Genomic DNA, 57,671 nt, shown 5'->3' on the forward strand with positions numbered 1-57,671 from the left:
GCATTAATCCAACTGACTTTAGCGTATACATAAAAGAAAGAAGAAGTTCTTATCTTGGCGAGTCTGGAAAATCTCCAAATGTATATATTGACAATTTTTTAGTATTCGATTTCAATCAACTCTTCAACCTTACATTAGATGAAATAGATGAAATTTATATTGATCAGACTGGAAGTTCTGACACTTCTACCATAGGACATGGTACAATTAAAATTTTCATGAAAACAGGACAAAAAAACAATTATTTCAAACCAAAATTCACAACATTTATTGTAACAAAAGGCTTCGCAAAAGATTTTAATTATAAAACAGCTCCATTTGAAAATCAAGATGAATTTAATTATTTCGGCACATTGGGCTGGATACCAAACATTGAGTTAAATGATCGTTCCGATTATCAAATTAAAATTCCAAAGAATCAGCAAAAAGAAATACAGGTTTTAATTGAAGGTTTTACTAATGACGGACAACTGATTTCAGAAGTTAGAAAAATTTCGGTTGGAGGAGTTTTTTAATGTGGCAATTTGAAAATGTGTCAATTAGATAATTTATTGATGGTTTTTAATTGTAAAAATGCCAGCAATACGGCTTATACACAACGACAAGACAATTATCTAATTCTCACATTTTCTAATTCTCACATTTTCTAATTCTCACATTTTCTAATTCTCACATTTTCTAATTTTCTAATTCTCTAATTATCAAATTGGCACATTATCTAATTAACTAACCACTTTATAAGTCGGATCTTCAATAACATTAACATTTATAACCGCATCAGCATTTTTCAGCAATTGCCTGCAATCGGCACTTAAATGCTGTAATTCTACTGTTTTATTGAGCTGATTGTATTTCTTAGTCAGATTATTTAAAACTTCTATTGCCGACATATCTGAAACACGGCTTTCTTTAAAATCTATTACAATATGATTGGGATCGTTTTGAATATCAAACTTTTCTAAAAAAGCTGCTGTAGATCCAAAGAATAACGGCCCATAAATTTCGTAGTGTTTTATTCCGTTTTCATCAATATAATGTCTTGCACGAATTCGCTTAGCACTTTCCCAAGCAAAAACCAAAGCCGAAATAATTACGCCAATTAAAACCGCCAAAGCAAGATTATGCAACACAATTGTGATTACGGCAACTAAGATTCCAACAAAAATATCGTGTCGTGGCATTTTATTAATAATCCTGAAACTTGCCCATTCAAAAGTTGTAATGGCCACCATCATCATTACACCAACTAAAGCCGCCATTGGCAGTTTCCCGATTACTGGAGCTCCGAAAAGAATAATCAATAAAATAGTGAGTGCTGCAATAATTCCCGAAAGTCTGGCTCTTGATCCTGCACCAAGATTTACTAAAGTCTGTGCAATCATTGGGCAGCCTCCCATTCCGTAAAAAAAGCCATTTAAAATATTTGAACTTCCTTGTGCGATACATTCTCTATTGCTGTTTCCTCTTGTTCCTGTGATTTCGTCAACCAGATTCAAGGTAAGCAAACCTTCCGTTAAACCAACAGCCGCAACAATGACCGAATACGGAAATATCACTTTTAAAGTTTCAAAAGAAAATGGAATATTCGGAATGTGAAACGGAGGAAATCCGCCTTGAACCGAAGCGATATCTTCTACTGTTTTGGTTTCAATATTAAAAACAATTACCAAAGCAAAAACAACCATAATGGCTACTAAAGATGCTGGAACCGCTTTTGTAATCTTCGGAAAAATTAAAACAATCGCAATAGTCAAAGCGACCAAACCCAACATAATATATAGCGGAGTTCCTTGAAGCCAAGAAACCTGTCCGTTTACAACTGTTTTAAACTGCTCCAACTGCGACATAAAAATCACAACTGCTAAACCGTTTACAAAACCAAACATAACGGGCTGCGGAACTAACCGAATAAATTTCCCAAGTTTAAAAAGTCCGATACAAATCTGAACGACACCGCCAAGAGCTACTGCAGCAAAGACATATTCAATTCCATGCGATTTCATTAAGGCGATCAAAACAATGACCGTTGCTCCTGCTCCGCCCGAAATCATTCCAGGTCTTCCGCCAAAAATAGCCGTAACCAATCCTGCAATAAAAGCGGCATATAAACCAACCAATGGTGGAAATCCAGCCAAAATAGCAAACGACAGCGATTCTGGAATCATAGTCATTGCAACAGTTAAACCTGCTAAAATTTCGTTTTTATAGTTAACTTTCTGGCTAAAATCGAAGAGTTGGAATGCTTTTTTCATGGGCACAAAATTAGAAAAATAATATGCAAAAAAGCACAAACCTTTTCGTAATGAAAAAGCAGTAATGATAGAAGAATTTAAACAGCTTGATTAAGTTAGCTGTTCTAAAAGAAAAAGGAAAATCGAAAGTATAAAACCGATCATTTCTGTATTTAATTTTAAATTAAAATATTCTGCAAAATACTTACAAAAAAAGTAAATACAGCTGCGTATTTTTACCTAATTTACTTTTGAAGTTATTTTAAATATTATTCTAATCTTATGCAAGTATAACCTAAACGAGAAACATGATTTACGACGTTATCATACTGCAAATCAAAACCTTCAATTCTTAAAATTTTATCGCAGTCTTCCAAATCAAAATTAATTTTATATTCTGGAAAATGCTTTTGCATCATTGCGATGACATGATCTCGATCAGATTCATTCTGAACATTTGTTTTAAAAATCTCCACGATCATATCGGCATCTTTTAATTCTTTAAACTGGTACATTTTTATTTTTTTTAAAAGAGTATAGAAATTCGAATTCAAAAATAAAGGAGAAACCGCTATTTTAACAGCAATTTTATACCAATGGCGTACGATTTATACGAATGGCGTTGGTATAAATTTTTCTTTATAAATACTTACAAACTATACGATTGTATTATTTTTGCCACTATGACAATTGCAAAAATCTACCAGAATTTTTTTCTACGAAACCTAATAGTAAACACACTTGTTTATTTAGTTATTTTCGCCTGTATTTATGATGAAGTAAAACTCGACGGACATAGCTGGACTTTTATTCTCAGCAAAATTGCCATGGGCTATTTTCCGTGTATTGTCTGGATTACGATTTTTAACATCTGCATCATTAAGCCTTTTTTATTCCATAAAAGATTCAAAATCTTTTTCACGCTTCTAGCAGTATATTGGACTTGTTTTTATTTCTTCATGAATTGGTTCCTCCCGCTTGTGGAGCTAGGAAATTTAAAAGCCCTTCAGATTGTATCGCTTATTATAAACGGCTGTTTTTTTTATTTCCTGCATATTGTTATTAGCAAAAAAATGAGCCAAGCCGATAAAGATATTATGAATTTCAAATCGGAACTTTCGTTTTTAAAACAGCAGCTCAATCCGCATTTTTTATTAAATGCAATGAATAATCTTTACGGAGAAGCTCTAGCAGAACCAGAAAAAGTTCCAGATCGAATATTGAATCTTTCAGACATGTTGCGTTATCAGATTGAAGCTTCTAAAAAAGATTATGTTTTAATGCAGGAAGAAATTGCGTTCATTAAAAAATACATTGAATATTATACGTTTAGAAACGAAAGACTAGCTGTAACGCAAAAAATTGAAGGTGTTCACGATCAAATCGAAATTCCGCCTTTGTTCTTTCTGCCTTTGGTAGAAAATGCAGTGAAGTTTTCTGCCGAAACTGCCGAACCTTTTATCAATCTTGATTTGAAGGTAAATTGCCGAAGCGTTACTTTTACTTTAAAAAACAATTATCTCGATTCGGGATCGCGCCTTTCGAGCACGGGAATTGGAATTGAAAACTTAAAAAGACGTCTAGAAGTATACGGTCTAAAACACGATTTGAGCTGTAAAAAAGATAAAGAGATGTTTATCGTAAAATTGAATATATGGCACTTACCTACCGCTGTCTAATAATCGATGACGAATCGCCGGCACACAAAGCCCTGATTTCGCATATCTCCAAATTTGACGAACTAGAACATTCTGGAAGTGCTTTTAATGGTATGGAAGCCATAAAACTGCTCAACGAAAACCAATACGATATTATTTTTCTAGATATTAATATGCCCGTAATTTCGGGTGTAGAATTAATGGAACTTCAGCCCAAACGCCCCATTACGATTGTGACAACGGCTTATTCTGACTTTGCGCTTTCGGCCTACCAAAACGATGCTATTGATTATTTAATGAAACCTATTTCGTTCGATAAATTCTCAAAGGCAATAGAAAAAGCCAAAACGTATCATTCCGGAAATAATCTTAAAAAAGAAAACAGCGACGACGAAAAAGTGCTTTCTTACCGCTCCAACGGACAAGTAATTGAAACGCCTCTTTCTGATATTTTATACATCGAAAGTCTGGGTAATTACATGAAATTGTACAATTGCAAATTAAAATCTCCTATTGTCATTTACGGGTCGCTTGCGAGTATAAGTGCCGAAATTGATTGTGCGCATTTCCTTCAAGTTCACCGATCTTATATTGTAAATACAACTAAAATTTCTGCTGTTACATCCAAAAATCTTACGATGTCAAATGGCGATATTATTCCTGTGGGAAGGAAGTATCAGATTCTGCTAAATAATTTGTCAATGAGATAATCTTTTTTAATGAGATAATTTGTCAATTTAGATAATTAGGTAATTTTTGAGAAGTATTTGTATATATTTCAGGAAAAACAGAAACAAAAAAAGAGACTTTAAAAGTCTCTTTTTTTGTTTTTATAATATTTTATTTCTCTTTAAGCAACTTTTCCAAATAAGAAATTTTCTCTTTTTCCGATTCTAATAAACGCTCATAAAGCTTCTTATTTTCATCATAAGATTCAATCAGCTTTTCGATTGGATTGAATGAACAATTATTATTTTGACCAAAAGCACCATTACTATTTGCAAAATTAGGTTCATTAAAAGTATTAAAGTAATTGAATACTCCTTCATCACTAAAATTCTTAATAGTCTCTGCAGAAACGCCTAAAACTTCGGCAATTTTATTTAGTCTTTCGTCATCGATAGTTTCACTTCCCTCAATATTAGAAATAGATTGCTGGCTTACTCCAATAGAAATAGCAAGCGCTTCTTGTTTCATACCTCTAAGCTCTCTAATTCGGCTGATATTTCTGCCAATATGTTTTGGTTTTGTTGCTGTGCTCATAATTCAAAGATATTTAAAATTCTTCAAAGTTTTTTATTTCAATAAAAACACCTTTTTATCAAACAAAAGTATCGTTTTTCTCACAACTAAAAAAGCAATACACATTTCCTTTTTGTACTAAATCTAATACAAGACCAAAACTTCGTATGCCAAGTAATTACAGGGATTTCAGATTTTAGCAATCGTTATTTTTATTTGTTTTAAATCAATGCCAATTGTATAAAATTGGGATTTTGTGAATTATTTTCTTAAAAAAAATCGTAAACCAAGAAACTTTTCTTACTTAATTATTTAAATTCGCGCCAACCAAACCATTAAGCTACTTACAAACCAATGAGCATTTTTAATTTTTTTAGAAGATCAGATACAAAATGTCCGAGATGTCTTGGAAAAAGATTTGTTGATTGGGATGATATCCGCCGTTTAAACCGTCAATTAAAATGGGTTCCAGCGCCTTGCGCATACTGCGATGCAACAGGTAAAGTGCCTAAAGAACTGCTCTCAAAAGTTGCTGTTGACTGCATGTATCTCACAATTGATTTACCAGAATCTGTAATCGAAAAAATAAAAGAAGGCGATCTAGAAACAGTCGAAAAAGGAAAACAGCGCGAACGTTTTGTAGATCATCTTATAGAATATGCAGAGCATCATTACCTCGCTCAAAATCTTGATGCCGAAAGTATTGCTAATCTCTATTTAAACTTCGAAGCCGAAAAAGCTCCTTTTGCAGTTACTAAAGAAGAATTAATAAAATATATTCAAGGTGTAATCGAATTAAAGAAATCGGTATTGCAATAACCTTTGCGCTCTAACTATTCAAAATCTTTGATCATTTACAAAAACAGGTATAAATACTCGTAGCCATCATTTTGTTTTGTGCTAATATTGTAGTGAATAATTTTTAGTTTAGGCAAGGTTTTCTAATAGAGAGCTTTTTAATTTTTTGTCACTTTTTTTTTGGAACAGAAAGTGGAATTTCAAATCGCTGGTACCGATTGGAAATTTCACTTTTTTTTTGTTTACCTACTTAATCGTTTTTTTTTACCGCAAAGAGCGCTAAGGATAACGCAAAGTTCGCAAAGTTTTTTTTGAGAAGTTTTTGATCACGCAAAGCTTTATCTACACAAAGCTTTGCGAATTTTATTTCAACATAGCCCGTGGTTTCAACCACGGGACACAATCCATATCACAACACATCTCTGGGCATTCCCGCGGTTAAAACCGCGGGCTATATTTGAATATTAGACAACAATTAAAATCTTTTTTAAAACACAAAGTGCACAAAGTGCATTTCTGTCTAGCTTTGCGAGCTTTGCGGTTTTATTAAGTCTCTCCATTAAAAATTCTTAGCGCTCTTTGCGTTAAAAAAACATCACGCATAAAGCCTAAAATCAAATTTCAGGCAGTATTTTTGCGTTCTGTAAAAGCCAAGAAATTAAGTCCGCATGACTAGAGAACATTATATTCCGTTTAACAAAGAATTCTTACTGGAAAAGCAAATTACTGCGTTTGCCGAAAACGCACAAAAGGCTGATGATTTTAAAAAGTTATTCGAAATTATCGAACACTATTATCATTATGAATCTTTTAATCTTAACCGAAATCTAAAACAGCATTACGCGCTTTATGATCCCGATTTAAGCGAAAAAGAACGTGAACAGTTTATCAATAAAAGTGATTTTCCTGTTTTTAAAGAAACATTGCTGAAAGTTCTCGAGCGTGGTAATTACTACAGAATTAATCAAAAAGCTTTAAACGACGCTTTTAATGAATCTGATTTGATTGGATTGGATCTTTCTATCGATTTTAATGCTTTTAAAGATTTCGAACTTTATGCACGCGGACATCATAAAGCGAAAGAAAAGGTCAAAAAATACTTTTTTTGGACCAAAGAAGTTGAAATTGAATATTATGATCGTGTCTTAATATATCTTAATTACAGCGAAGCAGATTACCTGAAAGAGAAGAAAGTCAAATTAGGTAAAATGCCAATTGATCCGGGTTCTATTGCTCTGAAAATTTTTAAGCGCGTTCCTAAAAACGATCTTGAAACTATTTTTCCGAATGCCATTCCGAAAATGTCTCTCAAAGATAAATTGCTGCTTTGGGTTCCAGGCCTCTTTGGCGGACTTTCTTTATTAAGCGCCAAAGTAATTCCAGCCTTGATTAATATGTATGAAGCTTATCAGACTGGCGAAACCATCGATTTACTAAACAGTAAAACTTCCTTAAATCAAGGTTTAATTGCATTAGGAATTTTAAGTGCTTATTGTTTCCGTCAATACAACAACTTCGTAAACAAGAAAATCAGATACTCTAAAACGCTTTCTGACAGTTTGTATTTTAAGAACGTCGGCAACAATAGCGGTGCGTTTTATTCTTTACTAAATTCTTCTGAAGAAGAAGCCTTGAAAGAAACCATTCTTGCTTATACATTTTTACACGAAAGCGAAGAATCTTTAACAGCCGAAGAACTAGACAATCAAATTGAATCTTGGTTTAAGACCAAACTAAACACCGATTTAGATTTTGACGTAAACGATGCTTTACTGAAACTAAAAAGTATAGGATTAGGAACAGAAACTAACGGAAAATGGGATGTGATTCCGTTAAATGAAGCACTTATCGCTATTGATGAGTTGTGGGACAATGTTTTTCAATACAATCAAAATGCAAATGCTCTAAAATACTAAAGATGTATACTTACAAATGTTCTTGTTGTGGCGAAGTTTTTGACGAAATGCCTTTGTGTTTTGGAAATGAATTTCCTGCTTATTATTTTGCTATTCCACCAGAAGAAAGAGAACAACGAATTGAATTTGGAGGAAATTGGTGTTATGTGGATGAAGAACATTTTTTTCATCGAGGAAGATTGACAATTCCGATAATCGACTATCATGAAGACTTGGTTTTTAATGTATGGACAACAATAAGCGAAGATAATTTCTGTCTTCGAATGGATTTATGGGAAGATCCAAACAGAATTCACCAAGAGCCTTATTTTGGCTGGATGCAGACTGATGTTCCTACTTACGGCAAAACCATATCTTTAAAATCAATCGCCATTGAACAAGGTTTAGGATTAATTCCAGAAATAAAAATGATTGAAGAAAATCATCCTTTAACCTTAGATCAGGAAAACGGAATTACTTTAGAAAAAGCCATTTCGATTGTAGATGAAATAATGAAAATTCAGCACAGTAAAAGCTAAAAGAAATTTTATTAGATTTACGCATCTAACCCTAAAACCACAAACAATGAGAACATTAGACCAATGGTTTGCAGAATATGCCGTAAGTCATCAGAACCCAACCAATAAAGCGATTCATTACATTTGCGTTCCCGCAATTTTCTTTTCTATCGTTGGCTTGTTAATGAGTATTCCAAGCGGAATTATTGCCAATACTTTAAACCTAAATTTACCTATTATCGAAAACTGGGCTTTTGTGGTTCTGCTTTTTGTATTGGTTTTCTACATTAGATTATCTGTTGCAATGGCGATTAAAATTGCTTTGTTTTCGGGAATCTGCTTAGTTATCAATTATTATATCGGACAAGTTGTACCGTTGTGGGCATTCTCAATCGGCGTTTTTGTTATTGCTTGGATCGGACAATTTTACGGGCATAATATTGAAGGCAAAAAGCCTTCTTTCTTAAAAGATCTTCAGTTTTTATTGATTGGTCCGGCTTGGGTTGTTGAGAATTTATTTTCTAGAAAATAAATCGTTTCGAAATAATGTCACCCTGCGACCAATAATTAAAAATAAGGATTATCCTATTTTTTGAAATAAAAATGTACTTTTGATATATCTAAAATAAAATTATGATAGAGTTAATCTGGGGAATACTAAACATTGCACTTGTTTTAATGCTTATTATTTTTAGTGCAAAAAAAGCAGCAGAGATTCGTAAAAAAGTTGGCTTATCCGTTGCCATTCTCTTTTCTTTTTTTGCTTTATCTTTTATTACAAGACCAAGCAATGAACAAAAAGATAAAAAATTTGAATTTGAAAATAGCGAAACCGAAAAACAATTTTCAAATCGCAATACCTATCTTTCAAAAACTACTCTTGAAGATGATCTCTTTTCAAAAATCGAATTGTACGTTATTTGCGATGGCGAAAATGCTCGTTCAGCATTGATTCCAAGAACTGGATACTCTTTTGGTACAGAATGGTCTACAGAGTACATTACTATAAATAAAACAGGACAGAAAAACACCTTTGAATATCAGGCTGGAGGAACTAGAAAATGGATACTTCTTGGTATTGACATATATTCAGAGTATAAAGAATTTAGCGGAATAAGCAAATTTAAACCCACTTTATAATATTCTTTAAATTCTAAAAAAATATAAGGACAAGGAAGAATTTTATCTTTTTTGTCCTTTTCATTTAAAAAAGTATTTCTAAATAGTTTAAAAATTCAATCTATAAAGCGAAATCTGAAACATCTTTAACAACCAACAATCTAATTATGGAAAATAAAAACCAACCTATTACATTTGTCTTTTGGATAGTAGCCATCACTTTAGGCGTCACTTTATACAAGCAATTTGACTTTCAGAATCTAAAATTTGAGAATCCAGCAATGGCAGTTATTTATAGCATTGTCTTTGTATTTTCGGTTTATTATATCATTAAAAATTCTAAAAAGAAATAAAATATAATTAATAATAAACCTCGAAAAGTTTATGAGATATATCGGTTAATATGTCTGATGTTTTCTGTAGTATTAACTCATTAGTGTCAAACAAAAGCCAAAGTTTCATATAAAAAAATCAATCAAAAAAATATAGAATGGAATTGAATTTTAAAGATTTCCCTAAACTGATTACCGAAAGATTAATATTGAGAAATATTGAAAACACGGATGTTGTTTTAATTCATAAATTACATTCTGATCCAATTGTAAATGCATTTGTTGGAAGAGACAATTCGTCAAACTTAAAAAAAGCAGAAGAATACATAATTAAAATGCAAAATTTAATAGCAAAAAATGAATGCATTTATTGGGTCATAACCGAAAAAGGAAATAACAACCTAATTGGTTCAGTTTGCTTATGGAATTTTGATATTGAAAATGAAATTGTAGAAATAGGATATGAAATGTTAAGTGAATTTAAAGGAAAAGGAATAATGACCGAAGCAATCAAAAAAATTATAGAATATACGTTTCAAAAAATAAAAGCAAAAATAATAACTGCTTTTCCATCTTCTGACAATATTAATTCCGTATCAATATTAAAAAAATTGAACTTCGAATTGGAAAATAAAAAGTATAATAATACTCATCAGAATATAAAAAATCTGGTAACTTACACTTTAAGAAACAATCAAATTAATAAGTAGAATTGCCAGCCAAGGTTCAAACCAAATCTTTTTTAATTCTAGGCACTTTTAAACTAAAGAAATTTAAAAAATTTTCAAACCATAAAAAACCTGAGAATCTACATTCTCAGGTTTTTAAATAGCTGCTTAATCTAATGCTTATTTTCTATTTAAGTAACATCTTAGTTTAAATACTTAGATATAATATTTAAAAATACTTCATTCTTAAATTAAATCGCAAACCAATCCCCGAAAGGGAAAATGAGACATTAAATGACAATTTCATAATCATCACAATAATTTTATTGGTATGTAGATATCAATAATGTGATGATTTTGAGGATGCTGTTTAGGATCATTTAAATGGCTTAAAAAGAAATTTCTATTATCTGGCTGATATCCATTTTCTTCAAACCATACCTCGTAAATGTAATTCCATGTTTTAAAACATTCAGACATTGGCGCTTCTTTATGGAAAATAGCATACAATCCGCCACTTATTGTTGTATTGCCAATTATACCTTCTCCAACTATTTTTTCAGGAACAGACAAACAAACATCTGCCTGAAGCATTCCCGATAAATTAGCATTACTTCTATAAACAGTTAATGCTTTAGTTTCAGGAAAATTCACCAAATTTCTTGGAGAAGCCCAGCTAAAAAGCTGTTTAAACATGTCTTCAAATGTTTCACTATCATGTTTGTGAATATTCAGATTTCGAATATAAATAACATTAAATGCATCCAGCTTTTTGACTTCAAAATCAAGTTTTATAGTTTCACTCATTTCATTATTTTTTAAATTATTTAATTTGAGTGCAAGGTAGTTTTCGATTTCGGACTGCATTTTTCCAATATTGCTATCCATTATACCAATATTGCTATTTTTATATAACTTTCGCCATTCAGAAGGTGTTTGCTCTTTAACTTCACGAAAAGCTCTTGAGAAAGACGAAATACTTAAAAAACCACATTCCATAGCTATTTCACTAATCGTTTTGGAAGGATTGTTCATTAAGAAGAATAAGGCTCTTTCAATTTTTGCATTTTTAATAAAATCATTAATTGTTGTTCCTGTAACTGATTTGAAAATTCTATGAAAATGAAATTTTGAAAAATTTGAAAGGACAGCCAATTTCTCTAAAGAAAGTTCTTCATGAAGGTTTTCTTTAATATAATCTATACTCTTATTAATTCTAAAATAATACTCTTTAATAGACTCTTCTTTTGTCATGCTTTTGGATCTATGATATTGTTTCAACTAAAGATTCCTTGATTTGTAAAATAATATTGAAACCAAAGTTAAGAATGTATTTTTGAACCATAAAAAAAGCCTGAGAATATACATTCTTAGGCTTTCAAATTTTATGGTGACCTTGACGGTACATAATTCGAACCAGCTAATGCAAGATTTGAAGATTTTAAATGACATGTAATTGCCGATTTGATTCCTTATACAATAAAAATCCTATTTTTGATAACAAAAGAATAATATTGTACATAGCACAATCCTATTTTATCTTATTTGTACATCTGACAACGTCAGACTATATACAGGTTAAAGACAATCTTAAAAGAAACTGAAATTGACTGAAAATTATCTTATCACTAAAAAGAAAAAATACTATTGGAAAGACCATTTTTTTGGTTTGCTATTATTTATATTAATTGCAATCCTAACTTTTGTTAATTATACTCCTAAAAACAATGCAAAAAACCTTTGTTTGATTTTGTTCATATTGTCTCTCATAGTCATAGTTTTAATTTTACTCAATCTATTTTCAATTAAAAATTATTGCCTTACAAAAAATGAAATAATTGAATCATCATCCTTCATGAAAAATAAAGTATATAATCTGGATGAAATTGATGGATGGACAGAAAAACAGTATAAAGGAAAATTTGAAAATTGGGAAGAAATAATAGTATATTTTAAGAATGGAGAAAAAATAAAAATATCAAGCGACTATTTTGAAAATTATTTTGAAATAAAACACAAAATTGCGCTAATCAAAAATAGAGATACGCAAAAAGAGGAGTTAATTGAAAAAAGAATAAATAAAAAACTAGCAATTGCTTTTTTTATTATTTCACTTTTATTGTTTTATTGGGCTTACAATGCATTGCACGTTGAAGATATAAAAAGTAATGATATTTTTGTCTTAAAAGATAGAACATCAGAGAGAATAAAATTAACTAGGGGTAAGCATAAATCCATTGAAATAAAATTAGAAATGTATCCTGATTTAATTTTTAGAATAAGTGGAAATGATGCTATGAAAGCAACTTATGTCAAAAAATTAATAGAAGAAATAAAAATAGGAGATTCAATTTTTGTGGGAATAAATAAATCAGACTACAGACAAAAGTTAATTAAAGTTGATTCTTTGACATTTGGCGACAAGTATTTTTTTAATGAAAATATTAACGTAGAAAGTGTAAAATCTGCCAAATCTGATTATCTAAGTTTATCCGATAATAATTTGAGTAAATCCGAAAATAAATCTTGGAATTTTGGATGGTTTTTTGCGTTTGGTATATTTTTTCTTTTGATGTCTATATTTGGTTGGAACAAGGAATAGAAAAAACACTATCTTCAACAGCTACTACAATGAATTCAGGCAACAGCTTAAAGAATGATGACTTTGTATGAATGATTTAGATCCAAAGAATGGGACTGATTTAAGAATGATATCAACCATAAAACTGATGTGAAAAAGCCTGCAAAATATATACTTTGCAGGCTTTTGATTTTTTAGTGACCCCGGAGGGGTTCGAACCCCCAACCCTCAGAGCCGAAATCTGATATTCTATCCAGTTGAACTACGAGGTCAGTTTATTTATGATTTTAGATTATAGATTTTAGAATTCAGATTAAATCTAAAATCTGAACTCTAAAATTATTATTTACGAAAGTAATTTCTTTACAATTGTAGAAATGGTTTTTCCTTCAGCAGTTCCTCCTAATTGAGCAGATGCTAATCCCATTACTTTACCCATTGAAGCAATTCCAGAAGCTCCTGTTTCAGCAATGATTTTTGCTACTACAGCTTCTACTTCTTCTTCGCTTAATTGAGCTGGTAAAAACTTCTCGATTACAGCAACTTGAGCCAATTCTGGTTCTGCTAAATCTGGACGGTTTTGCTCTGTAAAAATTCTTGCGCTTTCTTTACGAGTTTTTACCAATCTCTGAAGCAATTTAATTTCTTCATCTTCAGATAAATCTTCTTTAGATCCAGAAGCTGTTGAAGCTAATAACAATTCAGATTTTACAGCTCTTAAAGCTTCTAAAGCTACCGTATCTTTTGCTTTCATGGCCGTTTTGATTTCGTCCATGATTTGTGTTTGTAAACTCATGTTTATATTTTATTTGAATAAGCTAGTGCTTATTAATTGATATATTAATTTAGCCCTTCGACTTCGCTCAGGGTGATAATAAGATTCACTTTAAAAACCTATTTAGGAAGTCAAATTTTGAAATTCTGTGCGAAGATAAAAAAAATAACCCGAAAATTAAATCCAATTTTCGGGTTACCCAATATTATGATTCTAAAAATTAATCTACGTTATCGTGCAAAAATGAATTGTTTGAACGCAATTGTAAATCATTATTACTGTCTGTTCCAACAGATATTCTAGAATTTGTATTATTAGACTGAGAGTTAGACAAATCTATTCCTAATCTTTTGTAAGCTGGTTCTTTTTCCAACTCATCAATTCTAGAAACATTGTTATGGAATTTATAGTTAAACTCTTTTAGCTTCTTTCTTCTTTCTTCTGCTCTTAAACGCAATGTTTCTTCAATAGTTAATTCTAAAGGAGAAACTTCAGAAGTTGTTGAAATATCAGGCTGACTTGCAAAATCAACTCTTGGTTTCAATGTAATATTTAATTCCTCTGGAATTGTAGGTTCAACTACTTTTTCAACTGGTTTAGAAGCCAATAAATCGTTTTCAACTTCCATATATTCTTCTAGAGAATATTTAATAATTCCGTTGTCTGAAACTTCAGTTACAGGAACAAATTGCACTGGATCGTTTACTTTAATTTCACGAGTTTCATTTGTCAATTCAAACAGAACTCTGTTATCCTCAATAACTGGCTCTCTTCTTACAGGCTCTTGCTTAAACAAAGGAAGGTCAAAAGAGAATGTTGTTTGTTCTTCTTTTTCAAAAACTCTTTGTTGCTGCACTGGTTGAACTGGCTGTTGTTGCTGTACTTGCTGAACAGCTGGCGCCTCAGGAGATGAAATTGTAAAATCGATATCTGTAATTGGCGAAACAATTTCGAAAGTTACATCTAGATTTTTGATAAACTCAGACATTACCACTAACTCTTCCTGATTAATTGCTGGAGCAACAGCTTGTGCAGTTGGAGTAAATGTTTCATCATCGTCAACTAAATCAAAAACAACTTTATCTTCTACTTTTGCTGTCGGTGTATCAACAGTTAGGTCAAAAGAAGCAAGCGGTTTATTGGTTAAATTATGAACACTTCTTTGCTCATCTTCTAACGTATGAATGATTTTCTTTGGTTCTGTATTTACAATTTCATTTTGTTGTTCCACATCAAAACCTGTAGCAATAATAGTTACTGCAATAGCTTCACCAAGAGTTTCGTCTTCACCAACCCCCATAATGATATTTGCATTGTAACCAGCTTCATCTTGAATGTGATCGTTGATTTCTCCAATTTCGTCAAGAGTAATCTCATTAGTTCCAGAAACGATAAGCAACAATACGTTTTTGGCACCTGTAATTTTATTATCGTTCAACAATGGAGAATCCAAAGCAGAAACAATAGCATCTTTAGCTCTGTTGTCGCCTTCAGCTACAGAAGATCCCATGATCGCAGTTCCACTGTTAGCCAAAACAGTTTTCGCGTCACGTAAATCGATATTCTGAGTATAGTGGTGCGTAATTACTTCGGCAATACCTCTAGAGGCTGTTGCCAAAACTTCATCCGCTTTAGAAAATCCTGCTTTAAATCCAAGATTTCCATATACTTCTCTTAATTTATTGTTGTTGATTACAATCAAAGAATCGACTTGCTTACGCAATTTCTCGATTCCAATAATCGCCTGCTCTTGACGTACTTTCCCTTCAAATTGAAACGGAATTGTCACGATACCAACAGTTAATATTTCTCTTTCTTTTGCTAATTGAGCAATTACTGGAGCTGCACCAGTTCCTGTTCCTCCACCCATACCAGCAGTAATAAATACCATCTTAGTATTTTTATCAAGCATTTTCTCAATATCCGAAATACTTTCGATTGCCGACTGCTGTCCAACGTCTGGATTTGCTCCTGCTCCTAATCCTTCAGTTAAATTAACTCCTAACTGAATCTTATTGGGTACTGAACTATTTTGAAGCGCTTGCGAATCGGTATTACAAACGATAAAATCTACGCCTTTAATACCTTGTTTGAACATGTGGTTAATTGCGTTACTTCCGCCTCCACCTACACCTATTACTTTGATTACATTTGATTGATTTTTTGGTAAATCAAATGAAATACTTCCAAATTCTGAGTTGCTCATCATCTTTTTGGTTTTTTGAAATTCTTATTAAGTACATTTTTTACTTCTTGACTTGGGGCAAGAAATAATCCTTCTCTTTTTATTATTCTGCGTTGTCTAAAAATTCTTTGATTTTGTCGACATATCGATCAAAAAATGATCTTCTTATTTTGGTCTCAGTAGATTCATTTTTAGGTACCCTTTGAGTTACGGTTTCTCTAGGTTCTTCAATGGTTTCTACTTTCTCAACGTAGTTTTCTTCAACTTCGTATCGCTGTACTGGCGGAACAGTTCTGTAAACAACTTTTGGCTGTTCTTGAACCATTTCCAATCTAACAGCGCTTTGCGAACTGTTTTCGATACTATTCATTACTAATCCTACTGCGGTTGCATATAGCGGACTAGAGATTTCTTCACTAGAGTTTCCAGCCAAATGCTCGTTCGGATAACCAATTCTAGTATCCATTCCTGTAATGTATTCTACCAGTTGCTTAATGTGCTTTAATTGTGCACCTCCACCTGTTAAAACAATTCCAGCGATTAACTTTTTACGAGGATCTTCGTGCCCATAAGCTTTAATTTCTGCAAAAACCTGCTCTACAATTTCCACAACTCTCGCATGGATAATTTTTGATAGGTTTTTAAGCGAAATCTCTTTTGGCTCTCTTCCTCTTAAACCTGGAATTGAAACAATCTCGTTGTCTTTGTTTTCTCCTGGCCAAGCAGATCCGAATTTAATTTTTAAAAGTTCAGCTTGTTTTTCAATAATAGAACATCCTTCTTTGATATCATCTGTAATGACATTTCCTCCAAAAGGAATTACAGCTGTATGACGAATGATACCATCTTTGAAAATAGCCAAATCTGTTGTTCCGCCTCCAATATCGATAAGCGCAACACCAGCTTCTTTTTCTTCCTGACTTAAAACAGCATCTGCCGAAGCTAATGGTTCTAATGTTAAACCAGATAATTCTATTCCTGAACTCTGAATACATCTTCCAACGTTTCTGATTGAAGATGCCTGTCCAACTACAACGTGAAAACTAGATTCTAATCTTCCGCCGTACATTCCGATTGGCTCTTTAATTTCAGATTGCCCGTCGATTTTAAATTCTTGTGGTAAAACGTGAATAATTTCCTCTCCCGGTAACATCGCCAGTTTGTTTACCTGATCGATTAGAAGTTGAATATCTTTTTCGCCAATTACTTCTTCTGGATTATTTCTGCTGATATAATCTGTATGCTGAATACTTCTGATGTGCTGTCCGGCAATACCCACAACAACATCTTTAATTTTATAACCTGAATTATTTTCTGCTTCGAGTATCGCTTGCTGTATCGATTGTATCGTCTGCGTAATGTTGTTTACTACTCCTCTGGCAACACCCAAACTTTTGGATTTACCAATGCCCAAAATCTCCAACTTACCATATTCATTTTTTTTGCCAATCATGGCAACGATTTTGGTTGTTCCAATATCTAGACCTACTGCAATGTTATCTTTTTCCATTTTCTATTATTTAGTGCAAACTACTTGTTCCGTAAACCTAAGGTCAATTTTTTTGTATTTGTATAACGAACTATCTAAAACCGCTTTTTGAAAAAACGCTTTATAGTTTCTAAATTTCTTATCAACATTCATCGTTCTGCCAAAATCTATGAAGTAATCATAGTTACGATTAAACATTTTTAAGCTTCCATTCGGCATAATCTCTATAGCAATGATGTTTTTTTTCAAAAACGCATCGTCATAAATTGTGCGAAATAAAGCTGCTAAATCTTCGTTATTTTTTTCATTTATTGCCCCTGAAACAAGAGGAACTCGCGCAGTGAAATTGTCTGATAAGGGCATTTTATTTCCCTCATAGTCAATATAAAAAGAAGCGGCGCCATCATAAACTCTTGCTATGGGCGTCTTCTGTTTTACTACTGCTTTTAGAACTCCATCGATACTTACAAAAACATTTGACTTCTCAATCATCTCTTGCGTATCGAGGGTTTTCTCTATCTTATTCAAATCTAGTTCATCTTTTCTAATACTGGAAGCGTCTCTTTTATTTTCTATCAACAATTTATTAACCGTTTCCGGCTTCACAAAAAGCGTATTTTCTCCTACAAAAACAACCATAGATTTTTTCAATTTTCGATCGCCATTTCGATGCTGTGCGAAAGAATATAGAAAAAGAACTAGTCCGAAAATAAGTACTAATCTAATATTTGCCCAATTAAATATTTTCATTTAAAATCTTTTTAATTGACGGAACCATTTCTCCCAGATCACCAGCTCCAATTGTTACAATAATAGGTGCATCACTGGCTTTGATTTCACCTAATAAATCTTCTTTTGCAACAATTTTTTTATTCGAATTTGTCATTTTACCCAAAAGCCACTCAGAAGTCACTCCTTCCATCGGAAGCTCTCTTGCAGGGTAAATATCCATCAAAAACACTTCATCAAACTGCGATAAGCTTGCGGCAAATCCGTCAACGAAATCTCTTGTTCTACTAAATAAATGTGGTTGGAAAATTGCCAGCACTTTACGCCCTGGATACAATTCTCTAACTGCTTGATGAACAGCATTTATCTCTGTTGGATGATGTGCATAATCATCGATATAAACTAAATTTTCACTCTTAATCTGGTACGAAAAACGTCTTCTGATCCCGTTGAATGAAGCAATGGCTTTTGCAATAGAATCGGTCGGGGTGCCGAAAGTCTTAGCCATCGCAATAGCCATTAATCCATTCATTAAATTATGTTTTCCAGGCAATCCGAAACGTAAATCTTTCATAATTTCTGAAGGCGTCTGCACATCAAAAACGTAAGCTCCATCTTCTATTCGAACATTATAAGCCTTATATACAGCATCTTCATTTATAGCACATTGAACGCCATCTAAAGGCAACTCTTTGGTTATAAAAAGATTGTTTTTATCTTCAACTTTTGAAGCAAATTCTCTAAAAGAAGCCTCAATTGCATCACTTGTACCATAAATATCCAAATGATCTGCATCCATAGAAGTTACACAAGCAATATCTGGACGCAAATGCAAAAATGATCTGTCAAATTCGTCTGCTTCTACAACTGTTACTGTTTTTCCGCTTCCTATTAAATTAGAATTATAATTCTCAACAATTCCTCCAATAAAAGCCGTTACATCGGCACCGCTTTGAAACAAAATATGCCCCAAAATACTAGACGTAGTAGTTTTTCCGTGTGTTCCTGCAACTGCAAAACAGAAAGTATCTCTACTTATAATTCCAAGAACTTCGGCACGTTTTTTAACCTCAAAATGTCTTTCAACAAAATAATTCCATTCTGAATGTGTTTTTGGAACCGCTGGCGTATAAATTACTAGCGTATTTTCAACATAATAATCTGTTGGAATCAAATTTATATTGTCTTCAAAATGAATATCTATACCACTTTCAATCAATTCATTAGTTAGCATGGAAGGAGTTTTGTCGTAACCTGAAACTTGTTTTCCAATAAACTTGAAATAACGAGCCAGGGCACTCATTCCGATGCCTCCGATACCAATAAAATAAACGTTTTGTATTTGATTTAAATTCATTTCTTTTTTTGCTTTAAGCATTAAGCCTTAAGCTTTAAGCTTCCGACTTTTGTCTATACATTATTTGATTCTCTTATATTCTTTTAATCAGCATAAAGCTTACTGCCTATAGCCTAAAGCTTATAGCTTAATAAGCTTCACAATCTCTGCTACAATATCTTGAGTAGCTTTTGGTTTTGCCAGTTTTTTAATATTATCACTTAGTTGTTTCTGTTTTCCTGAATCTTTCAGCAGCGCTTCAAAAACAATGCTAAACTGACTGTCAAGCTCAGATTCTTTCAACAAAATCGCACCTTTTTCGTCTACAATTGCTTGCGCATTTTTAGTTTGGTGATCCTCAGCTACATTCGGCGATGGAATAAAAATGACTGGTTTTCCCACAATACACAATTCTGACACCGACGAAGCTCCAGCACGTGAAATTATGACATCTGATGCCGCGTAGACAAAATCCATTCTTTCAATAAAATCAACCACTTTTACATTTGGCTGATTGTATTTTTTATATTCTTCAAAATATAATTTTCCGCATTGCCAGATTACCTGTACATCTTGAGAAAGAAAATTTTGCAATTCTTTTTCAATTAACTGATTGATTCTTCTTGCTCCTAAACTTCCTCCTAAAACCAGCAACGTTTTCTTGTTCGGATCTAAATCATAAAAAGCAATTGCTTCATCACGTTTGCTTTCAATATCGATTAAATCCTGACGAACTGGATTTCCAGTTAAAACAATTTTCTCTTTTGGAAAAAAACGTTCTAAATTTTGATACGCCACACAAATTGCATTTGCTTTTTTACTTAACAATTTGTTTGTTATTCCTGGATAAGAATTCTGCTCTTGAACCACTGTTGGAATTCCAGCCGAACCTGCCGCTTGCAATAAGGGTCCGCTAGCAAAACCGCCTGTTCCAATTACCACATTTGGCTTGAACTTTTTAATTATTCTTTTTGATTCCAATAAACTGCTTGCTAGTTTAAGTGGAAACATCAAATTTTGTAATGTCAATTTTCGCTGCAGACCAGCAATCCAAAGACCTTTTATTTCGTAACCTGCCTGAGGCACTTTCTGCATTTCCATTTTATCTTTGGCACCTACAAAAAGAAATTCTGCATCAGGAAATTGTAATTTTAATTCGTTTGCAATTGCAATTGCAGGATAGATATGCCCTCCTGTTCCTCCTCCGCTAAGTATGAATTTATACTTTGTCATCGTTCTAAAAATTACAACTTTTTAAAAAATTTTTATATTCTAATCCTATTTGTTTAAAACCGCATTCATAGGGTTTCTTGAACTATCTTCGATGGAATACATTGGCTCTTCTTCGTATATTTCATCTGCAGGCAAATCCTCTTCTGCCATTTCTTTATCTATTAATCGCTGTAAGGCTTCTTTTCGTTTTTCTCTCTCAAGCTTATCCTCAGCAATTTCTTCTTCTTTTCTTGTCACACTAATGATAATTCCGAGACCAAGACAAGTCATCCAAATCGAACTTCCTCCACTACTTATCAACGGAAGCGTTTGTCCTGTAACTGGCAATAACTCCACGGCAACCGCCATATTGATCATAGCCTGAAATATCATAGGAAAACCGACACCAACGACGACTAATTTTCCAAATATAGTTGGTGCTTTATGAGAAGCTATTACAAACCGGAACAATAACAATAAGTATAAAATTACTATCGAAACTCCTCCAACTAAACCGTATTCTTCTACAATAATAGCGTAGATAAAATCGGAAGAAGATTGCGGCAAAAAGTTTTTTTGAACACTTTTTCCAGGACCTAATCCTCCTAATTTTCCAGATGCAATTGCAATTTTTGCTTTCTCAATCTGATAATCATCTTCATCAGGTTTATCTGTTGTAAAATTCGTAATACGGCTTTCCCAAGTTGAAACCCTGCTAAAGAACCTTGAATCTGGAAAAGCTTTTGCAACTAATAAGAAGAATGCCAACATTGCAACTCCTGAACCAATGATAAAAGCAATATATTTTAAAGGATACTTTCCAATAAATGTCAGCATTAAAACCATTGAAAAGATTAACGCTGTAGTTGAAAAGTTCGCTGGTAAAATCAATATTAACGTAATGAACACTGGAATCCAAAGCTGAATCAATGAGGTCTGAAAAGGCTCATTTTCTTCTTTGGTTTTAGATAAATAACGTGCCACATAAATAAACAAAACGATTGCTGCTAATGTTGAAGTCTGAAATGTGATTCCGATAAAAGGAACCTGAATCCAACGGCTTGCATTTGCTCCTGCAATTACAGTTCCTTTTAAAAGCGTATAGATCAATAAAATCCAAACGACTGGAAGCGCAATTTTTGATATCGCTCTAAAATAATGATATGGAACTCTATGCACCCAGTAAATGATTAAAAAACCAATACAGATATGCGCCAGATGTTTTACCAAATATCCCAATGTATTTCCTGTTCCATGCCCAATATAGGCCAAATTACTACTAGCACTAAAAACAGGCATAAACGAAAACAACGCCAATAAGGCCACGAATGACCATATTACCCTATCTCCTTTTAGTTTGTTTACCAGCTCCTTCATAATCTTTTTGTTTCAGGTTATTCTTGTTTCAGGTTTCACGTTTCTTCTAACTTGAAACCTGAAACATGAAACTTTTTCTTTTCTACAAGTTGTGTACCGCTTGCTTAAATTGTTTTCCTCTGTCTTCGTAGTTTTCAAATAAATCGAAACTTGCGCAGGCTGGAGACAATAAAACTACATCACCTTTTTCTGTTAATCTTTGAGCAGTTTTTACTGCATCATTCATATTATTTACTTCAACCATAATATCAACAACGTTTCCAAAAGCATCGATAATTTTACGGTTATCGATTCCAAGACAGATAATTGCTTTTACTTTTTCGCGTACCAACGACATTAATTCGTTGTAATCGTTTCCTTTGTCAACACCTCCAACAATCCATACTGTTGGAGCATTCATACTATCCAAAGCAAAGAAAGTAGCATTTACATTTGTTGCTTTTGAATCGTTGATATATTGAACGTTTTGTATTTTTAGTACTTTTTCTAAACGGTGCTCAACACCTTGGAAATTAGATAGACTTTCACGAATCGTTGCATTTCTAATTTGCATCAATTTAGCTACAGAGCTTGCTGCCATGGCGTTTTTCATATTATGTTTTCCTTCTAACGCAATGTGTTCTGTATCCATTGTAAACTCTTCTTGGTTGATCTTTATTTCCATTTTGTTGTTATTTATAGAAGCCCCTTCATCAAATTTTTTCGTCAATGAAAAAGGAATTAGTTTTGCTTTTGTTTTGTTCTTCTTTAACCATTCTGTACTTGCCTCATCGTCTGCATCGTAAATGAGATAATCGTTCTCAGTCTGGTTCATCGTTATTCGGAACTTCGAATTGATATAATTTTCATATTTATATTCGTATCGATCTAAATGGTCCGGACTTATATTGGTTATTATGGCAATATCTGGTCTGTAATTTATTATTCCATCTAACTGAAAACTGCTTAATTCAAGAACGTAGGCATCAAATTTATTTTCCGCCACCTGCCAGGCGAAGCTTTTTCCAATATTTCCACCCAATCCAACATTTAATCCTGCATATTTCAACAAGTGATGTGTCAACATTGTGGTAGTAGTTTTACCATTGCTTCCGGTAATCCCAATGGTCATTGCGTCTGTGTAAGGAATCGCAAATTCAATTTCCGAAATCACCTTTACTCCTGCTGCGATGAGTTTTTTAACTATCGGGGATTTATCAGGAATTCCAGGGCTTTTCATCACCACATCAGCATTTAGAATTAAATCTTCCGTATGCCGCTCTTCTTCCCAAGCAATTTTATTAATGATAAGAACTTCTTTATAGCTTTCCTTTATTTTTCCAAAATCCGATACAAAAACATCGTAACCCTGTTTCTTACCGAGGATCGCGGTTCCTACTCCGCTTTCTCCTCCACCTAAAACTACTAATCTCATTTATCTTAATTTTAGGGTAATGATTGATAAAATGGCCAGCATCACAGCTACAATCCAGAAACGGGTTACAATTTTACTTTCATGATATCCCTTTTTCTGATAATGATGATGAAGCGGTGACATCAGGAAAATTCTTCGTCCTTCTCCGAAACGCTTTTTCGTATATTTAAAATAACTTACTTGAATAATTACTGAAGCACTTTCTGCTAAGAAAATTCCACAGAATAAAACGATTAATATCTCTTTACGCACAGCAATTGCTAGAACCGCAATGATTCCTCCAATAGTCAAACTCCCCGTATCTCCCATAAAAACCGATGCTGGAAATGAGTTGTACCAAAGAAATCCAATAAGCGCACCCACAAAGGCAGAGATAAAAACCGTCATTTCTCCCGAATTGGGGATATACATAATGTTCAGATAATTCGAGAAAATGATATTACCTGAAACGAATGTAAAAATCCCGAGTGCGAGGACAGATATTGCAGAGGTTCCTGCGGCTAGTCCGTCAATTCCATCCGTTAAATTAGCACCATTTGAAACTGCTGTTATAATAAAAATTACTACGGGAATAAATACTAGCCAAGCCCATTTTTCATATCCATCACCCATAAAAGACAATACTTCCGCATAGTCAAACTCGTTGTTTTTTACGAAAGGAATTGTTGTTGCTGTAGATTTTTCTTCGACACCTGCAGGCACAATAACTGTTGAATTTGCAGCAGTTTTAAATACATCTGTACGACCAGTATCAGTTCTTACCGTAACGGCCGGATTAAAATAAAGAACTGCTCCAACGATAATACCAAGACCAACTTGTCCAATAACTTTAAAGATTCCTTTTAACCCTTGTTTATCTTTTTTGAATATTTTGATATAATCATCAACAAAACCAATTGTTCCCATCCATAATGTAGTTACAATTAGCAAAACAATATAAATGTTATGCAATCTTGCAAATAATAAAACCGGAATAAGAGTAGCAAAAATGATGATTAATCCACCCATTGTAGGCGTACCAGCTTTTTCATTCTGACCTGCAAGACCAAGTTCTCGCACAGTTTCTCCTACTTGCTGACGACGCAAAAAGTTAATTACTCTTTTACCATAAATAGTCGATAGAAGCAACGAAAGCATAAATGCCAAAGCTGACCTAAATGTGATGTACTGGAAAACTCCTGTTCCTGGAAGATCCAATGTTTTATCAAAATATTCAAATAAATAGTACAGCATATTTTTTTATTTTTTAAATTCCAATTGTGAAATGCCAAATTCCAATTGTGTGATGGTATTTGAACTTAATTTTTTTTATTTATTCAGTTGTTCTAAAATTTCTCTTACCGTTTCCATATCATCGAAATGATGGCGAACACCATTTATTTCTTGATACGTTTCGTGCCCTTTTCCTGCGATTAGAATGATATCTTTAGGCTGAGCAAATTGACAAGCTGTTTTAATTGCCTGTTTTCTATCTGTAATTCGAAGCATTTTTTTATAATTGTGTGGCTCAACTCCTTGCTCCATTTCATCCAAAATAACTTCTGGATCTTCATTTCTCGGATTATCCGAAGTCAAAATCGCTTTATCGCTTAAATCTGAAGCAATCTTTGCCATAATCGGGCGTTTTGTTTTGTCTCGATTTCCTCCACATCCAACAACAGTAATTAACTGCTCATTTTTAGTACGGATATCGTTTATCGTTTTTAAAACATTTTCCAATGCATCTGGCGTATGTGCATAATCTACAACAGCTGTAATACCTCCATCTGATACGATATATTGAAAACGACCCGAAACACTTTCTAAATCAGACAGTAAACGCAACGCTTCAAGACTATCAATTCCTAGCTCTACTGCAGCTCCATAAATTGCTAAAACATTGTACGCGTTGAACGTACCAATCAGTTTTACCCAAACTTCATTGTCGTTAACTTTCAACAGTAATCCTGATAATTGGCTTTCTAAAATCTGCGCTCTATAATCTGCGTAAGATTTTAAAGCGTAAGTCAGTTTTTTAGCAACAGTATTCTGCAACATTACAGAACCGTTTTTGTCATCAATGTTTGATAAAACAAAAGCTGATTTTGGAAGTGAGTCAAAAAATGATTTTTTAACATCTCTATATTCAGCAAATGTTGGATGATAATCTAAATGATCGTGAGAAAGATTCGTAAAAATTCCGCCAACAAAATGTAGAGCTTCCGTACGTTTTTGGTGAATTCCATGCGAGCTTACTTCCATAAAGCAATGCGTAACTCCAGCCTCAACCATTTCATTCAAATAATGATTTATAGTCAAAGAATCTGGCGTTGTATGCGTTGCAGGGTATTCTGTTTTGTCTACTACGATTTTTACAGTTGACAGTAATCCCACTTTAAAACCAGCTTTTTCAAACAACTGAAACAATAATGACGCAATTGTCGTTTTTCCATTTGTTCCTGTTACTCCAACTAATTTTAATTTTGCAGATGGATCTTCAAAATAATTAGCTGCCATAAAAGCTAAAGCGGTATTGGTATCTTTTACTTGAATATAGGTAACATCGTTTACAACAGTTGCAGGAAGTGTATCGCAAATAATTGCTTTTGCTCCAAGTTCAATTGCTTTCTCTATGTAATCATGCCCATCTGAAAGTGAACCGCGAATTGCCACAAAAATATCATTTGCTTCTACTTTGCGCGAATCAAATTCAATTTTATGAATAGTAATATCTGTTGAACCTTTTACAGATTCAATAGCCACTTTATATAATATGTCTTTTAATACTTTCACGATAATTCTAATACAATTGTTGTGTTTTTGCTAATACTGGTTCCCGCTTGAATTGATTGATTCTTCACTTTCCCCATTCCATTTACTTTTACTTTCAAACCTAAATTTTCCAATAAAGCAATCGCATCCATTCCTGGCATTCCTTTTAAATTCGGAATCTCGTTCAGCTTTTTATTAGCTTCAGCCGTATATTTATCATAACTAGCATCCTGTTTTGGAATCCTAGAATCTAATTTTTTAATTTTATTTGTCGAAGGCGCATCAGTAAAAATCTTTTGGGCGATTCTTTTGAAAACTGGCCCAGCAACATCTGCTCCGTAATAGTTATTTCTAGATGTATTTGGCTTATGAACCACTACAATACAAGAATATTTAGGATGATCAGCTGGGAAATAACCTGCGAAAGAAGATGCATAATACATTCCTTCTCTTCCTGCGTTGCCATAATTCACCATAGCTGTTCCTGTTTTTCCTGCCATTGAGAAATCTTTCGAATACAACTTAGAACCTGTTCCTTTTTTTACCACATTCGCCAAAACTGCTTTTACTTTTTTTAGCGTTTCAGGCGAACAAACCTTTGGATTCATCACTTCTGTATCGAACTTTTTAATGGTCTTATTCCACTCTTTAATTTCTGATACAAATTGTGGTTTTACCATTACGCCATTATTCGCAACCGCATTATATAAAGTTAAAGTTTGCATTGGCGTAACCGAAACGTTATATCCAAAAGCCATCCACGGAAGCGTAGTTCCCGACCAATGTTTATCACCAGGTTGCGGAATATAAGGTCTTCCTTCTCCTTTAAAATGCAATCCTAGTGGTTTATTTAAACCTAATTCATTAATATGATTTACAAACTTAGACGGGTTGCTTTTGTAATTGTCATAAACTGCCTGAACCATTACTGTATTAGACGAAAGTTCAAATCCGCGTGCTAAAGTAACTTTTCCGTAACCACCTCTATGCGAATCACGAACGGCTCTTCCATAATATCTGATTTCCCCGCCGTGGCTATCATAAACTGTACTCGTGTCAGCTACTTTATCTTCTAAAATCGCCATTAAATCAACCAATTTAAAAGTCGATCCCGGCTCGTGAGATTCAGCAACCGCATAATTTGTTGTTTCATAATAAGATCCATCTTCTGCTCTTCCTAAATTGGAAATCGCTTTTATGTATCCTGTTTCTGTTTCCATAACAACCACGCAACCATGATCTGCTTCGTAATCTTCTAATTGTTTCAACAAAGCGTGGTGCGCAATATCTTGTATAAAAACATCTATAGTCGAAATCACATCATAACCATCAATTGGATCCACCTCGTTTACATCACGAATTGGCTTCCATTGCCCTTTTGCAATTTTTTGCTTTAAAATTTTACCATCTTTTCCGTTCAGATAACTTTTAAAAGCCCATTCAATTCCTTTTCCTACCTCTATTCCAGTTGCTGGATCAATGCGGTCGTAACCAATGGTTCTTTCTGCAATTTTTCCAATTGGATGTTTTCTAACCGTTTCTTGCTCTACTATAATTCCTCCTTTGAAAGCTCCTAAACTGAACAACGGAAAACCTTTAATTTTCACATATTCTGTATAACTCAAATTGCGAGCAATCAAGTAATAACGGTTTTTATTTTCACGTGCTTTTCGCAATTCTTTCTGAAAATAACTACTTGGTTTATCTAAAACCGTTGCCAATGAATCTGACAATGGTTTTACATATTTTTCGAAAGTTTCTGTTTTTGGCGCTTTAGCATCAAAACGAATTTCATAATTCGGGATCGATGTTGCCAATAAACTTCCGTCAGCAGAATAGATATTCCCTTTGTTTGCAGGAATAACGAAGTTTCTCACAGTACGCTGTTTAGCTAGTTTTCTGTAATAATCTCCTTCAACCCACTGAATATTGGTTAATTTAACGACAATAGCAATTGCCATCAAAAAGATGAAAACTGCTACGAGGTAAATTCTGTAGGATATATGTTTATCGTCTACTGCCATATTCTTTTAAAGAAACTTTTTTCTTCTTCTTTTGTAACTTCTATTTTAACTGGAGGAACTGTCGACGGAAAAATTTGTTTTTCTAACATTTTATCCGAAATAGTTGACTCCATTTTTAATTTCATCAATTCTGAACGTCGATCCACAAATTCAGATCTCAATTCTTTTACTTCATTATTTAATTTCGCGATTTCAAAAACCTTTTGTTCGTATCGCTGTGTATTGGCAATCATCAAAATGGCCAGCAGAATTATAAAAACAATAAATCGCCAATTTTTTACTGCATCTTCATGAATCAGGAACCTTGCTTTTAATATGCTAAATACGCCGCTTTTCATTATTTCCTACCTTAATATATATTATAGCTTTTCTGCAACTCTTAATTTTGCACTTCTTGCTCTATTATTAATCTTGATCTCCTCATCATCTGGAACAATCAATTTCCCTATTGTTTTGTATGGAACTGAAAAATTTCCGTAAAAATCTCTTTCTGGCTCACCTTCAAACATTCCGTTTTTAATGAATCTTTTCACCAAACGATCTTCTAAAGAATGGTATGAGATTACAGAAAATCTTCCTCCTGGTTTTAAAATCTCCAATGACTGCTCAATAAATTCTTTTAAAACATCCATTTCCTGATTCACCTCGATTCTGATTGCCTGATAAATCTGAGCCAAGACTTTGTTTCGCACTTTCTCTGGCAAAAACTTTTTCAAAACTTCTTTCAATTCTTCAGTCGTTTTGATTGGGTAATCTTTTCTAGCCTCAACAATTGTTCTTGCCAAAACGGGTGCATTTTTCAACTCCCCATAATCAAAAAAAACACGACGTAAATCCTGTTCTTCATATTCGTTAACCACTCGATAAGCATTTAAATCATTTCTTTGACTCATCCGCATATCTAGCTCGGCATCAAATCTTGTTGAGAAACCTCTTTCAGGAACATCAAACTGATGTGATGAAACTCCTAAATCTGCCAGGATTCCATCAACCGACTTTACTCCATGAAAGCGTAAAAATCTTTTTATGAACCTAAAATTCTCATTTATCAGAGTAAACCTTTCGTCTGGCAATGCATTAGCAAGCGCATCTTCATCTTGATCAAATGCAAACAGCCTTCCATTTGGCCCTAATCTTTTTAAAATCTCTTTTGAATGACCACCGCCTCCAAACGTAACATCTACATACACACCATCAGGCTTAATATTTAAACCATCTACTGTTGGATGAAGCAAAACCGGATTATGATATTCCATCTTCGTCGTCATTAATATTTCCCATTACTTCTTCGGCTAAATCTGCAAAATCCATATCTTCGCCGCTAATTGATTTCTCGTATAAATCTTTGTCCCAAATCTCAACAATATTAACCGCAGATGAAAAAACGACATCTTTAGAAATACTTGCAAACGTTACCAAATCTTTTGGAACAAGCAATCGTCCTAATGCATCAACCTCAACCACTTTAACACCAGCAGTAAATCTTCTAATGAAATCGTTGTTCTTTTTTACAAAGCGATTAAGCTTGTTGATTTTTTTCATCATCGCATCCCATTCTACCATAGGATACAACTCTAAACACGGCTGAAAAACAGAACGCTTCAAAACAAATCCGTCTTGAAGAGAAGCCGTCAACTGCTTTTTTAAAGGTGCAGGCATCATTAGCCTTCCTTTAGCATCGACTTTACATTCATATGTTCCAACAATTGTGTTCAAAAAAACTAGTTAACATGTTATACAGCAAAAATATAAAAAAAATTACCACATTTTACCACTTTATACCACTTTGTTAATAAGTTTAACCACTTTACTCCCACACTCCATAATCTACAATCAATCAATACTTTAACTATTAATTAACAGATTCTTAAATACGTTATTCATTCAAAAAAATAATGCGCTAATTTTCTTAAAAAAATGATTATAATGCACATTTCTTAACATTTGCACATTTTAACAAATAGTGGCTTAATTACTGATTTTTAATCATTTATAAATTCTACTCAAATTATCTAGTTAAAAAATGACATCAAAAATTCATTTTTGTTGAATTAACCCTATATTTGTCGAAATTGAAATTGGCATTAGATTAGATGGACAAACACTATAAAAAAGAAGGCAAATACAGCTATTTTGAAGCTGGAGAAGGAACTCCGATCGTTATTCTGCATGGATTAATGGGAGGTCTAAGTAACTTTGATGGTGTAGCACAATATTTCCCAAACAAAGGATATAAAGTTGTTATCCCAGATTTGCCAATATACACCCAAAGCATTTTAAAAACGAACGTAAAAAGTTTTGCGAAATACGTAAAAGACTTTATCACTTTTAAAGGTTTTGACAAAGTAATTCTTTTAGGAAATTCTCTTGGAGGACATATCGCTTTGTACCATACAAAACTTTATCCTGAAAAAGTTGCTGGACTTGTAATCACAGGAAGCTCTGGACTTTACGAAAGCGCAATGGGAGACAGTTACCCAAGAAGAGGCGATTACGAATACATTAAAAAGAAAGCCGAAGATGTATTTTACGACCCGAAAATAGCAACTCCCGAATTGATTGATGAAGTATACGCTACGGCTAATGACCGAATCAAATTAATCAAAACCTTAACTATTGCAAAGAGCGCGATACGTCACAATATGGCTAAAGATTTGCCTAAAATGACTGTTGAAACTTGCATTATTTGGGGTAAAAATGACTCTGTAACACCTCCAAATGTAGCAGAAGAATTCCATAAATTACTACCAAATTCTGATTTGTACTGGATCGACAAATGTGGACACGCAGCAATGATGGAACACCCTCAAGAATTTAACGAAGTTCTTGAAAAATGGCTTACTGAAAAGAATTTATAGCCGTTAAAATTTATTTTTTAGGAGGTTTTAAAACGAAGGAATATGAAAATTAACACCGCCGAATTTATTGTCAGCAATTCTGACGCATCAAAATGTCCAAAGGACTTTTTACCAGAATATGCCTTTATAGGAAGATCAAACGTAGGTAAGTCGTCTTTGATTAATATGCTTACCAACAATAAAAATTTAGCAAAAACATCTGGAAAACCAGGAAAAACACAATTAATAAACCACTTTAAAATCAACAACAATTGGTTTTTGGTCGATTTACCTGGTTACGGATACGCTAAAGTTTCAAAGAAAACGAAATCAACTTTTCAGAAGTTCATCACCGATTATTTCGAAACCAGAGAGCAGCTCGTTTGCGCTTTTGTTTTGATTGACATTCGCCACGAAGCGCAAAATATCGACATCGAATTTATGTCTTATATGGGAGAAAGCGAGATTCCGTTTTGTATTATTTTTACTAAAGCGGATAAAATTGGTAAAACTAAAATAGATTCGCATATCGCAGCTTACAAAAAACAGATGTTTGCCAATAACTGGGCCGAAATGCCACAGTATTTTGTAACCTCATCTACAGAATCTATCGGAAAAGAAGAACTTTTGTCTTATATCGATCAAGTAAATCAAGAAGTTTTTAAAAACAACTCGGAATTTTAAAATTAAATTCCAAATTTTTAAAAATATACAATAATAAAAATCCCAAACTCCAATCTTACACTTGGAATTTGGGATTTTTTATATTTATTAGTTTAGTTTTTGCTTCGTTTTTCTTCTGAAATTTAAAGACTTCCATTCTTTATAAATCAAAAACTGATACAGAATATAAAATAAAGAATTGAAAAACCAGAAATCGAGCACAAATGGTTCTGTAAAAAATACAGAATCGGTATTTCCTGAGAGAAAAATCCCCGCACTACTTGTTACATAAATAATGAGTCCGTTACAGAAATAGAAATAATTATGCTTATGCTTTTTTAAATTGGAGACAATAAAATAGATCGCATAAAACAGCAATGGAATAGATGTTATTGTTATTTCTATTAGATTAAACTCCCAATAAAGCGAAGGTTTATTATAATATTGCCATCCTAAAAAAAGAAGCACGGCCCAAAAGACAATTACCATAATCTGCTTTAATACTCTACTTGAAAAACTTTTATAAAAAAAGAGGTTAAGCGTGATAAACTGGAAAATAAAATAATAATGCGAAAGGAAGAAATTAGAATTAGGATAAAGAAACCCGATTATATTACAAAGCAATTCTACACAAAACAATAAAACCAAATAAGCTGTTATAATACGATACAATATATCTCTGTTTTTGCAGGTCATATAAAAGCGTATCGCATTAGCTAGCAAAAAAAACAAACCGATAAGACTTACAAGAAAAGCAAACAGCATATAATTTGATTTATCTAGACAATTTACAATAAAAAAACAAAAAATCCCAAACCCAATCTCTAAGATTGAATTTGGAATTTTACTTATTTGGAATTTAACTATTTTGTCAGCTCAAGTTTTTCCGCAAAGTAGTCACAGAAATCTTTCATTGTGTCTGACATTTTTTCGTCATCTGTTGCACGTTTAAATGTGTCCGACATAGCTACTAAAGTCTGGTGGAAGAAAATTTTCATTTCGTCTACCGGCATGTCTTTTGTCCACAAATCAATACGCATGGTTTCTTTTGCTTTGCTGTCCCAAATAGACAACATAATTGCTTTTGCTTCTTCTGCTTGAACTCCACCGTCTTGCGCACTCCATGTTAGTTTTTCAGGAACACGGTTTTCATCCAATTCTATATTAAATTTAATCTCTGAGTTTATATTTGCCATTATTTCTTAGGTTTATATTTTGATTTTTCGAAGATTTCTTTTGGCTCAAGCTTAAACAATTCAGCCAAAGAAACATCACTATTATTTTTCATGTAAGAACGTACCATCTGCCAGCCAATCCAAGCTCCCACTCGTCCTGGAGAATCGTTATCTATTTCTAAAAAGAATTTAGAAAAAGGAGCTGGAGCTATAAATCGTGCTCTCAACTTTGGGTCTTCACTATAAAGCATTTCATTTTCTATGAAATAACGCCACATATAGGCTTCGTTTTCTTCACACCATTTTATTTGCTCTGGAGTATATCCCATTTTTTCTGCGTCTGTATATTCAGGAATCAGCAAATCTTTTGCATAAAGCTGTTTCCCTTCAGAAACCATTTGCGCAACCAAACTCTTATCTATAGAATTTGGAATATTTCTATACGAAAAACTAGAGACTACGTCTGGCATAATTTGCCTTTCTTCAAAGTTCTCTTTTAAATAATTTGGAAACTCATAGAATTTATGATTTTTCCCTAAATACAATTCTAAAGCTACAACGACTAGACTATCTGCATAAATTGATTTCGCATTATAATCCATTTCTCCAATAACTGTAATTACTTTAGGAATTTTAGTTTTAGGAAAATAATATTTTACGTGTTGAAAAAGCTCATTAAACTCTTTGCGAACGGGTTCAAAATTGCTGTATTTTTTCTGAACTTCTTCGTAAACTTCTCTCCAAATCGGATCATTCATTTTCTGAATCCAAACATTATCATCGTTGCCAGGAAAGAAAAACGGGTATTGTTTTTTTATTTTCGGAAGATCTTGCGGTTTAGTCTCAAAAAACACCTTATCAAATCTTTCCACTTTAATATCAACAGGAATTTCTTCTACTTCTTTTTCAACCTTACTTTTTTGATTGCAAGACAAAAAAAACAGGCATAGAACCACTGCAAAGCGATATATTTTCATTTTATTTTAATTAGATTTGTGTTATCAGAATTTTAAGCAGTTGCATACTCAAAATAATTCTGCAAATATACATCCCTGTATCTTAAAACTTAAACTATTATGGCTAAAAAAAGCACAATTCAGACAGAAAAAGTAAATACGCACATTGTAGAGTGGTTAAAAAATTATGCTACTAATGCAAAAGTAAATGGTTTTGTAATTGGAATCTCTGGTGGTGTAGATTCTGCAGTAACTTCAACTTTATGCGCACAGACTGGACTGGACGTTTTATGTGTAGAAATGCCAATTCATCAGGCAGAAAGCCAAGTAACAAGAGGAAGAGAACATATTGATCAGCTAAAAAAACGTTTCCCAAATGTTTCTGATGTTAAAACTGATTTAACAGAAACTTTTGAATCTTTTAAAAGTGCCGTTCCTTCAACAGAGGATACAGCAAAAGTAAATTTAGCTTTAGCAAACACACGTGCACGTATTAGAATGACTTCTTTATATTATTTAGCAGGAATTCATGGTTTGCTTGTTGCAGGAACTGGAAACAAGGTTGAAGATTTTGGTGTAGGCTTTTATACTAAATATGGAGATGGCGGTGTAGATTTAAGTCCGATTGCTGATTTAATGAAATCTGACGTATACGCTTTAGGAGAATTTTTGCAAATTCCGCAATCCATTTTAACAGCCGCTCCTACTGATGGATTATTTGGAGACAATCGTACAGATGAGGATCAATTAGGCGCTAGTTATGACGAGTTAGAATGGGCGATGTTGGCCGCGGAGTCAGGAAAGACGGCATCTGACTTTGAGGGGAGAGAAAAATCTGTCTTTGAAATTTATAAACGATTAAACACCAGCAACAAGCACAAAATGGATGCAATTCCGGTTTGTTTAATACCAAAAACGTTAAAATAATACATTTTAACATTCTCTGCGAGTTATTACAGAATTTATTTATTAATTTTACCGTTCCAAAAACATGAACAATTCTAAAAAAGGTAAAAATTATGATTAAAGTATGTCTAGCAGACAATCATCCTGTGACGCACTTTGGCGTTAAGTCTTATTTTAAAGACCACGATCAAATTTCAATTGTTGCCAACGTAGGCAATTTTTCAATGGTTAGAGATATCCTTCAAACTAAGGAAATCGATATTCTAATCTTAGACTTAGAGTTAGAAGGTCTTTCTAGTATCTTCGAAATCAAATCAATCCTGAAAAATTTCCCAAAAACAAAAATTGTTATTTTCAGTGATCTTGCTGAGCAAATGTACGCTCCAAACGCAATTAAAGCAGGAGTTTCTGGGTATGTACACAAAACAGAAAAACTTGAAACATTAGGTCATTCTATTATTAAAGTACACGAAGGAAAAATCATCATCAACGAAACAGTACGTAAAAACATGGCACTTATTGCTAAACAAAGCAAAAGTGAGCGTTTGTACAGAAAACTTTCTAACCGCGAAATCGAGGTTTTACGCTACTTAAGTGATGGTAAGAAAAACAATGAAATCTCTAAAATCTTAAATCTGAACGAAAAAACGATCAGTACCTACAAACTGAGATTATTAACTAAATTAAATGTTACTAATTTAGTTGACTTAGTAAACAAAGCAAAGACTTTAGAAATTATTTAATTCAAATCGACTAACTTAAATATTTAAGTAATCGAAAATTTATAAAAACTCTATCTTTTTTGATTTATCAAATTAGATAGAGTTTTTCTCTTTTTAGTGATAAGGTACAACTACACGCCCAAGTTTCTTCGAAAAATTATTCAGCAGTTTAGAATAATCTATTACCATACTTAAAACTTCCGAATTGTCTTCTTGCGGATTCGTTAGAAGAGAATTCTTTAATTCTGCAATGATTGCAGACACCAAATACCATCGCATAGCAAATATGGTCTCAGAAACATTCTGCTCAATCGTTTCACTTTTTTGTTTTGGAAAAATATTCTGCCCTTCCCAATTATGAATGGTCAACCTTTCGTCTTCCATTAAAATATTGGTAACTTCTTGAGCAAATTCAGGCTCTAAATGCATCAAATATTTATCTAAACTAAAAGTTTCATTCTGATTATAAAAATCAATAATATTAGTATAAATATTTTTAAATAAAACATTCGATAGCTCTATCTCATCTTCCTGCAGACTTAGATATATTTTTTCGAATACTTTATATTGTCTTTTTTCAGAAACCTCTTTTACATTTCCTTCTTCATCTGCTTTCAAGAAAACATCTTCAAAATCTTCTACTACGCTCCCATACAAAAGCAAAACCTCAATGACTTTCCTTTCAAAACCATATAAAATATCTACTTTTTGAGTTTGTTGTGGCGGATAATATCCGGGATCTCCAGGATAATCGTAACCTTCTGGCGGCCCTGTTCTTGGATCTTCTGGATCTCCTCCTGAAAACGTACCAGCTTGTGGAGGCTGGTTTCTAACTACTTCAAAAGGCTTTTGTTCCTGCTTTTGCTTTTTATTCGCTTCGGCAATATCTTTCTGGATAAGTTGCGCTAAAGTACTTGTCAAAACCTGCTCAGAAATATCCATAATTCGAGCACATTCCTGAATATATACTTCTCGCTGAATACGATCTGGTATTTTAGAGATACTCGCTACCATATCACGAATTAGATCGGCTTTTTTTATCGGGTCGTTTTTAGCTTCGCCCATTAAGATCGAAGCTTTAAACTGTATAAAATCTTTACTGTTATTTTCTAAATAAGCAACTAAATCATCATGCGAATTTTTACGGGCAAAACTATCGGGATCTTCTCCATCAGGAAACGAACAAACTCTGACATTCATTCCTTCTTCAAGAATTAAATCGATTCCTCGAATAGAAGCACGCAAACCTGCAGCATCTCCATCAAAAAGAACTGTAATATTTCGCGTCAGACGATTTATCAAACGAATCTGATCTGGCGTTAAAGCTGTTCCAGATGAAGCCACCACATTTTCTATTCCGGCTTGACTGAACTGAATCACATCCGTATAACCTTCAACTAAATAACAATTATTTTGTTTGGCTATAGATTGTTTTGCGTGATAAATTCCGTAAAGAACTTTACTTTTATGGTAGATATCGCTTTCAGGTGAATTCAGATATTTTGCTGCTTTTTTATCATTGGTTAAAATACGTCCGCCAAAACCTAAAACACGGCCCGACATACTCTGAATTGGAAACATTACGCGTCCTTTAAATCGGTCAAACGGGCGATCTTCTCTAGGAATTGTTAAACCTGTACTTTCTAGAAATTCTAACTTGTATCCTTTTCCTAAGGCTTCTTTAGTCAAAGCATCCCAAGTTTCTGGAGAATATCCTAGGTTGAATTTTTTAATGGTTTCATTGGTAAATCCTCTTTCTTTAAAATAAGATAAACCAATTGCTTTTCCTTCTTCAGAATTAACCAAAACATCCTGAAAATATTTGGCTGCGAATTCAGAAACTAAATACATACTTTCTCGAATATCTGTATTTGCTTTTTCTGCTTCTGTCTGTTCGGTTTCTTCAATTTCGATATTGTATTTTTTGGCTAAATATCGAATGGCTTCGGGATAAGTAAATTGTGAGTGTTCCATTAAAAATTTAACAGAATTTCCGCCTTTTCCCGTACTAAAATCTTTCCAGATTCCTTTTGCTGGCGAAACCATGAACGACGGTGAACGTTCATCTGAGAACGGACTCAAACCTTTGAAATTACTTCCTGCGCGTTTTAAATTGACAAAATCGCCGATAACCTCCTCTACTCGAGCAGTTTCAAAAACAGAGTCAATGGTGCTTTGTGAAATCAAAGTATATTAAATTTTAAAAGTTGAGAGCTAGCAAAAATACGCAAATCTTGTTGGAATTTTAATCATTTTTAAATCAAAAAAAGCATCTCTCCCGAGATGCTTTTTTACTAACTAAACTCAATTTTATTCTTAGTTGAAATCGAAACGCAATCCCAAGGAAATATTATTTTGATCTACACTATTTTTTTCAAATAAAGGCTGCAAATCATATTTCAAATACAAACTTGTTGCTTTGTAACCGACATATGTACTCAACCCATAATTAAAATCATTTACATTAAAATTACCCTTTGTTTTTTGCTTCACATCATTTCCAACCTCATCGTCAAAACACAAAATTTGTTTTGATTTTACTCTAAATCCCGCATAACCTCCTATGCCAAATCTGGCGCTTTTATGTGATTTAAAATAATTAACCCCATCTCGAACTTCTTTCTTAGTAAAATCAAACTCCAAATGCAATGGTACCATTACATATACATTTCTAAATCGAGATTCGTCTAAATGTACTGGACTTGTTACTAAATCGGTTTGTGCGCCATTTTTTTCAAAATAACGATCATCTGTCGCTCGTAGATTATTATACATCAGAGACATTCCGTATTTAAAATGCAGCAAATTATCTTCTTTTAAAATTCTAGTATTCCCGGTTATTCCCCATTCATAAAAGTGAGACTGCAAGTATTTAAAATCTGAATGGGCAACTTGGCCATCTGTCACTAAATTATTTGCTCCAAAAGCAAAAACAAATTGAGTAGTAGTTCTTTTTGACTGACGTTTATCAACATCTTTTTGTCCGTGATACACTTTCATAGAAGTAAGATTAATGATTGTTTTATCCTCTTTATCACAATCATCGCAATCGCCAATTACAAACTTTGTCCCTTTGCCTTTATTTCCATTTTCTGTCTCAATTTTGCCATCAACTCTATCTTGAACCAATTGACTTAATTTATTTTCTTCAATAGCGACATTTGTTTCAATATTAGCAGCACGAACTTTAGCTTTATTTAATTTAAGCTCTTCTGCTTTTTCTTTAGAAATTGTTCCTTTTGAAACTTCATTATCTAATGAATCTACTTCGACTTTTAAAGCATTTTTCTCATCCTCTGTTATTTTTTTAATTTGATCGGCAATGGCTTTTGCTCTTACTTCAAATGGAATATCCTTATGCTCTCGTCCTTTAGCTGACCCAGTTTCCGGAACACTATCATCAACCACTTCGAGTTTTACATCTTTAAACCAAATTTGCCCTGGCCCATCTAACAAAACGCCATAAACAATTGATGTTGCATCCTTTGGCACAAATAAAACAACTTCGTATTTTGTCCAATTAGTTGAGCCTTTTATAGGTCTGTTCTGCATGTTATCAAAAGCAAGTACACGAGCAGAATAATAATCGACACGCATCCAAAGTCCAGCCCATGAACTTACATTTTCAGTCTTTACATAAGCAGTCATTTTAAGTGTTTTATCCTTATACAATTCAGGTTTTGCGGATTTTCCAAGACTGCCAAAACCTTTTATTTTACTTTGAACTGATTTTATGGTAAAGATATTTTGATCAGAAGATTCAGGATTTTTTTCAAAATTCATTTCATATTTTACAGGATCATGTTGCCAATAAGACCAGTCTAAAACCTTTTTATAACTGCCACTTTCCTGTGCCGATAATTTAGTTGCCATAGCAACTATCATCATTGTAATTAATATAATTTTTTGCATGATTTTCGTTTTTTGATTGATGATTGATGATTTTTTATTCTTTGTAATTCCTATTTGCTATTGCACTTTTTACAACTTTCAAATTTTTATTAAATTTATCTAATGCAGACTCTCTATAAGATTGATTTAATTCTGTTTCAGCATTTAACAGCAAATCATTAGGATTTACCGAAACAGCTTTTCTGTTTTTTTTAATTATTTCGTCAGTAGCGTTTGTTTCAACTTTACCATTAACTTCCGCTAATAATTTTTCTGCTGAAATGTATTTGCTTTTATTTTCAGATTGGTGATTTTTACTTTCAAAAGAATTAACTATTGCAGTATCTTCTTTTAAATCATTTTTAACCGAAAGCGCTACATTATTCTCAAGTTGTTCTGAATTCTTGTTTTGATTATGAATGCCAACAGGAGCTGGCGTATTTTTCATTATTCGCTTCTGATGATGATTACTGACACTTACAACATCATTTTTATTTATTCCTACCGCATTTACAGTATCTCTATTTGTTTTTTGTTCTAAGACTATTGGTGTATCCTTTTTTATTTCTACAGTTTCAGAACGATTAAAATAAATTGTACCAACCAATAAAAAACCTACAATACTTGCTGCGATATAAAGCCATTTTCTGCTTTTCTTAGGTTTCTTTTCTTCTGCTACACTCAACATTGCATTCAATCGATCCCAGGCTTTGTCGCTTGGATCAATTTTGCGATCGTTTAGCTTTTCACGGAAATCCTTTTCAAAATTATTCGGTTCCATTATCTTGTTTTTTTAAAATAGTAATTTGTGTTTGGAGCATTTTTCTAGCGTGCGATAATTGCGATTTCGATGTTCCTTCATTAATCCCTAACATCTTGGCAATTTCATTGTGTTTGTAACCTTCAATTGCATATAAATTGAAAACCATTTTATATCCATCGGGTAGAGCATCAATTAAAAACTGAATCTGTTCCACTGTAAATTGACTGTCGATTTCATTAAAACTTTCTTCAACAAAAAATTCATCTTCGGCAAATTTTACTTTTTTCTGAACTCTTAAATACGAAATGCATTCGTTTACCATAATTCGGCGAATCCAGCCTTCAAAACTCCCTTTATGCTCAAAGTTTTTTAGATTCGTAAACACTTTCATGAAAGCTGTTATCATTACATCTTCTGCCAACTGAATGTCTTTTATATATTGACGGCATACACTTAGCATTTTAGAAGAATATTTACCGTAAATCTGTTGCTGCGCCTGACGATTGTTTTCGGCAGCCAGCTTTATGATTTTGGTTTCTTCTTGATGTAACGAAATAATTTTCATTAATAAGCTTTTGGTTTTGGTTTTAGAAATAGACTTCTATTAGCATAGACGATTGTCGATTTGAAATGGTTGCATGAAGTATGAAAAATTTTCAAAAAAAATAATTCCAAAAACTAGATTGGGTTATTGGTTCTCTTAATGTAAACTTAAGTAAACTTCTCGCATAAGAATACTAATATTTAAGCATTCTTAAATACCTTGAGAATTTCCTTAAACGTTACTAAAACAAGTTTTTTTAATTAATACTCATTTACGTATTAAAATTATTATATTTACTCCCGAAAAATTTACCAAAAACAAACCTAAACCTAATTAAATGAAAGACAAGTTCTCCTCAATTCTCGTTCTTTTTGTCGCCGTTTTTTGCTGTAAAAACTGCTCAACCGAATATATTAAAGGCGGAGACAACAAAGCAATCTCCAATTATGAAAAAATGCTTTTCGACAATTCAACAATCCAAGCGGAATTATATGATGAATATAAAGAAACTACGATTAAAATTGCCGGCATACCAATGAAGACTTATAAATTTAGGTATCATTTTGATTTGGATGGAAACACTTATGAAGGAGAACATACCTTTGATGTTGATCTTCCAAAATCAAATAAATTGACTGTTTACTATCTTAAAAGTGATCCGAATTTTAACCTTGCAAATCCAAAATCAGAATTAGCTAAGGAAAAAGAAAAAAACTCTTCTAATAGTAGCTTATATTGGGCAATTGGCTGGGGAATATTTAGCTTGATGGCATTATTTGGTGTTATCAATGAATTTAAGAAAAAACCGGAAGCCGAAACAGAAATTGAAACAGCAGAATAAAATTTACCTCATTATAAACAAAAACCTCTTTTAAAAATTTTAAAAGAGGTTTTTGCTTATATCTTAAAGTCAATTTTCTAACTAAAAAATCATTTCTTTCTCTCAATAACATAATTAACCATCAAAGTCAGCGCATCTTTATACTCAGAATCTTGGAAGTTTTGAAGTAATGCAAGTGCTTCCTGCTGGAATTGCACCATTTTGTTTTCGGCGTAAGCCAAACCATTGTTATTTTTCACAAATGCAATCACTTCTTTTACGCGTTTTTTGTCTTTGTTATGGTTTTTGATGGAGTTTATCAGCCACTTTTTTTCTTGTTGAGTACATGTATTTAAAACGTGAATTAAAGGCAAAGTCATTTTTTGCTCCTTAATATCTATTCCAGTTGGTTTTCCGATCGCCTCTTCGCTGTAATCAAATAAATCGTCTTTGATTTGAAATGCCATTCCGATTAACTCGCCGAACTTACGCATGTTTTCTACCTGAATATCATCTTCTATTACGGCTTTCGCGCCAAGCGCACAACAAGCGGCAATAAGCGTTGCAGTTTTCTTTCTGATGATTTCGTAATAAACATCTTCAGTAATATCAAGTCGACGTGCTTTTTCGATTTGAAGCAATTCTCCTTCGCTCATTTCACGAACGGCTACAGAAATGATTCTTAACAAATCAAAATCACCATTATCGATAGAAAGCAGTAGGCCTTTAGACAATAAATAATCTCCGACCAAAACAGCAATTTTATTTTTCCAAAGCGCATTGATTGAGAAAAATCCGCGACGGCGATTACTGTCATCAACAACGTCGTCGTGTACTAAAGTTGCGGTGTGAATAAGCTCAATTACAGAAGCTCCACGATACGTTCTTTCGTTTACTGTACCGCCTGAAACCATTTTTGCAGTCAAAAAAACAAACATCGGACGCATTTGTTTTCCTTTACGGTTTACGATATAATAAGTGATTCTGTTTAATAACGCAACCTTTGAAGTCATCGATTCATGGAACTTTTTTTCGAAAAGTTCCATCTCGTTAAAAATAGGCTGCTTTATTTGAGACGTAATATTCATTTAGACTCCAAATATACTATTTTAAATAAAAATACGTTGTTTATTTTAGGTTAGGATTTAAATAATTTATGTTTTAACCTGAAAAAAAACACCAAAAATAGCTCTAACTAATACTGATTTGAATTCATTAACTTAAAAGAAAACCCAAAACTATTTATTTATGAAAACAAAATTTTTATTAATTGGAACATGTATAATTACATTGTCTTTTTTCATTAGCTGTAATTCTGATGAAAAAACAAATGACGGTTCATCAGCTACGATTACAAATGACGAAATTATAGCTAATTCAAAAATCGATGCCTCTATAGAGGACGTTACTAATATTGCCGAAGATCAATTTAGCTCTCAGCTCAATGTAAATTCAAAACCAGGCGGTCCTATAAAAAATTATCTTCCAAGTTGTGCCACAATTACTACTGTTTTAACCAATAATACTTGGACAAAAACAGTAGATTTTGGCGCTGAAGGATGTACTTTGAATAACGGTAATACAGTAAAAGGAAAAATGGTCGTTTCTTTTTCGAATGATTTTACTTCTTCTACACAAACGATCAGTTACACTTTTGAAGGATTTTATCATAATGGTAAAAAAATTCAGGGAAATAAAAGTATTGTTAGAACAATTAAAGAAACCAATTTATTGGTGACGCCGCACCCAGTGTCGACAGCGGCAATAGATTTAACGATTACTTTTGATGATGGAAAGGTTTATGCTAGAAAAGGAACTCTGATAAAGGAAATGACTTCTGGCTATGATACATGGTTTGATTGGGATGATAATGTATTTGTTGTTACTGGAAGCGGCTCTACCACTTTCCCTAACGGCGATACTTTTTCGGCAGAAATCACAACTCCTTTAGAGTTTAATGCTTCTTGCAGAAAATCTTTTGCAGTAAAAGGAATTGTTTCTATTACTAAAAATGGGGCTTCGGCAACTATAGATTATGGAAACGGAGAATGCGATACTCTTGCCAAAGTAACAAAAGATGGTGTTACTGAAGAAGTTGATTTGAAAAAATAAGTATCCTTTTTGCCCAAGAAAAAAGCATTAAAAACAAGAATTATTTCTCGTTTTTAATGCTTTTTTTTTTATCATATAAAACCGATCAAATGTCCCTATGGGACATAATTATCATTATGAATATTTTTTTTCTAGCAACGAGATTATTCCTAGCGGAATATTTTTTAGCAAATATTATTCTGCTTCTTTATTCGCTAATTGTCCACAAGCAGCGTCGATGTCTTTTCCTCGGCTTCTTCTCACTTTTACAACTACCCCTATGTTTTCTAAAGCTTTTATGTAAGCCATAATTGATTCTTCAGAAGCTTGTTGGAATTCGCCATCATCAATCGGATTATATTCAATCAAATTGACTTTACAAGGCACATATTTACAGAATTTAACCAAAGCATCAACTGAAGCTTTATCATCATTAATTCCTTTCCAAACTACATACTCGTAAGATATTTTACTTTTTGTTTTTCTGTACCAATATTCTAATGCTTCTCGTAGATCTTTTAAAGGAAAGTTTTTACTGAAAGGCATAATGCGTGCACGTGTCTCATCTATCGCCGAGTGTAAAGAAACTGCCAATTTAAACTTCACATCGTCATCTGCCATTTTTTTGATCATTTTCGGAATTCCTGATGTCGAAACCATAATTCGTTTTGGAGACATTCCTAATCCCTCTTCTGAAGTAATCATGTCAATTGCTTTAATGACATTGTTGTAGTTCATTAAAGGTTCTCCCATTCCCATGAAAACGATATTTGAAAGCGGATGATTGTAATACAGACGGCTTTCTTTATCTATAGCCAGAACCTGATCGTAAATTTCTCCAGGTTCAAGATTACGCATTCTTTTTAATCTTGCCGTTGCGCAGAAATTACAGTCTAAACTACAGCCAACCTGACTAGATACACAGGCAGTTGTTCTAGTTTCAGTCGGGATTAAAACAGATTCAACGACAAGTCCATCATGAAGTCGCACAGCATTTTTTACAGTTCCATCACTGCTTTTCTGCATCGTATCAACCTTAATATGATTGATTACAAAATTGTTCTCAAGCATAGACCTTGTAGCTTTGGCTACATTTGTCATGTCTTCAAAACTGTGTGCACCTTTGCTCCACAACCATTCATAAACCTGATTTCCACGAAAAGCTTTATCTCCATTTTCAACAAAAAAATCGCGAAGCTGTTCTTTTGATAAGGCTCGTATGTCTTTTTTCTCCATTTGCATGCTGCAAAGTTAATCACTTTTGTCATTTTTTTTTGGTTTTTGCATTCATTCTTGATTAAACCTCAAAAAAACAGCTTCAAAACCAGTTTTATTTCTAGTATTTTCTAATAGTTATATTCTTTTCCTTCTTTTTTCTTGTCTTTTTTTCTTGATTTCTTTCAAAAAAATAAATCTGAAAAATGAATCTGAAATTCCAACATAAAAACACAACAAACTAAAAAACAATTATTTACAATTTTATTTTATTTACAGAACGTATAATCCCAACTACAATAAGGCTTCCCTGTCTTTACTATACCATTTTAATAAAGATTTTGCCATGATTTTTATCATTTCGTCTTCTTCTCGCGCGCGATAATTTTGGTCTAAGAAATAAGGATAGCTTTTTATTCATGAACCACTAACTGAATTTTTAAGACTTCCTTGTTTAAATGATTAACCTATACTTTATCAACATGAAAACAATTCAATCCATTTTACTGACAGTAATTTTTACAACATTTTCATTGCATTCAAATGCACAAAGAATATATACTGTAAATGCAAATTCCACTTTTGAAGTAGCAGGAACATCTACAGTACACGATTGGGTAATGAAATCTACCGAAGGAACAGGAAGTGCCAGCTTAATAATTAAAGATTCTAAACTTGCTGGTATAAACAGTCTAACTGTTTCTTTATTGGCAGAAAGTTTAAAAAGCTACAAAGCGAGCATGGACAAAGTTGCTTACGAAGCCATGGATACTGAAACACACAAAAACATTGAATATGTTTTAAAATCTGCCGAAAAAATTGATGATACAACTTGGAACCTAACAGGAGTTTATACTATTGCCGGCGTAAGCAAAGAATATAAAACTCAGGTAAAAGTAACCGTGAGTAAAGGAAGTTTCATTCTACAAGGTTCTAATCAGATAACTTTTGGCGATTTTGAAATGACACCTCCGAAAGCGGCTCTTGGAGTTGTAAAAGCAGGAAAAGATCTGACTGTAATCTTCAATATTATTCTGAGCTAAATCTTATTGCTAATGTTAAAGAATGCTTCTTTTTTAACTTTTTACTAATTCAAAGTAAATGTTAAAAAATATCAATTTAATAAAATCAAAACCCATTTTTTGCTTTAGTAATCGATTCTCTTAAAAAAGAAAACGTTGTAGTTATTAAATACCTATTTAATAAAATTTTAACAATGATTTTTATCATATCCAAAGCTGATTTATAGAAAGATCTTTGATACAAGTTAAAACAACATTCTTAGTACTAAATAGAAACTGGCCGACTATTAACTTATTTTTTCACAATATAAACATGACAAAATGAAAACAAATACATTAAAACTTTTCGTCGCTATAACAGCATTTTTAGGAATCACCTCATTAGCAACAGCGCAAAAATCATACACTTTAGATAGTAAATCAACTTTTTCTGTTGCTGGCACTTCTACCCTTCATGATTGGGAAATGAAATCGGCTTCTGGAACTGGAACGGCAACTTTAAACATTGCTAACGGAAAATTAGCTGATATCGAAACTTTGAACGTAACTCTTTTAGCAGAAAGCGTTAAAAGTGAGAAAAAAAGCATGGATAAGGTGGCTTACGAAACTTTAAAAACAGACAAAAACAAAAACATTAAATATGTTCTTAAATCTGCTGAAAAAGTAAATGAAACAACTTGGGAATTAACTGGAACTTACACCATCGCAGGAGTTAGCAAAGTTTACAAAACTTCTGTAAAAACAACTGTTACAAAAGATGGATTAAATCTTCAGGGAAGCAACAAAATCACCTTTACAGATTTCGGAATGAAGTCTCCAACAGCAATGCTTGGAACAATAAAAACAGGTCAAGACCTTACTATAAAATTCAATTTAAACTTTAATTTATAAACGCCATGAAGAAAATTTATATTCTATTCGTCACATTAATCAGCACATTTGCTGTTCAGGCACAAGTCAGTTTTGGAAACATGCAAAATCAAATCTCTAGAGGAAAAGACGGTATCAACGTTTTCGACGTACAAAAAGATACTAGAGAATTTAAAGGCCTTAGTATTGATCTTGGTGGTGCTTTCAACATGGATTTTCAAGCAACAAATTCATTCAACAACCAACCTGCTAATATTACGACTACAACTACTACTGCTACTGGAACTACCACCAGAACAATTTCAGGATATCGTTTAATGAATACTGAGAACAATTTTACTCTTCCTGCTGCTGATATGTATATTGGTGCTCAATTGTTTGATGGAGTAAGAGTAAATTTAGATGTTTATTTAGCTTCAAGACATCACAATGATTCTTATGTAAAAGGTGGATACTTACAAATTGACAAGTTAGACTTCATTAAAAAAGACTTCTTGGCTGATGTAATGAAATATGCTACCATTAAAATTGGACAAATGGAGAACAATTTTGGTGATGCCCACTTCAGAGGTTCTGATAATGGTAATACAATCAGAAATGCATTTGTTGGAAACAACATTATGTATTCTTTCACGACAGAAATGGGTATGGAAGTTTACTACAACAGAAATGGATTGGTAAGCATGTTAGGTGTTACAAATGGTAACTTAAATCAAAGTAATGAAGAAGTTTTTTACCCTACTGGACCTAATGCTAATACAACACATAGCCCTTCAATCTTAGCGAAACTTGGTTATGATAAACAGCTTAATGAAGATTTAAGAGTAAGATTAACAGGTTCTTATTACCATAATGCTAATCTTGGTAACGCAAACATATATTCTGCAAATAGATCAGGATTTGGTTATTGGGGCATATTGAATAATAATCCTTATAAAAATACTATTACTAAGACCGATGCTAGTGGTACTGTTATTTCTACAACTACTACTGATGTTCCTACTAGTTTCAGCAAAACATCTACTCCAGAGGCAACGTTCAATCCTAATTTCAAAAATTGGGCAACTACATACATGATTAACCCTTTTGTAAAATATAAAGGACTTGAATTCTTTGGAACAATCGAATTAGCTTCAGGAGGAGATAAAGCTGGTACTGACGATAAACGTACTGCTAATCAATATGCTTCAGAACTTATTTACAGATTTGGAGGAACTGAACAATTCTATATCGGAGGGAAATACAATACAGTATCTGGAAAATTATCTAATGCCGATGCTAAAAAGGTGACCGTAGATAAATTTGAAGCTAGTGCTGGTTGGTTTATGACTAAAAACATTTTAGCTAAACTAAACTACGTTAATCAAAAATATAAAGATTACTCACAATTTACAGGAGATCCTGCTACAGGAAATCTAAACAACTTTTATGGTGGTAAGTTTGAAGGTATAGTATTCGAAGCAACAATTGCGTTCTAATATAAAAAAAATGAAAACGAGATTTCAAATATTAATAATGGGTTTAGCAATGTTCTTTTTTCTAGGAAGTGCTAAACCCACTTTTTTCGCAGAAGATAACACTGTGGTAATTAATAAAATTAAAATAGAAATCACAGGAATATCTACAGTTGGCAAATATAATTGCTCTAATACCTTTGCTACAAAGGATACTGTTTATGTAAACTCCGTTAAAAAAAACACTTTTAATACCGACATTAAAATGTCAAACTTTGATTGTGGCAATAAGATAATGACGAAAGATTTGCAAGGAACGGTAAAAGTCAAACAATTCCCAAATAGTACTGTCTCTATCAGCGACATAAAACCAATGGGGAAAAATTACAAATGCAGACTAAACTTTTTCATAACCGATAAAACTCTTAAATACAAAGATTTCATATTATACAATACTGATGACAAAATTCAAGGAACACTTAGTTTAAAATTCTCTGATATTGAAATGGAACCGCCAGTAAAAATGGCCGGATTGATCAAAGTAAAAGATGATATTGTAATTAATTTCAGTTTGTATAAAAACTAATTTTTTTTTCATCTAAAAAAAATTAATGCCCAACAGCATAATTTCAAAATTTTGGCACAAGAATTGTCTAGCTCTTAAAAGAAAAATAATCTTACAAAGAGCTCAATCATTTTAAAATTTGTAATTTTATTTTCAGCCATTTAACCTTTAAGTTTCATCAACCTAAAAAAATGTAATTATGAAAAAACAAATTTTAAGTTTAGCTATTATTGCCTTATTAGCATTTGCTGTTCAGTCATGCGATAAAAAAGAAAACAAACCTGCAGAAGATGAACTAACACTAGGCAACAAAGTTGATTCTCTAACAACAGATATTGAAGAAGTAAAAGACAGTGCTGTAAGTAAAGCAGAAAGTGCCGCTACAAAAGCTAAAGATGCTACAGAAAATGCTGCAAATGATGTAAAAGACGCTACCAAAAAAGCCGCTAATGATGTTGAAAATGCTGCAAAAAAAACAGCAACGGATGTAAAAGACGCTACTAAAAAAGGAGCTGAAAAAGTAGAAAATGCTGCAAAAGCTGCAAAAGACGGAACTGTAAAAACAGCAAAAGATGTAGATGCGGCTTTGAAAAAATAAACTTCATCTAAATCCTAACAGAAACCATTCGCAAAACGAATGGTTTTTTTTATGCCTAATCGCAAGCAGATATTTTTGTATTTTTGTTTTCAAATTACAAGATACTTCAACATGCATTTTATATCTCAAGAACTAGAAGATTACATCGAACAGCATTCTGAAAACGAACCAGAATTGTTAGCAAAACTTAATAAAGAAACGTATCAAAAAATACTTTTACCAAGAATGCTCAGCGGTCATTTTCAAGGCCGTGTTTTAAGCATGCTTTCAAAATTGATTCGTCCAGTTAATATTCTAGAAATTGGAACGTATACAGGTTACGCAGCTTTATGCTTATGCGAAGGAATGCAAGAAAACGGGCAACTACATACTATTGACATCAAAGAAGAATTGATCGATTTTCAGCGAAAATATTTTGATGCGTCACCTTGGGGAGCACAAATTTTTCAGCATTTAGGTGAAGCAGTAAACATTATTCCAGATTTAGACTTAAAATTTGATTTGGTTTTTATTGATGCTGATAAGGAAAACTATTTGAATTACTGGGAAATGATTGTACCTAAAATGAATAAGGGCGGAATCATTTTATCGGATAATGTTCTATGGAGCGGAAAAATCCTGGAACCTGTTCATCCAAATGATGTTAGCACCAAAGTACTTTTAGAATACAATCAGCTTTTAAAAGATGATCCGAGAGTAGAGACGGTTTTATTACCAATTCGCGATGGATTGACGGTTTCTAGGGTATTGTAATTTTTTTAAGATGCTAAGGTTCTGAGATACTAAGCCACTAAGTTTTTTAAACTGAGAAATATATTAATGAATTTCCTCCAGCTAAAGCTGGAGGAACATAATTTAACATCTAAGGCTTTAGCCAAATTAAATAATCTTAATTTGACTAAAGCCTTTCATTTGTCCATAAAAAAACCTCCAGCTAAAGCTGGAGGCAATTAATATATAAACCTTAGTATCTTAGTATCTCAGAACCTTATCACCTTAAAAAAACTCTATCCCGGAAAATACTGTGGTTTTAGCTTTCTATAAACTAAATAAAGTAAAAATCCAAAAAGTGCCCCAAAGAAATAGCCCGTAAGAATATCACCCGGAAAATGCAATCCTAAATAAATTCGGCTGTAAGCAAAAATTAAAGGCCATAGAAATATAAACCCGAAATATTTGAAATAGCGCTTTAAAATAAGAAATAAGAAAGTTGCAACTGCCATAGTATTGGCAGCATGCCCAGAGAAAAAGCTATATGACTTTCTAACCTGAACTACTCTAATTATTGAATTTATTTCTGGATCGTTACATGGGCGCAAACGCTGAAAAGTGTGTTTGAATAAATTACAGGTCTGATCTGTAAAAGCAATAAGAATTGCAATAAAAAGCAATAAATACAGAGTTTGTTTTCCTCCTATTTTTTTATAAATAAGATAGAATAGAAATAAGAAAAATGGCGTCCAATACAATTGATTGGTAATAATAAGCCATAATCTATCGTATGTTTCAGAACCTAATCCGTTAAGAAAGATTAAAAGATCCTTATCTAATTCCTGTATTTTTTCAAGCATTACATTTGGCGTTTAATAGGTCCAGAAAGCGTGTCAATATCTTCTTTTACTTTTTCGATTTCAGTTGCAGTATCTCCTAAAAGATTCCCTGTATCTCCAAGTAAATTCGATTTTGCGTTATTAATTTCTGCATTGATATTGCCCGTAATATCAGTTAGAGATTTTGCATCAAGACCATTTGCTTCTGCTCCTTTCTGAATTTCACTTTTAATATCATTAGTTGCATTTTTTAATTGAGCCATAGCTTTTCCCATCGTACGTGCAATTTCTGGCACTTTATCAGAACCAAAAAGCATAAGCACTATAAACAATATAAAAACTAATTCTCCTCCTCCTATACCAAACATAACTTTTAATTTTGTAGTCGCAAAGATATTAAATTTTGCAGCTTAGAGTTTTAAAATTAACTTAAAAAGTCCTTGAAAATGCATTTAATTAAAAGAAAAAAGTTCATCAAGCTTTTACAAACCTGATGAACTTTTTATTCATTTTTTATTTTCTTAGTCAAATTTTGACTTTGTTTCCACTTTTGGCCAAGAGTTATTGGTTACATCAATATCTGCCGTCATCAATTGAGGATCAATTTGAATACTCTTAATTGCTTTTGTTGTAGCATAAACTTTTCTCGCTGTATCATTACTTTTTCTCCAGATTTGAGCTGGGTATTTGTAATTGTCTTTAGAGCCATCTTCATAAGTAATCTCAACTAAAATTGGCATAATCATTCCGCCAGGTTTATTGAATTCTACTTCATAGAAATATTTCGGAGATTTAATACTAGCTTTTTCTTCAGCTGTAAAAGTCTGATCTACATAATCTGCCAAAGGTTTAAAATCTTCTACTTTTAAAGCTTTTTTCTTAGAATCGCTTACTTCTGCATTATCTCCAGACACTAAATAAACAAAAGGCCCTTTTTCGAATCCAAAACGTCCTTTTCTAACTTTTACATCTTTAATGTCTGCAGTTGGAGTATCAGAAACATAATATTGTTTTACATCTTTAATTCCGATATCTACGAAATCTGTTGAGTAGAACCAACCTCTCCAGAACCAATCCAAATCTACTGCAGAAGCATCTTCCATTGTTCTAAAGAAATCTTCTGGAGTTGGGTGTTTAAACTTCCATCTATTTGCATACGTTCTGAATGCATGATCGAATAATTCTCTTCCCATAACTACTTCTCTCAAAATATTAAGACCTGTAGCTGGTTTTCCGTAGGCATTATTTCCAAATTGGTGAATTGTTTCTGAATTCGACATAATTGGCTCTAAAAACTTTTGGTCACCACTCATGTAAGGAACAATATTTTTTGCAGGCCCTCTTCTTGAAGGGAAATTTGAATCTAATTCCTGTTCTGCCAAATATTCTAAAAATGAGTTCAAACCTTCATCCATCCAAGTCCATTGGCGCTCATCTGAATTAACAATCATTGGGAAGAAAGTGTGCCCCACTTCGTGAATAATAACACCAATCATTCCGTTTTTAACTTCTCTGCTTGTTACACCATTTTCGTCAGGACGACCATAGTTCCAACAAATCATTGGATATTCCATACCTTGATCTTCTGCAGAAACAGAAACTGCTTTTGGATAAGGATAATCAAAAGTATGAGAAGAATAGCTTTTTAAAGTATGAGCTACAACCATTGTAGAAGTTTCTCCCCAAAGCGGATTTGCTTCTTTTGGATAGACAGATTCTGCCATTACAGTTCTGTTTCCAATTTTCACAGCCATTGCATCGTAAATGAATTTTCTTGAAGAAGCAATTCCGAAATCACGAACATTTTTAGCACTGAATTTCCAAGTTTTTTTCTTTTCAGAAAAACCTTTTTCAGCCGCTTCTGCTTCTGCCTGTGTTACAATAACAACAGGTTTGTCAAATGATTTTTGTGCTTGCTCGTATCTTTTTACTTGTTCGGCAGTAAACACTTCGCTTCTGTTCATTAATTCACCTGTTGCATCAATTACGTGATCTGCAGGCACTGTAATATTTACGTCAAAGTTTCCGAAAGGAAGAGCAAACTCTCCGCTTCCCCAGAACTGCATATTCTGCCACCCTTCAACATCATTATAAACTGCCATTCTTGGATAGAATTGCGCAATTACATATAATTTATTACCGTCTTTCTCAAATAGTTCGTATCCTGAACGACCGCCTTCTTTTCTATAATTATTAATGTTATACCACCATTTAATAGAGAAAGAAATTTTTTCTCCAGGTTTTAAAGGCGAAGTTAAATTAATACGCATCATGGTTTCGTTGATCGTATAAGACATTGAGCTTCCTTTAGCATCTTTAACTTGCTCAATATTAAAACCACGCTCTAAATCTTTTTTCAAATATTTAGAAGAAAAACCATCAAGTGGCAAAATTTGACTAATCTTATCACTTTCTGCTAATGAAGTCTGCGTATTTGCTCTTGCTTGATTTTGATCTAACTGAACCCATAAATACTCCAAACTATCTGGCGAGTTATTTGTATAGGTAATAGTTTCTGATCCGCTTAATTTTGAATTTTTATCATCTAATTCAACATCAATTTTGTAATCTGCTTGCTGTTGGTAGTAAGCTGGCCCAGGTGCTCCAGAAGCCGTACGAAACATATTTGGAGTTGCCAACAAATCGTACATCTGGCTAAACTTGTTCATATCGTACTTTCCCTGTTGTTTAGCAGGTGTGGTTGTTGCTTTATCCTGCGCTACTAATATTGCAGGATAAAGTAATAATAATGAAAGTTTTTTCATAAAAATTTAATGGTAATTTCTTTAGGCTGTGAAAATAGTAATTAAAACATTAATTTTATCAATACATTAATATTTTAACAATTCTTTCCTTGAAGATTCTGTAAAAAGAACACTTCTTTTAGTATCAAATGCTGAAATATGTGTAATGTTTTGCTGCTCTGAATTCCAATCGACTAAAATAGTATTTGAAATCTCAAGCGTTTTAAATTTATCAATATCCTTAATTCTGGAATAACAAACCAAAACATCATCTGCTTCAACTTCTTTAGATAAAAAAGTTATCGCTTTTGACTGCCCATTAACTTTAATTAAAAAATGTTCGGAAAGATATTTTTTTAATAATTCAACATCTGCCGGAGTTTCCTTGCTTGTACCAACAAATGTCTTTTTGTGATACTTTTTTTCCATTGCATTATTCAAATCATCAATAAAAATGCGGGATGTAATTTGCAGCATTTTTTTTTCTGCCGCATAATTTACCTGAAAAACACCAACATAAAATTTATGAAAAGCAAATGCTGAAGACAGTACAAATAAAACTCCCAGCAAAGGGAAAACTAACTTTTTTTTCATTTTTGATTAGCCTCGGCTTTCTTAAACTCTTTATTCTTATTAATCATAAAATCCATTAACTGAAACTTCTGATCTGGATCTACCATTTCTTTAGAATGCGGATCGTTTGAGCAATACATCAAGAAAAGTTCTACTTCGTCATCTTTAAGATTAAGTGTTTTAGAATAAAAATCTTTTGTAAAATTATCTTTAGCATATTCTACAAAAGCAATATCTGTAATTTCTTCTTCTCTTACTTCGTCTTTTTTACTTAAAAGCTTTTTGACGTCTTTAAAGATTCGAACAAAATCGGTTCCATATTTTATGGTCTGATCAGAAAGCATGGCATTATTTTTTGCAACAGACTGATTGTCGTCTTCAAACTGCATGTCCACATACTTCTGAGAACCGCCCTGTAGCGCTTTTACCTTTAATTCTTTGTGAACTACAACTTCTTTAAGCTGATTGTTAACCAAATCCAGCTTTACTTTTAAAAGAACCTCATCACAATCTTTTTCTGTTAAAACGACTTTTTTTGATTGAAATGTCAAGCCAGAGAATAGTAAAGTATCTTTTGGCTGCGCAACAATATCAAACAAACCACCAGAACCAATAAATGTCCTAGTATTAGCATTAATATTCATTACATAACCACTTTCTATGGCCAAAAAATCATTGATAACCTGACCATGCAATGGTTTCCTAAAACCGTTTTGTCCTACTACAAATTGACAAAATAAGCAGACAACGAGTACTCCTAATTTATTTTTCATTTTCGAGAATTGTTAGATATTTTCTTGCTAGTTCTGTGATTAAAAACATACTCATTGTTTTGTTTTTAGTATTCAAAGATACAGCAAAATCGGCATCATCTACACAAAATAATTGAAATCCTTTTATATAATCTACAGGAATTTTCAATCGATCTGTATAATAATTCTCTTCAAAAAGATACTCAAGCTTTCTAAAAAGCATTTCTTTTTTCTCTACTTTCACTTCTTTTTTCAGCATTGCAGTTCGTCCCGAAATTGCATTTAAAAGCTTATCTACTGATGTTGAAGTTGCTGTATAAACCTTTCGTTCTGCTGGTGTGTATTTTTTTTGTCCATATGGAATAATTCCTAAATTTTCGGCAGTTATATTCGCATTTTCATTCACAACAACCTCTTTCAGCTCAACCTCTTTAACTTCCATTTTTACGACTAATGTATTCGGATATAAGTCTCCTGCTGTAATTCTGCGCTTTTGCGGTTCTAGATTTACTGCAGAAAAAACCAAAACATCACCTTCTTTGGCCATCAGTAAAAAATTACCTTCAGAATCAGAAACTGTTGCCACTTGAGTTGTATTATTTACAACATTAACCCCTTCAATCGGAGTAGATTGTTCTACCACTTTTCCAACCAATTGTTTGAGATCATTTTTTTGTCCAAACGCAAATTGAACAAAAAACAGAAGAATATTTATCGATATGATTTTATTTATTCTCACCAGCAATCATTTCTTTATATTTTACAGCTAATTCCCCTAAAAGGAATTCCGTCGAAGTTTTATTTTTAGAATTTAAAATAACCGTAAACTTCTCATTTTCGATAGCATAATATTCAAACCCTTTGACATAATCTGCTGGAATCTTTAATCGGTCAACAAAGTGCTCCAAACTAAACATATTCTCTAAAAGCCTCATAAAAAACTCCTTTTTCTCTACCGCAACTTCTTTCTTAAGCATAGCCGTTCTACCTGAAAAAAAATTCAGCAATGGATCTGCAGAAATAGAGCCTCCAGCCATAAGAGAACCTTCGGCCGTTGACCCGCTATTTGCCGTCGGATTTAATGCCGTTGCGGTCTGCAATTTACGCTCTGCCGCAGTATATTTCTTTTGTCCAGAAGGAATTATACCTAAATTTTCAGCATTAATATTACCATATCGCTTAACCACAACTTCTTGCAATTGATACATAATCATACTAAGATTGACAGAAAAATTCAGATTTGAAAAATCCTCTTGTTTCAGTAAAACTCTTTTTTCTTTAAAACTTATCGAAGAAAAAACCAGAACATCATCTGGTTTTGCAGAAATCGAAAAAGCCCCCAAAGCATTTGTTGTCACAGTTTCTTCTGTTTGCGCATTAATTACATGAATCCCTTCTAAATCTGAAGTATTTGAAACCACTTTACCGTTAAAAATAGAGCGATCCTGACTTTGTGACCAGCAAGCCTGCCCTACTACAATAATTAAAAAACAAGTAATTTTCTGAAACAAAATAAAATAATTTAAAAATATTCTTAAAACGGTAAAAATATCCTAAGTCGTTCCAAATTTAATATTAATGACTTGGTAAAAATTTGTTAATTAAAACATTAAAAATTCACACAAAAACAGAGATTTTAATATCTTTAACAAACAAATTTTGAGTCTAAAAATCATGAAAAGCATTATCATTGCAAGCACTTCTACTTTACACGGAGGCAACTATTTAGAATATATTTTACCCACTTTAAAAACACATTTTAAAAATTGTAAAACAATCTTATTTATTCCCTATGCGCGTCCTGGCGGTATTTCGCATGATGAGTACACAAAAAAAGCAGCAGAAGCTTTTAATACAATCAATATCAATGTTAAAGGAATTCATGAATTTGAAAATCCACAAGACGCTGTAAAAAATGCGGAAGGAATCTTCACGGGCGGAGGAAACACTTTTTTATTAGTTACTCAACTTTATAAAAACAACATCATGCAGCTACTATCTGAAACTGTAAAAAGTGGCACTCCTTACCTAGGTTCCAGCGCAGGAAGCAATATCTGCGGCTTATCAATGCAGACTACTAATGATATGCCTATTATTTACCCTCCAAGTTTTCAGACATTGGGATTAATTCCGTTTAACTTAAATCCACATTATCTTAATGCCGATTTACAATCTAAACACATGGGAGAGACTCGCGAAACAAGAATTAAAGAATTTCATGCATTTAATTCGATTCCTGTTTTAGGTTTAAGAGAAGGAAGCTGGCTAGAAGTAAAAGGTGAAAAAATCACTTTAAAAGGAGATTTGTCTGCCCGTTTGTTCAAACAAAACCAAGAAGCGCAAGAATTAGAACCAGAAAGCGACTTAAGCAATCTGAAATAATTTTAAAACCATATAAGTCATATAAGTTTATTAAAACCTAAGCTCAAAAACTTACCTCAACTTAAATCACTTATATGGTTTTAAAAAGAATAGAAAACAAAAAAGCCTCAAACAATGTTTGAGGCTTTTGAAGAGCGAAAGACGAGGCTCGAACTCGCGACAACCAGCTTGGAAGGCTGGAGCTCTACCAACTGAGCTACTTTCGCATTAATCGGGTGCAAACTTAAAAAATTTAATTTTTAAA

General features: G+C 32.9%; 57 protein-coding genes and 2 tRNA genes (1 of these 59 only partly in view). 24 read left to right on the forward strand and 35 right to left on the reverse strand.

What is annotated here, in order from left to right; genetic code table 11:
* Positions 1 to 515, forward strand: the 3' end of a protein-coding gene (locus AAYQ05_RS09505) for a hypothetical protein (protein ID WP_343542917.1). Its footprint begins 1,849 nt before the window's first position; the window shows 515 of its 2,364 coding nt (coding positions 1,850–2,364); its start codon lies off the left edge, out of view; the stop codon is at positions 513 to 515.
* 207 nt (positions 516 to 722) lie between these two features.
* On the opposite strand, the gene AAYQ05_RS09510 is transcribed toward AAYQ05_RS09505, so the two are convergent.
* A complete protein-coding gene (locus tag AAYQ05_RS09510) occupies positions 723 to 2,252 on the reverse strand; it encodes a SulP family inorganic anion transporter (RefSeq protein ID WP_343542918.1) in 1,530 nt (509 codons plus the stop codon).
* Positions 2,253 to 2,500: 248 nt separating this feature from the next.
* The gene (locus AAYQ05_RS09515) at positions 2,501 to 2,746 is read right to left on the reverse strand and encodes a hypothetical protein (protein ID WP_281631275.1); all 246 of its coding nucleotides are present in this window, start codon (positions 2,744 to 2,746) and stop codon (positions 2,501 to 2,503) included.
* An 81-nt stretch (positions 2,747 to 2,827) separates the two neighbouring features.
* Between AAYQ05_RS09515 and AAYQ05_RS09520 the strand changes: the two genes are divergently transcribed.
* Together AAYQ05_RS09520 and AAYQ05_RS09525 are read left to right on the forward strand one after the other, a co-directional pair.
* Entirely contained in the window at positions 2,828 to 3,910 is a 1,083-nt protein-coding gene (locus AAYQ05_RS09520; protein WP_255463037.1) for a sensor histidine kinase, read from the forward strand.
* Positions 3,886 to 4,599 carry a LytR/AlgR family response regulator transcription factor gene (locus tag AAYQ05_RS09525; protein WP_343542921.1) on the forward strand — a complete coding sequence of 238 codons (714 nt, stop codon included), beginning with the start codon at positions 3,886 to 3,888 and terminating at the stop codon, positions 4,597 to 4,599. The genes AAYQ05_RS09520 and AAYQ05_RS09525 overlap by 25 nt, the downstream gene beginning before the upstream one ends.
* 130 nt (positions 4,600 to 4,729) lie before the next feature.
* Here the strand turns inward: AAYQ05_RS09525 and AAYQ05_RS09530 are convergent, their stop codons facing one another.
* A complete protein-coding gene (locus AAYQ05_RS09530; RefSeq protein WP_343542923.1) occupies positions 4,730 to 5,152 on the reverse strand; it encodes a helix-turn-helix domain-containing protein in 423 nt (140 codons plus the stop codon).
* A gap of 333 nt (positions 5,153 to 5,485) precedes the next feature.
* Here AAYQ05_RS09530 and AAYQ05_RS09535 point away from each other — a divergent pair, with 333 nt between their 5' ends.
* The 7 genes from AAYQ05_RS09535 to AAYQ05_RS09565 all read left to right on the forward strand — a co-directional run bounded on the left by AAYQ05_RS09535 (position 5,486) and on the right by AAYQ05_RS09565 (position 10,503).
* Positions 5,486 to 5,950 (forward strand): hypothetical protein, encoded by a 465-nt coding sequence (locus AAYQ05_RS09535; protein WP_343542926.1) that lies wholly within the window; start codon positions 5,486 to 5,488, stop codon positions 5,948 to 5,950.
* Between the two features lie 647 nt (positions 5,951 to 6,597).
* Positions 6,598 to 7,845, forward strand: coding sequence for a TMEM143 family protein (locus AAYQ05_RS09540; RefSeq protein WP_343542928.1), 1,248 nt, complete (start codon positions 6,598 to 6,600; stop codon positions 7,843 to 7,845).
* A 2-nt stretch (positions 7,846 to 7,847) separates the two neighbouring features.
* Positions 7,848 to 8,363 carry a DUF2199 domain-containing protein gene (locus tag AAYQ05_RS09545; protein ID WP_343542930.1) on the forward strand — a complete coding sequence of 172 codons (516 nt, stop codon included), beginning with the start codon at positions 7,848 to 7,850 and terminating at the stop codon, positions 8,361 to 8,363.
* A gap of 46 nt (positions 8,364 to 8,409) precedes the next feature.
* Complete coding sequence (locus tag AAYQ05_RS09550; protein WP_343542932.1) at positions 8,410 to 8,874, forward strand: Mpo1 family 2-hydroxy fatty acid dioxygenase; 465 nt, start codon at positions 8,410 to 8,412, stop codon at positions 8,872 to 8,874.
* 101 nt (positions 8,875 to 8,975) lie between these two features.
* Positions 8,976 to 9,482, forward strand: a complete 507-nt coding sequence (locus tag AAYQ05_RS09555; protein ID WP_343542934.1) for a hypothetical protein — start codon at positions 8,976 to 8,978, stop codon at positions 9,480 to 9,482.
* A 146-nt stretch (positions 9,483 to 9,628) separates the two neighbouring features.
* Complete coding sequence (locus AAYQ05_RS09560; protein ID WP_343542936.1) at positions 9,629 to 9,814, forward strand: hypothetical protein; 186 nt, start codon at positions 9,629 to 9,631, stop codon at positions 9,812 to 9,814.
* A gap of 143 nt (positions 9,815 to 9,957) precedes the next feature.
* Positions 9,958 to 10,503: a GNAT family N-acetyltransferase gene (locus AAYQ05_RS09565; protein ID WP_343542938.1), complete on the forward strand. Its 546-nt coding sequence runs from the start codon at positions 9,958 to 9,960 to the stop codon at positions 10,501 to 10,503.
* Between the two features lie 270 nt (positions 10,504 to 10,773).
* On the opposite strand, the gene AAYQ05_RS09570 is transcribed toward AAYQ05_RS09565, so the two are convergent.
* Positions 10,774 to 11,715: an AraC family transcriptional regulator gene (locus tag AAYQ05_RS09570; RefSeq protein ID WP_343542940.1), complete on the reverse strand. Its 942-nt coding sequence runs from the start codon at positions 11,713 to 11,715 to the stop codon at positions 10,774 to 10,776.
* Between the two features lie 601 nt (positions 11,716 to 12,316).
* On the opposite strand from AAYQ05_RS09570, the gene AAYQ05_RS09575 reads away from it, so the two are divergent.
* Positions 12,317 to 13,063, forward strand: coding sequence for a hypothetical protein (locus AAYQ05_RS09575; protein WP_343542942.1), 747 nt, complete (start codon positions 12,317 to 12,319; stop codon positions 13,061 to 13,063).
* A 177-nt stretch (positions 13,064 to 13,240) separates the two neighbouring features.
* On the opposite strand, the gene AAYQ05_RS09580 is transcribed toward AAYQ05_RS09575, so the two are convergent.
* The 15 genes from AAYQ05_RS09580 to AAYQ05_RS09650 form a co-directional block, all read right to left on the reverse strand.
* Positions 13,241 to 13,314: transfer RNA gene (locus AAYQ05_RS09580), tRNA-Arg, on the reverse strand.
* A 74-nt stretch (positions 13,315 to 13,388) separates the two neighbouring features.
* Positions 13,389 to 13,838 (reverse strand): GatB/YqeY domain-containing protein, encoded by a 450-nt coding sequence (locus AAYQ05_RS09585; RefSeq protein WP_008467137.1) that lies wholly within the window; start codon positions 13,836 to 13,838, stop codon positions 13,389 to 13,391.
* A 199-nt stretch (positions 13,839 to 14,037) separates the two neighbouring features.
* On the reverse strand, positions 14,038 to 16,026 hold the full coding sequence (gene ftsZ / locus AAYQ05_RS09590; protein WP_343542945.1) for a cell division protein FtsZ: 1,989 nt from the start codon (positions 16,024 to 16,026) through the stop codon (positions 14,038 to 14,040).
* Positions 16,027 to 16,105: 79 nt separating this feature from the next.
* Entirely contained in the window at positions 16,106 to 17,512 is a 1,407-nt protein-coding gene (gene ftsA / locus AAYQ05_RS09595; protein WP_343542946.1) for a cell division protein FtsA, read from the reverse strand.
* A 6-nt stretch (positions 17,513 to 17,518) separates the two neighbouring features.
* Complete coding sequence (locus AAYQ05_RS09600; protein WP_281631262.1) at positions 17,519 to 18,241, reverse strand: cell division protein FtsQ/DivIB; 723 nt, start codon at positions 18,239 to 18,241, stop codon at positions 17,519 to 17,521.
* Positions 18,228 to 19,577: a UDP-N-acetylmuramate--L-alanine ligase gene (gene murC, locus AAYQ05_RS09605; RefSeq protein ID WP_343542947.1), complete on the reverse strand. Its 1,350-nt coding sequence runs from the start codon at positions 19,575 to 19,577 to the stop codon at positions 18,228 to 18,230. The genes AAYQ05_RS09600 and murC overlap by 14 nt, the downstream gene beginning before the upstream one ends.
* A gap of 120 nt (positions 19,578 to 19,697) precedes the next feature.
* On the reverse strand, positions 19,698 to 20,789 hold the full coding sequence (murG, locus tag AAYQ05_RS09610) for an undecaprenyldiphospho-muramoylpentapeptide beta-N-acetylglucosaminyltransferase (RefSeq protein WP_343542948.1): 1,092 nt from the start codon (positions 20,787 to 20,789) through the stop codon (positions 19,698 to 19,700).
* Between the two features lie 45 nt (positions 20,790 to 20,834).
* A complete protein-coding gene (locus AAYQ05_RS09615; protein ID WP_343542949.1) occupies positions 20,835 to 22,145 on the reverse strand; it encodes an FtsW/RodA/SpoVE family cell cycle protein in 1,311 nt (436 codons plus the stop codon).
* A gap of 82 nt (positions 22,146 to 22,227) precedes the next feature.
* Positions 22,228 to 23,559, reverse strand: coding sequence for a UDP-N-acetylmuramoyl-L-alanine--D-glutamate ligase (gene murD, locus AAYQ05_RS09620; RefSeq protein ID WP_343542951.1), 1,332 nt, complete (start codon positions 23,557 to 23,559; stop codon positions 22,228 to 22,230).
* A complete protein-coding gene (gene mraY / locus AAYQ05_RS09625; protein WP_343542952.1) occupies positions 23,560 to 24,792 on the reverse strand; it encodes a phospho-N-acetylmuramoyl-pentapeptide-transferase in 1,233 nt (410 codons plus the stop codon).
* A gap of 75 nt (positions 24,793 to 24,867) precedes the next feature.
* Positions 24,868 to 26,331 (reverse strand): UDP-N-acetylmuramoyl-L-alanyl-D-glutamate--2,6-diaminopimelate ligase, encoded by a 1,464-nt coding sequence (locus tag AAYQ05_RS09630; RefSeq protein WP_343542953.1) that lies wholly within the window; start codon positions 26,329 to 26,331, stop codon positions 24,868 to 24,870.
* Positions 26,328 to 28,334: a PASTA domain-containing penicillin-binding protein gene (locus AAYQ05_RS09635; RefSeq protein ID WP_343542955.1), complete on the reverse strand. Its 2,007-nt coding sequence runs from the start codon at positions 28,332 to 28,334 to the stop codon at positions 26,328 to 26,330. Before AAYQ05_RS09635 ends, AAYQ05_RS09630 begins: the two co-directional genes overlap by 4 nt.
* Complete coding sequence (locus AAYQ05_RS09640) at positions 28,325 to 28,672, reverse strand: FtsL-like putative cell division protein (RefSeq protein ID WP_066032697.1); 348 nt, start codon at positions 28,670 to 28,672, stop codon at positions 28,325 to 28,327. The genes AAYQ05_RS09635 and AAYQ05_RS09640 overlap by 10 nt, the downstream gene beginning before the upstream one ends.
* 21 nt (positions 28,673 to 28,693) lie before the next feature.
* The gene (gene rsmH / locus AAYQ05_RS09645) at positions 28,694 to 29,602 is read right to left on the reverse strand and encodes a 16S rRNA (cytosine(1402)-N(4))-methyltransferase RsmH (protein ID WP_177210811.1); all 909 of its coding nucleotides are present in this window, start codon (positions 29,600 to 29,602) and stop codon (positions 28,694 to 28,696) included.
* On the reverse strand, positions 29,577 to 30,050 hold the full coding sequence (locus AAYQ05_RS09650; protein ID WP_035691746.1) for a division/cell wall cluster transcriptional repressor MraZ: 474 nt from the start codon (positions 30,048 to 30,050) through the stop codon (positions 29,577 to 29,579). Before AAYQ05_RS09650 ends, rsmH begins: the two co-directional genes overlap by 26 nt.
* 377 nt (positions 30,051 to 30,427) lie before the next feature.
* On the opposite strand from AAYQ05_RS09650, the gene AAYQ05_RS09655 reads away from it, so the two are divergent.
* Together AAYQ05_RS09655 and yihA are read left to right on the forward strand one after the other, a co-directional pair.
* Positions 30,428 to 31,192 (forward strand): alpha/beta fold hydrolase, encoded by a 765-nt coding sequence (locus AAYQ05_RS09655; protein WP_177210812.1) that lies wholly within the window; start codon positions 30,428 to 30,430, stop codon positions 31,190 to 31,192.
* A gap of 42 nt (positions 31,193 to 31,234) precedes the next feature.
* Positions 31,235 to 31,855 carry a ribosome biogenesis GTP-binding protein YihA/YsxC gene (gene yihA, locus AAYQ05_RS09660; protein WP_343542963.1) on the forward strand — a complete coding sequence of 207 codons (621 nt, stop codon included), beginning with the start codon at positions 31,235 to 31,237 and terminating at the stop codon, positions 31,853 to 31,855.
* Between the two features lie 842 nt (positions 31,856 to 32,697).
* Here the strand turns inward: yihA and gldC are convergent.
* Together gldC and gldB are read right to left on the reverse strand one after the other, a co-directional pair.
* Positions 32,698 to 33,030, reverse strand: a complete 333-nt coding sequence (gene gldC, locus AAYQ05_RS09665; RefSeq protein WP_008467164.1) for a gliding motility protein GldC — start codon at positions 33,028 to 33,030, stop codon at positions 32,698 to 32,700.
* Positions 33,030 to 33,986: a gliding motility lipoprotein GldB gene (gene gldB / locus AAYQ05_RS09670; protein ID WP_343542964.1), complete on the reverse strand. Its 957-nt coding sequence runs from the start codon at positions 33,984 to 33,986 to the stop codon at positions 33,030 to 33,032. Before gldB ends, gldC begins: the two co-directional genes overlap by 1 nt.
* Positions 33,987 to 34,085: 99 nt before the next feature.
* Here gldB and nadE point away from each other — a divergent pair, with 99 nt between their 5' ends.
* Together nadE and AAYQ05_RS09680 are read left to right on the forward strand one after the other, a co-directional pair.
* Positions 34,086 to 34,892, forward strand: coding sequence for an NAD(+) synthase (nadE, locus tag AAYQ05_RS09675; protein WP_343542966.1), 807 nt, complete (start codon positions 34,086 to 34,088; stop codon positions 34,890 to 34,892).
* Between the two features lie 92 nt (positions 34,893 to 34,984).
* On the forward strand, positions 34,985 to 35,614 hold the full coding sequence (locus tag AAYQ05_RS09680; protein ID WP_008467169.1) for a response regulator transcription factor: 630 nt from the start codon (positions 34,985 to 34,987) through the stop codon (positions 35,612 to 35,614).
* A gap of 93 nt (positions 35,615 to 35,707) precedes the next feature.
* On the opposite strand, the gene dnaG is transcribed toward AAYQ05_RS09680, so the two are convergent.
* From dnaG to AAYQ05_RS09700, 4 genes are all read right to left on the reverse strand, one after another.
* The gene (gene dnaG, locus AAYQ05_RS09685; protein ID WP_343542971.1) at positions 35,708 to 37,780 is read right to left on the reverse strand and encodes a DNA primase; all 2,073 of its coding nucleotides are present in this window, start codon (positions 37,778 to 37,780) and stop codon (positions 35,708 to 35,710) included.
* A 129-nt stretch (positions 37,781 to 37,909) separates the two neighbouring features.
* Complete coding sequence (locus AAYQ05_RS09690) at positions 37,910 to 39,505, reverse strand: hypothetical protein (protein WP_343542972.1); 1,596 nt, start codon at positions 39,503 to 39,505, stop codon at positions 37,910 to 37,912.
* A gap of 34 nt (positions 39,506 to 39,539) precedes the next feature.
* On the reverse strand, positions 39,540 to 40,265 hold the full coding sequence (locus AAYQ05_RS09695; protein ID WP_343542974.1) for a hypothetical protein: 726 nt from the start codon (positions 40,263 to 40,265) through the stop codon (positions 39,540 to 39,542).
* On the reverse strand, positions 40,252 to 40,812 hold the full coding sequence (locus tag AAYQ05_RS09700) for an RNA polymerase sigma factor (protein ID WP_343542975.1): 561 nt from the start codon (positions 40,810 to 40,812) through the stop codon (positions 40,252 to 40,254). Before AAYQ05_RS09700 ends, AAYQ05_RS09695 begins: the two co-directional genes overlap by 14 nt.
* 316 nt (positions 40,813 to 41,128) lie before the next feature.
* Between AAYQ05_RS09700 and AAYQ05_RS09705 the strand changes: the two genes are divergently transcribed.
* The gene (locus AAYQ05_RS09705) at positions 41,129 to 41,632 is read left to right on the forward strand and encodes a hypothetical protein (RefSeq protein WP_343542976.1); all 504 of its coding nucleotides are present in this window, start codon (positions 41,129 to 41,131) and stop codon (positions 41,630 to 41,632) included.
* A gap of 89 nt (positions 41,633 to 41,721) precedes the next feature.
* Here the strand turns inward: AAYQ05_RS09705 and AAYQ05_RS09710 are convergent, their stop codons facing one another.
* Positions 41,722 to 42,699 carry a polyprenyl synthetase family protein gene (locus AAYQ05_RS09710; protein ID WP_343542978.1) on the reverse strand — a complete coding sequence of 326 codons (978 nt, stop codon included), beginning with the start codon at positions 42,697 to 42,699 and terminating at the stop codon, positions 41,722 to 41,724.
* A 160-nt stretch (positions 42,700 to 42,859) separates the two neighbouring features.
* Here AAYQ05_RS09710 and AAYQ05_RS09715 point away from each other — a divergent pair, with 160 nt between their 5' ends.
* Entirely contained in the window at positions 42,860 to 43,723 is an 864-nt protein-coding gene (locus tag AAYQ05_RS09715) for a hypothetical protein (protein ID WP_343542981.1), read from the forward strand.
* Positions 43,724 to 43,897: 174 nt separating this feature from the next.
* On the opposite strand, the gene rlmN is transcribed toward AAYQ05_RS09715, so the two are convergent.
* Positions 43,898 to 44,944 (reverse strand): dual-specificity RNA methyltransferase RlmN, encoded by a 1,047-nt coding sequence (gene rlmN / locus AAYQ05_RS09720; protein ID WP_177210825.1) that lies wholly within the window; start codon positions 44,942 to 44,944, stop codon positions 43,898 to 43,900.
* A gap of 455 nt (positions 44,945 to 45,399) precedes the next feature.
* Here rlmN and AAYQ05_RS09725 point away from each other — a divergent pair, with 455 nt between their 5' ends.
* From AAYQ05_RS09725 to AAYQ05_RS09750, 6 genes are all read left to right on the forward strand, one after another.
* A complete protein-coding gene (locus AAYQ05_RS09725) occupies positions 45,400 to 45,960 on the forward strand; it encodes a YceI family protein (protein WP_343542982.1) in 561 nt (186 codons plus the stop codon).
* Between the two features lie 300 nt (positions 45,961 to 46,260).
* Positions 46,261 to 46,830 carry a YceI family protein gene (locus AAYQ05_RS09730; RefSeq protein WP_343542983.1) on the forward strand — a complete coding sequence of 190 codons (570 nt, stop codon included), beginning with the start codon at positions 46,261 to 46,263 and terminating at the stop codon, positions 46,828 to 46,830.
* Positions 46,831 to 46,835: 5 nt separating this feature from the next.
* The gene (locus AAYQ05_RS09735; RefSeq protein WP_343542985.1) at positions 46,836 to 48,287 is read left to right on the forward strand and encodes a hypothetical protein; all 1,452 of its coding nucleotides are present in this window, start codon (positions 46,836 to 46,838) and stop codon (positions 48,285 to 48,287) included.
* A 10-nt stretch (positions 48,288 to 48,297) separates the two neighbouring features.
* Positions 48,298 to 48,849, forward strand: coding sequence for a hypothetical protein (locus AAYQ05_RS09740; RefSeq protein WP_281631245.1), 552 nt, complete (start codon positions 48,298 to 48,300; stop codon positions 48,847 to 48,849).
* A 178-nt stretch (positions 48,850 to 49,027) separates the two neighbouring features.
* A complete protein-coding gene (locus AAYQ05_RS09745) occupies positions 49,028 to 49,426 on the forward strand; it encodes a hypothetical protein (RefSeq protein WP_343542988.1) in 399 nt (132 codons plus the stop codon).
* Positions 49,427 to 49,537: 111 nt separating this feature from the next.
* Positions 49,538 to 50,179: an O-methyltransferase gene (locus tag AAYQ05_RS09750; protein ID WP_343542990.1), complete on the forward strand. Its 642-nt coding sequence runs from the start codon at positions 49,538 to 49,540 to the stop codon at positions 50,177 to 50,179.
* Between the two features lie 254 nt (positions 50,180 to 50,433).
* Here AAYQ05_RS09750 and AAYQ05_RS09755 read toward each other — a convergent pair whose 3' ends face one another.
* The 7 genes from AAYQ05_RS09755 to AAYQ05_RS09785 form a co-directional block, all read right to left on the reverse strand.
* Entirely contained in the window at positions 50,434 to 50,997 is a 564-nt protein-coding gene (locus AAYQ05_RS09755) for a phosphatase PAP2 family protein (RefSeq protein ID WP_343542991.1), read from the reverse strand.
* A complete protein-coding gene (locus AAYQ05_RS09760; protein ID WP_281631241.1) occupies positions 50,997 to 51,344 on the reverse strand; it encodes a Sec-independent protein translocase subunit TatA/TatB in 348 nt (115 codons plus the stop codon). The genes AAYQ05_RS09755 and AAYQ05_RS09760 overlap by 1 nt, the downstream gene beginning before the upstream one ends.
* A gap of 153 nt (positions 51,345 to 51,497) precedes the next feature.
* Positions 51,498 to 53,741 carry a M1 family metallopeptidase gene (locus tag AAYQ05_RS09765; RefSeq protein WP_343542994.1) on the reverse strand — a complete coding sequence of 748 codons (2,244 nt, stop codon included), beginning with the start codon at positions 53,739 to 53,741 and terminating at the stop codon, positions 51,498 to 51,500.
* 66 nt (positions 53,742 to 53,807) lie between these two features.
* Positions 53,808 to 54,314, reverse strand: a complete 507-nt coding sequence (locus tag AAYQ05_RS09770; RefSeq protein WP_343542996.1) for a DUF6702 family protein — start codon at positions 54,312 to 54,314, stop codon at positions 53,808 to 53,810.
* Positions 54,311 to 55,066: a BamP family beta-barrel-assembly machinery protein gene (gene bamP, locus AAYQ05_RS09775; RefSeq protein WP_281631239.1), complete on the reverse strand. Its 756-nt coding sequence runs from the start codon at positions 55,064 to 55,066 to the stop codon at positions 54,311 to 54,313. The genes AAYQ05_RS09770 and bamP overlap by 4 nt, the downstream gene beginning before the upstream one ends.
* Complete coding sequence (locus AAYQ05_RS09780) at positions 55,056 to 55,784, reverse strand: carboxypeptidase-like regulatory domain-containing protein (RefSeq protein WP_343542999.1); 729 nt, start codon at positions 55,782 to 55,784, stop codon at positions 55,056 to 55,058. Before AAYQ05_RS09780 ends, bamP begins: the two co-directional genes overlap by 11 nt.
* Positions 55,771 to 56,556, reverse strand: a complete 786-nt coding sequence (locus AAYQ05_RS09785; RefSeq protein ID WP_343543000.1) for a carboxypeptidase-like regulatory domain-containing protein — start codon at positions 56,554 to 56,556, stop codon at positions 55,771 to 55,773. The genes AAYQ05_RS09780 and AAYQ05_RS09785 overlap by 14 nt, the downstream gene beginning before the upstream one ends.
* Before the next feature lie 163 nt (positions 56,557 to 56,719).
* Between AAYQ05_RS09785 and pepE the strand changes: the two genes are divergently transcribed.
* Positions 56,720 to 57,427, forward strand: a complete 708-nt coding sequence (gene pepE / locus AAYQ05_RS09790) for a dipeptidase PepE (RefSeq protein ID WP_343543002.1) — start codon at positions 56,720 to 56,722, stop codon at positions 57,425 to 57,427.
* Positions 57,428 to 57,560: 133 nt separating this feature from the next.
* Here the strand turns inward: pepE and AAYQ05_RS09795 are convergent.
* A tRNA-Gly gene (locus AAYQ05_RS09795) sits at positions 57,561 to 57,633 on the reverse strand.
* Between the last annotated feature and the right edge of the window lie 38 nt (positions 57,634 to 57,671).

Source organism: Flavobacterium movens (assembly GCF_039581425.1).
GTDB classification, from domain to species: Bacteria; Bacteroidota; Bacteroidia; order Flavobacteriales; family Flavobacteriaceae; genus Flavobacterium; species Flavobacterium luteolum.

Bases quoted from the DNA above. Each gene is read 5' to 3' on its own strand.
- AAYQ05_RS09510 (WP_343542918.1), bottom strand. From the start codon at position 2,252: ATGAAAAAAGCATTCCAACTCTTCGATTTTAGCCAGAAAGTTAACTAT.
- AAYQ05_RS09515 (WP_281631275.1), bottom strand. From the start codon at position 2,746: ATGTACCAGTTTAAAGAATTAAAAGATGCCGATATGATCGTGGAGATT.
- AAYQ05_RS09520 (WP_255463037.1), top strand. From the start codon at position 2,828: ATGGCGTACGATTTATACGAATGGCGTTGGTATAAATTTTTCTTTATA.
- AAYQ05_RS09525 (WP_343542921.1), top strand. From the start codon at position 3,886: ATGGCACTTACCTACCGCTGTCTAATAATCGATGACGAATCGCCGGCA.
- AAYQ05_RS09530 (WP_343542923.1), bottom strand. From the start codon at position 5,152: ATGAGCACAGCAACAAAACCAAAACATATTGGCAGAAATATCAGCCGA.
- AAYQ05_RS09535 (WP_343542926.1), top strand. From the start codon at position 5,486: ATGAGCATTTTTAATTTTTTTAGAAGATCAGATACAAAATGTCCGAGA.
- AAYQ05_RS09540 (WP_343542928.1), top strand. From the start codon at position 6,598: ATGACTAGAGAACATTATATTCCGTTTAACAAAGAATTCTTACTGGAA.
- AAYQ05_RS09545 (WP_343542930.1), top strand. From the start codon at position 7,848: ATGTATACTTACAAATGTTCTTGTTGTGGCGAAGTTTTTGACGAAATG.
- AAYQ05_RS09550 (WP_343542932.1), top strand. From the start codon at position 8,410: ATGAGAACATTAGACCAATGGTTTGCAGAATATGCCGTAAGTCATCAG.
- AAYQ05_RS09555 (WP_343542934.1), top strand. From the start codon at position 8,976: ATGATAGAGTTAATCTGGGGAATACTAAACATTGCACTTGTTTTAATG.
- AAYQ05_RS09560 (WP_343542936.1), top strand. From the start codon at position 9,629: ATGGAAAATAAAAACCAACCTATTACATTTGTCTTTTGGATAGTAGCC.
- AAYQ05_RS09570 (WP_343542940.1), bottom strand. From the start codon at position 11,715: ATGACAAAAGAAGAGTCTATTAAAGAGTATTATTTTAGAATTAATAAG.
- AAYQ05_RS09575 (WP_343542942.1), top strand. From the start codon at position 12,317: ATGAAAAATAAAGTATATAATCTGGATGAAATTGATGGATGGACAGAA.
- AAYQ05_RS09585 (WP_008467137.1), bottom strand. From the start codon at position 13,838: ATGAGTTTACAAACACAAATCATGGACGAAATCAAAACGGCCATGAAA.
- ftsZ (WP_343542945.1), bottom strand. From the start codon at position 16,026: ATGATGAGCAACTCAGAATTTGGAAGTATTTCATTTGATTTACCAAAA.
- ftsA (WP_343542946.1), bottom strand. From the start codon at position 17,512: ATGGAAAAAGATAACATTGCAGTAGGTCTAGATATTGGAACAACCAAA.
- AAYQ05_RS09600 (WP_281631262.1), bottom strand. From the start codon at position 18,241: ATGAAAATATTTAATTGGGCAAATATTAGATTAGTACTTATTTTCGGA.
- murC (WP_343542947.1), bottom strand. From the start codon at position 19,577: ATGAATTTAAATCAAATACAAAACGTTTATTTTATTGGTATCGGAGGC.
- murG (WP_343542948.1), bottom strand. From the start codon at position 20,789: ATGACAAAGTATAAATTCATACTTAGCGGAGGAGGAACAGGAGGGCAT.
- AAYQ05_RS09615 (WP_343542949.1), bottom strand. From the start codon at position 22,145: ATGAAGGAGCTGGTAAACAAACTAAAAGGAGATAGGGTAATATGGTCA.
- murD (WP_343542951.1), bottom strand. From the start codon at position 23,559: ATGAGATTAGTAGTTTTAGGTGGAGGAGAAAGCGGAGTAGGAACCGCG.
- mraY (WP_343542952.1), bottom strand. From the start codon at position 24,792: ATGCTGTACTATTTATTTGAATATTTTGATAAAACATTGGATCTTCCA.
- AAYQ05_RS09635 (WP_343542955.1), bottom strand. From the start codon at position 28,334: ATGGCAGTAGACGATAAACATATATCCTACAGAATTTACCTCGTAGCA.
- AAYQ05_RS09640 (WP_066032697.1), bottom strand. From the start codon at position 28,672: ATGAAAAGCGGCGTATTTAGCATATTAAAAGCAAGGTTCCTGATTCAT.
- rsmH (WP_177210811.1), bottom strand. From the start codon at position 29,602: ATGACGACGAAGATGGAATATCATAATCCGGTTTTGCTTCATCCAACA.
- AAYQ05_RS09655 (WP_177210812.1), top strand. From the start codon at position 30,428: ATGGACAAACACTATAAAAAAGAAGGCAAATACAGCTATTTTGAAGCT.
- yihA (WP_343542963.1), top strand. From the start codon at position 31,235: ATGAAAATTAACACCGCCGAATTTATTGTCAGCAATTCTGACGCATCA.
- gldC (WP_008467164.1), bottom strand. From the start codon at position 33,030: ATGGCAAATATAAACTCAGAGATTAAATTTAATATAGAATTGGATGAA.
- gldB (WP_343542964.1), bottom strand. From the start codon at position 33,986: ATGAAAATATATCGCTTTGCAGTGGTTCTATGCCTGTTTTTTTTGTCT.
- nadE (WP_343542966.1), top strand. From the start codon at position 34,086: ATGGCTAAAAAAAGCACAATTCAGACAGAAAAAGTAAATACGCACATT.
- AAYQ05_RS09680 (WP_008467169.1), top strand. From the start codon at position 34,985: ATGATTAAAGTATGTCTAGCAGACAATCATCCTGTGACGCACTTTGGC.
- AAYQ05_RS09690 (WP_343542972.1), bottom strand. From the start codon at position 39,505: ATGCAAAAAATTATATTAATTACAATGATGATAGTTGCTATGGCAACT.
- AAYQ05_RS09695 (WP_343542974.1), bottom strand. From the start codon at position 40,265: ATGGAACCGAATAATTTTGAAAAGGATTTCCGTGAAAAGCTAAACGAT.
- AAYQ05_RS09700 (WP_343542975.1), bottom strand. From the start codon at position 40,812: ATGAAAATTATTTCGTTACATCAAGAAGAAACCAAAATCATAAAGCTG.
- AAYQ05_RS09705 (WP_343542976.1), top strand. From the start codon at position 41,129: ATGAAAGACAAGTTCTCCTCAATTCTCGTTCTTTTTGTCGCCGTTTTT.
- AAYQ05_RS09710 (WP_343542978.1), bottom strand. From the start codon at position 42,699: ATGAATATTACGTCTCAAATAAAGCAGCCTATTTTTAACGAGATGGAA.
- AAYQ05_RS09715 (WP_343542981.1), top strand. From the start codon at position 42,860: ATGAAAACAAAATTTTTATTAATTGGAACATGTATAATTACATTGTCT.
- rlmN (WP_177210825.1), bottom strand. From the start codon at position 44,944: ATGCAAATGGAGAAAAAAGACATACGAGCCTTATCAAAAGAACAGCTT.
- AAYQ05_RS09725 (WP_343542982.1), top strand. From the start codon at position 45,400: ATGAAAACAATTCAATCCATTTTACTGACAGTAATTTTTACAACATTT.
- AAYQ05_RS09730 (WP_343542983.1), top strand. From the start codon at position 46,261: ATGAAAACAAATACATTAAAACTTTTCGTCGCTATAACAGCATTTTTA.
- AAYQ05_RS09735 (WP_343542985.1), top strand. From the start codon at position 46,836: ATGAAGAAAATTTATATTCTATTCGTCACATTAATCAGCACATTTGCT.
- AAYQ05_RS09740 (WP_281631245.1), top strand. From the start codon at position 48,298: ATGAAAACGAGATTTCAAATATTAATAATGGGTTTAGCAATGTTCTTT.
- AAYQ05_RS09745 (WP_343542988.1), top strand. From the start codon at position 49,028: ATGAAAAAACAAATTTTAAGTTTAGCTATTATTGCCTTATTAGCATTT.
- AAYQ05_RS09750 (WP_343542990.1), top strand. From the start codon at position 49,538: ATGCATTTTATATCTCAAGAACTAGAAGATTACATCGAACAGCATTCT.
- AAYQ05_RS09755 (WP_343542991.1), bottom strand. From the start codon at position 50,997: ATGCTTGAAAAAATACAGGAATTAGATAAGGATCTTTTAATCTTTCTT.
- AAYQ05_RS09760 (WP_281631241.1), bottom strand. From the start codon at position 51,344: ATGTTTGGTATAGGAGGAGGAGAATTAGTTTTTATATTGTTTATAGTG.
- AAYQ05_RS09765 (WP_343542994.1), bottom strand. From the start codon at position 53,741: ATGAAAAAACTTTCATTATTATTACTTTATCCTGCAATATTAGTAGCG.
- AAYQ05_RS09770 (WP_343542996.1), bottom strand. From the start codon at position 54,314: ATGAAAAAAAAGTTAGTTTTCCCTTTGCTGGGAGTTTTATTTGTACTG.
- bamP (WP_281631239.1), bottom strand. From the start codon at position 55,066: ATGAAAAATAAATTAGGAGTACTCGTTGTCTGCTTATTTTGTCAATTT.
- pepE (WP_343543002.1), top strand. From the start codon at position 56,720: ATGAAAAGCATTATCATTGCAAGCACTTCTACTTTACACGGAGGCAAC.